We start from the raw sequence: 55162 nt of genomic DNA, 5'->3' as shown, positions 1-55162 counted from the left end.
TTCACGCCATGGCCAGCGAACACCACCGACAGCGCACAAAGCAACGCGGCGTTGATGCTGAAGAACAGCGCCAGGGGCAGTTTCGCAGAGCCCCGCAAGATCACCCAGGCCAACCCGACCAGCAACACCAGCGCCGTCGCGCCGCCAGCCAATACGGCGTCATGACCGGCGGGACCGGCCTGCAGCCACAGGGTCTCGTAGAACAGGATCACTTCGAACAATTCGCGATAGACCGAGAAAAACGCCAGGATCGCGAATCCGAAACGGCCACCGCCGCCCACCAGGCTGCTTTTGATGTAATCCTGCCAGGCCGCGGCGTGACGCCGGTCATGCATCCAGACACCCAGCCACAACACCATCACGCTGGCGAACAACGCGGTGGCGCCTTCGAGCAACTCACGCTGGGCGCCGCTGACGTCGATCACATAGGCGGCCAGCCCCCACGTCGCCAGGCCGGCGAGCAATGCCAGCCCCCAGCCGATGTTGACGCTGCGAACCGCCGACTGCTGGCCGGTGTTGCGCAAGAATGCCAGGATAGCCGCGAGCACCAGGATCGCTTCCAACCCCTCGCGCAACAGGATCAGCAGGCCAGAGATGTAGCTCAACGACCAGCTCAAGCCATCGCCACCCAACAGGCCGGCGGATTCCTTCAACTTGGCCTTCGCCGCGTCCAGGCGTTGTTGGGCCTGGTCCACTGGCAAGCCATCCTGTAAAGACTGACGGAAAGCCATCAACGCCTTTTCGGTGTCCTTGCGCACATTGGCGTCGACGTTATCGAGCGAACTCTCCACCAGCTCGAAGCCTTCCAGGTAAGCCGCGACCGAAAGGTCGTAGGCCTGGTCATGATCACCGGCGCGATACGCCGCGATGCTTTTGTCCAACGTCGTGGCGGTGTAGTCGAGCAACTGCGCCGGGCCGCGCTGCACTTGCGGCGGCTGGGCACGTTGGGCGCGAAACGTCGCTGCTGCCGCGGGCCCTTGGGCAGCCAGGATTTCGGCCGGAGTCTGGCGGGCCAGATCGGCCAGGTTGTAGGTCAGCTCGCTTTTTGTCGCGGCCGGGTCGGCGCTGAAGCTGGCAATGTAAGTTGCCAGGTCCCAGCGCTGGCGGTCGTCGAGCTGGTCGGCGAAAGCTGGCATGTCCGTGCCCTCGACGCCCATGCCCAGGGTGTTGTAGATCGCGTAGAGGCTCAGGCGATCCAGGCGCTGGCCATCACGCAGGTTCGCCGGTGGCGGCTCCAGGCCGACGCCGGCCGGACCATCGCCAGCACCGGTGTCACCATGGCAAACCGAGCAATTCTGCGCGTACAACGGCGCACCGCGCGCCGGATCCGGGGTAATGATCGGCGCTTGGCTGACTTCGTACGCCACCGCCAGCCTTGCCCCCAACTGCCGAGCCAGGCGGGCGACGTCGTCGCCGTCCCGGCGTTCGGTGATAGCCCCGCGCAACGTGCCGATGCCTTGGGTCAACTCAGCCTTTTCCGGCTTGGCCGGCAGCGCAGCAATCAACCCCTCCAACACTTGGGTGAACTCCAGTCGCTCGCGGTATTCCGAATCGTCGATGACTTTTCCCGCTTCGACAGTCGCTGGGTAATCCGCCCCGATGTAATCAAGCAGGTGCAAGGCCTGGGGAGCGCCTTCAGTGGTATCGGCCAGCAGATCGGCGCTGCACAGCGCCAACAACGGCAGCGCTAGCCAAGCCAGGAAACGAAACGGGGCAGGCATGAATGACTCTCGGTTGGAAATAAGAAGTAACATATTGTTCACTTCCAATGCGCTTGGCTCAAGTACCGATGTGTTTTCCACGCACATTTTCATCGGATCTTCATGGTTTGGAAGTGACATCACAAAAACATCATTTGGCGATTAAAAAGCCACTACGCGGTCAATCCTCCTGTTTATAATGCGCCGCCCTCTTATTTGTTGAAGGCATAAGAGCTCCTCTGTCCATGAGGAACCGACGGCGCTCCCGTGCCCCGTTCGTGGATCGCCCCAGCCCGACCCGCACACCTGGCTGATATTCAGGGAAGAAGTGTTCATGGCATCCCGTGCCTGTTTTCCGGTCGCCCTCTGCGCGATCACTCTGCTGTCCGGCTGCTCGGCCTTTCGCAACTACGACAGTGAATTGGCCCAGACCAATCAGCAATTGGCCTCCGGCAATGTCGACGCGGCGCTGGCCCTGCTGGAGAAGAACAACTCCAGCCAAGATAAAGACCTGCTGTATTTCTTCGAGAAGGGCGAGTTGCTGCGGGCCAAGGGTGACCTCTCCGGCAGCCAGGCGGCCTGGGGCAGCGCAGACCAGCAGGTTGGCCAATGGGAAGACGCGGTCAAGCTCGACACCGCCAAGTACCTGGCGCAGTTCGGCAGCTTCCTGGTCAACGACAAGGTCCGGCGCTACGAGGGTTATGACTATGAGAAGGTCATGCTCACCACGCAGATGGCCTTGAACCTGCTGGCGGTGAATGACTTCGACGGCGCACGGATGCAGATCAAAAAGACCCACGAGCGCGAAGCGGTGATTGCCGACCTGCGGGACAAGGAATATCTCAAGCGTGAAGAGGACGCCGAAAAGCAAGGAGTCCGGACCGAATACAAGGACCTCAAGGGTTACCCGGTTGCCAGCCTGGACGCACCGGAAGTGGTCAGCCTGAAAAACAGTTACCAGAGCGCGTTCAGCCATTACCTGGCGGGCTTCGTGTACGAGGCGTTGGGCGAAAAAGACCTGGCCGCGCCGGGTTACCGTAAAGCCGCCGAACTGCGCCCCAATACCCCACTGCTGGAGCAGGCGCTGCTCAATCTCGACAAGCCCGCCGCCAAGGACGACGACAGCGATATCCTGATCGTGGTGCAGAGCGGGCTGGCGCCCTCCCGGGATTCGATCCGTATCCCGCTGCCCCTGCCCATCAGCGGCAACGTGGTTATCACGCCGTTGTCATTCCCGCTGATCAAGCCGGACACGTCCACCGCCACCTTCGCCCAGATCGGCGTCGACGGCCGGCAACTGGACCTGACCTCACTCAACAGCACCACGGCCATGTCGCGCCGCGCCCTGCGCGATGACATGCCGGGAATCATCCTGCGTACCACCGTACGCGCGGTGAGCCGTGGCGTGGCGCAAAAGCAGATCAACGAAACCAATCCCCTGGCCGGCCTGGCCGTGGGCATTACCTCGGCCGTGCTTGAAGGGGCCGACACCCGGACCTGGCGCACCCTGCCGGATTACACCCAGGTGGTGCGCCTGCGCCTGAAAAAAGGCGAGCACCAGGTCACCTTGCCAAGCGTGGTCGGCGGCTCGGTGGTGAAGGTCAAGGTCGATCAGCGTTACCAGGTCATCACCCTGCGGGCGGTGGGCAACCAGGTGTTCGCCGGCGGCCTGGCGGCCCAGGTAATCCCGAGCGCCAATCCCACCGCCATCGCTCTCAAGCAACCTTAAGAACGGAGTCTTGTTCACATGCGTTTAAAACTGATCGCCGTCGGCGCCCTGGCCTTGCTGGCCGGCTGCGCCACCCCACCGCCACCGGAGCCGGGCAGCGCCGCCAGCAAGGTCGTGGCAATGGGCAAGACCAAGAACATCGTAGTGGGCGCCATGCGCGTCGCTCGGGAAAACGGCTACATGACCGTCAATGTGCAGCTGAGCAACACCAGTTTCAACAACAAGAATATGTATTACCGCTTCGCCTGGCTGGGACCGGAAGGCTTCCCCATCGCCGAGGAAGAAAGCTGGAAAAGCCTGACGCTGTACGGCGAACAGACCCGCTTCCTGCCGGCCATCGCACCGACACCCAAGGCGGTGGATTTCCGACTGGAAATCAACACCCCGTGAGGTGCTGAAACCTGTGGGAACGAGCTTGCTCGCTCCCACACCAGCCCCCGAGTGATGCCTGATCCCTTTATTCAGCTTTTGAGAGCAACCCCTATGTTCCTACGCATTTCCTCCCTTGCCCTCGCCGCCCTGCTCGTCAGCGGCTGTGCGAACAACTCACCGGTCCTGGGCAACAAGAACATCAGCTATGGCGACACCAAGGCCGTGGAAACCGTCACCAACGAATTCGGCTCCACCGATCTGCAAATGATCGCCGAATCCATGACCCGCTCCCTCGCCCAGTCCGGCGTGCTGCAGGGTCGCCCAGTGGTCCAGGTCTATGACGTGAAGAACAAGACCAGCGAGTACATCGATACCCGGGAAATCACTACCAGCATCAAGACCCAACTCATGAAGACTGGCGCGGCGCGCTTCGCCAGCGACAACAACGCCATGGACAGCCAGGTCGACCAGCTGAAGTTGCAGAACCAGAGCGGCCTGTACAAAAAGAGCACCGTGGCCAAGACCGGCAACATGATCGCCGCCAAATATCGTATCGAGGGCTCCATCAGCTCGATCGTCAAGCGCAGCGAAGATTACAAGGACGTGTTCTACAAGTTCAGCCTGCAACTGATCGACGTCGAAAGCGGCCTGGCCGAGTGGATGGACGAAAAAGAAATCCGCAAGACCACGGAGCGTTAAGCCATGCGCACATGGATCGCAATGATGGCCCTGGCTTGCGCATTCACTGCGCAAGCGGCCCCAAAAGTCGCGGTGACGGATCTGGCGTACCAAGAACGCGTCGAGGAATACATCCACTCGGTTTCGGCCCAAAGCAACTTCCAGGCAAGCCCGTACAGCGCCAGCGCGTCGTCGAGCTACGACGAGATGGAGGCCACCAGCAGTTACATCGAGCAGGGTGAGCTGCGCAAGTTCACCGGTGATATCAAGGGCGAGATGCTGCGCAGCGGCATGTTCCAGCTGGTGCAGGGTACGCCGTATACCGCGTCGTCCAAGGGCGACGTATACGACGTTATCAAGCGTATCAAGGCGGGGAACTTCAAGGGGGCCGACTACGTGCTGTTCGGCACTGTGTCAGACATCGACTTCACCCGCGACATCAATGAGCTTGGCACTGCCGACAGCTACTCGGCGGTGCTGGCCCTGACGTTGGTGGCGGATTTCAGCCTGATCAACACCAAGACCTTTGAAATCACCTCGGCCTTCACCGCCATGGGCGAAGGCCAGGACACCAAGCTACTGAACCACCGTGACGTGCGCATCAGCCTCAATCGTCCGCGGGTCGTGCGTGAAGTGTCCAAGGCGCTGGGGGAGGATGTGGCACGGCAGTTGAGCGAACAGCTCGGCGGCCCGATCCAGGAGCAAGCCGGCGAACCTGTGCAGCGCAACAATCTGCCGAGGGACACGGCGCCAGTGATCCTGCGCTGATCCTCAGTCGGGTAACTGATTTTGGGGTGAGGGGATGGCTCCCCTCACCCCATTGGTTTACACCGCAGCCTTGCGGATCGTCGCCAGCAAACCCGCCGCGCCAATGAACAATCCGGCAAAGGTCCGGTTCATCCGCCGTTGCTGCTTAGGGGTACGCAACAGGCGCAACACCTTGGACGCCAGTCCGGTGTACCCGGCCATGACAATCAGATCGACGCAAATCATCGTCACGCCAAGGATCAGGTATTGCTTGACCAAAGGTGCATGGGGATCGATGAACTGTGGCAGCACGGCGAGCATGAACACCAGGGCCTTGGGGTTGCTGATGTTGACCAGAAAGCCGCGAAACACCAGCGCCAAGGGCTTGCCGATGGGGCGCACCGCCGCGTCGTCGCTGAGGTCGCCGGGGACGGCCCGCCACTGCTTGACGCCCAGGTAGACCAGGTACGCCACGCCGAACCACTTGATTGCATAGAAGGCGGTTGCCGACGCGGTGAGGATCGCGCCCACGCCTGCCGCGACAATTGCGATTTGCAGCGCCAGGCCCAATTGCAGGCCCAAGGCGTTCCAATAACCGCGCCAGAAGCCGTATTGCAAGCCACTGGACATCGATGCAATGGCACCGGCGCCCGGCGAAAGACTGATGACCCAGCAAGCGGCGAAAAACGCCAGCCACGTTTCCAGCAACATTGCACACCTCGGCTCAGATCCATCGAAACGACTAAGCTAATGCGCCGCCGGGCCGGTGGCCATTCTTTTTTTCAGGGGACGCCAGGGTAGGTGCAGGGTTATTCGACGAAACCGCCGACCGGAAACGCCTCGCTGCCGCGCCAGCGCCGCACCGACCGTTGGAAAAACAGGCTATTGGGCACCTGAACCATGGAACTGCCGGTGCCGAGTTCCTCGGGTTCGATCAATGTGGTGTAGAGCAGATTGATCGCCACCACCCGCCCCTTGATGCCTGGCTTGTCGGTGGCTTCCACCAGCTCGACTACATCGCCCAGGCGGAACGGGCCGACGGTGTAGATCAGGATGGCACACAGCAAATTCGACAATACGCTCCAGATGGCAAAGAACGCGACCGCCGCAACGGCAACGAACCCCGACAGCGCGGTCCAGAGCACCGTGGCCGAGACACCGAGGCGCTCCAGCGCCACCAGCACTGCGCTGCCCATGATCAACCAGCGCAGCACGCCGCGCAGGATGATCATCAGCTGGGTCGGCAATGGATAGCGCTCGCCGAGCCCCGTGAGGAAGCGCGCCACGAACCGCTGGGCAACATAACCTACCAACAGGATCAGCAGGATTTGCACACCGAGCCAGATCGGCTCGATCCACAGGACCGGTATGGGCAAGGACAACGCTTCCATCAGGACAACGCCTCCAGCTCCGCTTGCAGGTTTTCCAGCAACTCCAGGGCTTGCATCCACGCCTCCTCAAGTTCCGCTTCCCGAACCTTCAGCTTGGCCTGTTCGGCCAGCAGATCACGCAGCTCGTCCTTGCGTGCCGCCTCGTAGAGACCACTGTCCCCGAGGCTGGTTTCGATTTTTTGCAGCTTTTCATGCAGCTTGCCCAGCTCGCCTTCGAGCTTGTCGGCTTCGCGCTTGTGCGGCGCCAGTTGCTGGCGCAACGCCGCGGCGGCCTGGCGTTGGGCTTTCTTGTCGGTTTTGTCCGGGTTGACCTGCGCGCTGCTGACCGGTGCGTTGCGCTGGCGATAATCCACCAGCCAGCGCGCATAGTCTTCAAGGTCGCCGTCGAACTCTTCGACTTTACCGTCCGCGACCAGATAAAAGTTGTCCGTGGTGCTCTTGAGCAAGTGCCGGTCGTGGGAAACCACCAGCACCGCGCCGCTGAATTCCTGCAAGGCCATGGTCAGGGCCAGGCGCATCTCCAGGTCCAGGTGGTTGGTCGGTTCGTCGAGCAACAGCAGGTTCGGCCGCCCCCAGGCGATCAACGCCAGGGCCAGGCGGGCTTTTTCGCCGCCGGAGAAATTCAGAACCGGCTCGTCGATGCGCGCCCCGCGGAAATCGAAACCACCGAGGAAGTCCCTGAGTGTCTGCTCACGCTCGGTTGGCGCCAGGCGCTGCAAGTGCAGCAGCGGGCTGGCCTTGGCATCGAGGGAATCCAGCTGATGCTGGGCAAAGTAGCCGACCACGGTGTTTTCACCGCGCGTCAGGCGCCCGGCCAGGGGCTGGAGCTCACCGGAAAGGTTTTTGATCAGGGTCGATTTACCGGCGCCGTTAGGCCCCAACAGACCGATCCGCGCGCCGGGGGTCAGTTGCAACTTGACCTTCTCCAGCACGGTTTTTTCGCCATAGCCCAGTCGTGCATCCGACAGGTCAATCAACGGGCTGGAGATCTTCGACGACTCGCGGAAAACAAAATCGAATGGCGAATCGACATGGGCCGCCGACAGCTCTTCCATCCGCTCCAGGGCCTTGATCCGGCTCTGCGCCTGGCGAGCCTTGGTGGCTTGGGCCTTGAAGCGAGCGATGTAGCTTTCCATGTGCGCGCGCTGCGCCTGCTGTTTCTCATAGGCTTGCTGTTGCTGGGCCAGGCGCTCGGCGCGGGCACGCTCGAAGGCGCTGTAGCCGCCGCGATACAAGGTGAGCTTGCGCTGATCGACATGGGCTACGTGATCCACCACGGCGTCGAGGAAATCCCGGTCGTGGGAAATCAGCAACAACGTGCCCGGATAGCTCTTGAGCCAGTCTTCGAGCCAGATGATGGCGTCGAGGTCCAAGTGGTTGGTCGGTTCGTCGAGCAACAGCAAGTCCGACGGGCACATCAGGGCTTGCGCCAGGTTCAGGCGCATCCGCCAACCCCCGGAGAAATCACCGACCTGACGGTCCATCTGTTCATTGGTAAAGCCCAGCCCGGCGAGCAATTTACGAGCCCGGGCGTCGGCGGTATAACCGTCGGCGCTGTCGAGCTCCGCGTGCAGGCGAGCTTGAGCGGCGCCGTCATGGGCGGCTTCGGCTGCGGCGAGGTCGCGCTGGACCTGACGCAGGCGCAGGTCGCCATCGAGCACATAATCCACCGCCAGGCGTTCGAGGGTGTCGACCTCCTGACGCATATGGGCGATGCGCCAATCGGCGGGCAGCAAGCAATTGCCGGAGTCCGGGTGCAACTCGCCGCGCAACAAGGCGAACAGGCTCGATTTGCCGGCGCCGTTGGCACCGATGAGGCCGGCTTTGTGGCCGGCGTGCAGGGTCAGCTCGGCGTCTTCTAGCAGACGTTGCGGGCCACGCTGTAAAGTCAGGTTCTGAAGTCGAATCATAATGGCGGCGGAGTCTACCAGCTTCGCCCGCAACTGGCGCGAGTAGCACGATGTCGTCTGATCTGTGGAGCTTTTCGATCAACCTCTACGCCAAGCCTGGTGTGGAATCCGCGTGCCTGGCACTACAGACAGGTGGCGCGAACGTGTGCCTGCTGCTCTGTGGGCTGTGGTTGGAACAACGCGGCGTGAGCTGTGATGAGCAAAAGCTGCAGCAGCTTAAGCATCTGGCCGGACCATGGGACTCGACCGTCGTGCAACCGTTGCGCAAGTTACGCACCCAATGGAAAAACCTTGCCCTTCAGGATCCAGGGCTGGGTGGCTTGCGCGAACAGGTCAAGAAACTGGAACTGGAAGCCGAACGGCTATTGCTTGAGCGGCTGGAGGCAACGGTCAAGGACTGGCCAACGGGACAATCCTTGGATTCAGCGCAGTGGCTGCAAAGGCTTGCGGCAAATGCCGGCCAAGCCAACCACGACGCGCTGCATCAGCTGCGCGTCGCGGTTTCCGGCACTTAGGAAGCGCGGGGTGGAGTGGGGCTTGGGGCGGTGGCTACACTCGGGTTCAGTGCCGGTGCTGGCGTACCAGCCGTTGGCGCGGGGGTCGCCGTTGGAGCTGGCGCAGCAGGTTTGGCAGCCGGAGCGGTTGCCGGTTTTGCAGCGGCTGGCTTGGCGGCTGGCTTTTTCACGGCCGGCTTCGCAGCGGGCTTGGCGGCGGCAGGTTTGGCGGCAGGCTTGGTCGCGGCAGGCTTGGCGGCAGCGGCGCTCGCTGGTTTGGCTGCAGCCGGTTTAGCCGCAGGCTTAGCCGCAGCTTTGGCAGGCGCCTTGGCGGCGACTGGCTTGGCCGCGGATTTCGCAGCAGGTTTGGCAGCAGCAGGTTTGGCAGCAGTGGCCTTGGTCGCAGTTGGCTTGGCAGCCGGCTTCGCAGCGGGTTTGGCGACCGCTTTCACAGCCGGTTTGGCAGCGGTGGCTTTCGTTGCCGCAGGCTTGGCGGCAGCGGTTTTCGCCGCGGGCTTGGCAGCCACTTTGGCAGCAGGCTTAGCGGCGACAGGTTTGGCAGCGGCTGCTTTTACGGCAGGCTTGGCGGCAGCTTTGGCGGCCGATTTTTTCGCAACGGGTTTCGCCGCGCTGGCAGCAACCGGTTTTTTCACGGCAGGTTTGGCCACTGGCTTGCTGGCTGCCTTTGCCCCTACCTTGGTCACTGGCTTGGCGGCCACTTTTGTTGGAGTTTTTGCCGCGACAGGTTTAGCCGCTGGCTTCTTGGCCGATACAGCGGCAGGCTTGGCCGCGCGAAGCGTCAGCGCCTTGCCTGCGGCTTCCTGGACGCGACCCACGCCTTGGGCCAGCTTCAGGCTTTCCTGGGCGTCACGCTTGAGTTGCAGGATGTAGGCGCGGGTTTCGGATTGACGATCCTTCAGGGCATCGAGCAGGTTCTCGAGTTCCTTCACGGCATCCTTGGCCTTGGCTTGTGCCTTGGCTTTGCCAGCGGTTGCCGCGTCTTGCAGTTTGGTGCGCGACTTGTGAAGTTTTTCCTGCGCCTTGCCGCGTTGTTTTTCCAGCTTGGCGAGTAGTTTTTCAGCATCAGCCAGGGCTTGGGAGCAGGCATTTTCCAGATGCTCGAGCAAGCTGCCCGACAGTTGTTGGAGCAAGTGCAACGGAGTGTTTACAGGCTTCTTAGTGGCCGACATGGTTTACCTCCTGACTGACGTGAGTGCGGCTCATACTAGACCTCTGCTGCAACCGCCGCTAGGGCATGTTGACACTACACAAGGCGTTGCGTTGCACAGCACAAGAAATCTTCTGCGCCGGCGCCTGGGCAATTCACTTTTACTGTTTGCGGCACTGGCATAATCCCTCGAATCGAGGCCGGAGAAAGTACACATGTCGCGTCATCTTTTTTTACTTCTTTGCATGATTTTCCCAGTGGCCCAAGCCACAGAAAAACCCAACGCAAACGAAGCCCGGGAGCTGGCCTACAGTCTTGGCGCGAGCCTGGGGGAACGCCTGCGCCAAGACGTACCCGACCTGCAGATACAAGCCTTGGTCGAGGGCCTGCAACAGGCCTATCTTGGCAAGCCGCTGGCGTTGGACGATGAACGCATCGAAAGGATCCTGGCCGAACACCAGGCGCAGTTGACGGCGCAATCGGCGACGCCGCAAGACCAAGTGGCGCTGAAGACCGAGCAGAAGTTTCTCAACGAGGAAAAAGGCCGGCCAGGCGTCCAGCAATTGCCGGACGGCATCCTGTTGACCGAACTCAAGCCAGGCAGTGGCACGAAAGCCGGCCCCCACGGCAAGGTCCAAGTGTTGTATGTCGGTCGTCTGCCGGACGGCACGGTGTTCGATTCCAACCATCAGGCACAGTGGTTCAATCTTGATAGCGTGATCGATGGCTGGCGCAGTGCATTACCGCAGATGCCCGTAGGCGCGAAGTGGCGGTTGGTGATTCCTTCAGCCTTGGCCTATGGCGCCGAAGGTGCCGGAGACGTTATTCCACCTTTCACGCCCCTGGTATTTGAAATTGAACTGCTGGGCGCGACGACTTGACGCCCTGAAAAGAAAAACGGCACGCAATGCGCACCGTTTTCTGTCCCGAAGATGTTCTCAAGCCTGGACCGCAGCTTCTTCCTTGTGGGCGTTGTGCAGCACTTCGATCAGGCAGTCTTCCAGCTCGAAACGCTCGTGCAACAAGCCGCCCAGTTCCTTGAATTTTTCCGCCACGCATTTGCCTTCATCGCACAGGTCGTTGAAGGCCAGCAGCTTCTCGGTGATGACATCGATGCGCGGGTAAATCGTGTCGGCCAGTTCCAGGCCGCGCTTGTCATTGAAGGCCTTGGCCTCGCCCGTGAGTTGCTCGTAGATCTCGAAATGACCCGCGGACACATAGTCCACCAGCACACCACAGAACTCTTGCAAGGGCTTGCGGCTTTCACTCAGTGCTTCAGGCTTGTCGCCAAGAGCATCATAGGCTCGAACCAGTTCGTGACGCTCCTGCAACCAACGGTCGATCAGCAGATGCACCCCACCCCAGCGTTCCTGAGCATTCTGACAACTTTCGAGCATGGTGATTTCTTCCCTTCTGAGTCACGCCCCTCGCCGTCTGAAACACCCGCCTGAATGATCAGGAGCAAGCCAGACACAACATGATCGAGTGGCATGATTCCAATGATACGTGCGGGCCAGATTATGCCCGCGCGACAACTGCTTCAAGGTACGCAGGAGAGAAAGTTCATACAAGTGTTTAATCCAGCGCCCGGACCAACTGCGACGTCTCGCCGCCGAGCGGCCGTACCAGGGCATCCCAGACCAGGCGCAACAGCAGGTAAGTCATCGAGACAGCAACGGCGAGGAAGAACAGCAGGCTCCATTCGGGGATGCTCAGGTCGAACAGCGTCCAGGTGACACTCGCACAGTCGGGGGCACCATTGGCGACGCGATGCGCGGCACTCCACCACGAGTCCACTTCCGGCAATTGGGCCACGCAGTCAGGCAGCAGCTCATTTGACTCGCTTTGCACCAGTACATTGCGCCAAGCCAACGCCAACCCTGCCGATGCAAAGGCAGCCCCCATCGCTGCATAGGCGATGCAGCCCTTGCGGGTTGGGCCATGCACGCACGCCACGAGGCAATTCACCAGCAAGAGCATCAGGCACAGCCGCTGCAAGATACACAGGCTGCAAGGGAACAGGCCAACCGCGTATTCCAGATAACTGGCGACGCCCATAGCCAGGGCAGCAGCGATGGAAGCCATGAGAAACAAGAAGCGTGAGCTGGCCAGAGACATGGCGGATCCGTAACAGAAGAGACAAGCTGTAACGGTAGAGGAAAGCCCCTGGGCCTTTCAAGGCAGCCCCGCGCAGACACTTCACCAGAGGTGTAGGGAATTCCCGACAGGCCAAAGAGGATTCAGCTCAGTGTGCTGTAGGACTTCGCTGAGCGCTTGGTCAGACCCCAAAAAACCGGGCCGGGATTCGCCACCGTTTGCCTCAGGATGGGCACGACGCCGTGGCGAGAGAGTGTGCTCTCCCTTCCCTGCGGTTCATACCCACCTCAAAGAGTCTTCGTCCCGCCTCAAGTTGATAGGACTTGAGGCGAAACCGGCAGCGGCGCCGCAAGCAAGCGCTCATCCAGCAACCCCAACCCCTCCTGGAACAGCTGGTTGCTTCGCTCGGCATCCCCCAACTGCGCCAGCAGCCGCGCCAACTCGGCGCAAGCTTCGGGGTTGCGCTGCATGCGCAGGCTGCTTTCCAGATAATCCCTTGCCTTGCCCCACAGGCTGTTCTGCAGGCACAGGCGCCCGAGCGTCAGGAGCAGGCTCGGATCATTCGGATGATCCTTGAGCCAGCCTTCAGCCACCTGCAGTTGCCGGCTCGAATCCGCGCCACGAACCAGGCCATACAGGCGCGCCAGGTGGCTGTCGTAGTTGCGCTTGAGCGCAGCGCGCAGCACCTCTTCCGCCTCTACCTGGGCACCCAGTTGCCGGAGCTGCTCGGCGTAGGCCAATACCAGTGCCGGTTCCTGGCGCTGGGCGGAAGTCAGTTGCTGCCACGCGCGATCAAGCGATTGCAGGCCAACACTGCCATCGGCCTCGCGGTGGGCTGCCAGGGTGAGGTTTTCGCCCCAGGCCCGGCGCTCCAGTTCTGCCAGTTCGGCGGCAGGCAGGACCTTGTCCTTGCGCAACTCGGGCAGCAACCGGATCACCGCCGGCCAATCCCCCCGCTGCTGGTGCAAGCGTTGCAGCTGACGCAAGGCCTGGGTGTTATGGGGGTAGCGTTCGTGCATGGCTTGCAGGGTAGTCAATGCACCGTCTGTGTCGCCACGGTCCATCTGCAACTGGGCGTGAGTCAGCGCGATAGCCAGCTCCGCCTGGGGCTGACGCTCCAAGGCGCGCTCCAGCAAGCTGTCGCTCTGATCGTAAAGGCCCTGCTCGTTGGCAGCGCGAGCGGCGCCGAGGTAATACAGCAACGGCTGCCGCTCGGCTTCGGCGGCACGATGCAAGTGCCGTTGGGCGCTGGCCCAGCGTCCCTCTGCCAGGTCCAACTGTCCGTGCTCGATTGCAACCTGGATTCGACGACTGCGGTTGCGCCGCGACCACGGGTTGACCACGCCGGTCGAGGTGGTCACCAGCCCAATCAGCGCGGTGACACCTCGCCACAGCAACCAAAGCACCGCGATCAATGCCAGCGTGACCCACAACCCGGCCTCGTAGCGGAAGTTCTTGTACGCCACCAACACGTAACCCGAATGCTCGGCAATCGCGACGCCCAGCACAGCGGCAACGGCGATGACCACGAACAGAATCACGTAGAGGCGCTTCATGGCGTGGCCTCCTGCTCACCTGCCTTGGGCAACGGCTTGACCGATTCTTCGGCGTTCACGTTGCGGCGTTCAAGATAGGCCTGGACGGCGCTGAGCGTGCCGGTCATGTCTGGCGTGACCACCGTCACCGGCATCTTGCCCAGCTCAACGACTCGCTCCAGCATGATTTTGCTTTGCGGGTTGTCCTGGTTGAAATTGTTCTTGAGGACGTCACGGGCTTCGGCCAGTGCCTGGGTGTACACCGGCGCCTGGCCGTTGAGGGCGGCCCATTGCGCCTGCTCCAGGGCCAGGCTCAAGGCCAGGCGCACCTGCATCAGGCTCTGGCCGGCGAGGAGCGGACGGACATTTTCATCGGCATTGAAATCGATGCGGATGTAGCGCGAAATACGATCCCACCACTGCGACCACTGGCTGGCGCCGTCGCCATCGGCGGTCAGCCCCAGCAGGGATTCACCGCGGTCCTTGTATTCGGGAGCGATTTCCGACAACTGCAAGACCTGGTCACGCAGGGCGCCCAACTGGAGGAACAGGCCGGTGCGATCCGGCTGCTCTGTGCTGCGCAACGCAGCGAGGGTCTTGGCCAGCTGTTCGCGGGCAGCGAAGGACCCAGGATCGTTTTGCTCGCGAAGGATCTCATCGGCACCCTGCACAAGGGCCTGGGCACTGTTGATGTCTTGCAGGGCGGAAAGTCGCAGGCTGGCCAGGCGCAACAGGTGCTCGGCTTCGGCCAGGCGCCAGTCCTTGCGGCTGGAACCAAGCACGGTTTCCAGGCGCTGGTTCAGGCGCTGCTGGTCGCCTTGCAACTGGGCGACCTGACGTCGCCGCTCTTCCAGCTCTTGAGCTGGAGGCAACTGCTCCAGGCGTTCGCTCAGCCGCTGCTCGTTGAGCTTGAGGTTCTGGGCCTGGTCGTTGAGTGCCTGGACCTGAGCGGCCTGCTGCTGGGTATTGGCTTGCAGGTGACGCACTTGCCAGATACCCCATCCGCCCACGGCCACGCCGGCAGCGCCCAACAATAACGCGACAATCGCAAGCCCGTTACCGCGACGCGGCGCCACCGGCACCGACGGGTCAGTCGGAGCTTCGACCGCTGGCTGATCTTGATCTTTTGGCAAGGCTGTTTCGCTCACGTATCCATCCTTTGCATTAGAAAACGGCACGGACTGTTCCCGTAAAGCCGCCAGCAAAGCCGCGGCACTGGCGCCACGACAATCCACAACTGTCCTGGCCCCGGCGGCACGCGCCATCTCGGCGACCCTGGGGCTTGGAACAAACAAGGGTAGCCGCGCCAGGGCGGGCCACGCGTCACCGGCCAGCCGGTGCAGATGCTCGAAGCTCTGCCCACTGCTGACCACCAGCGCGTTCAAGCGTTCCGCCTCGACCTTCGCTGGCAACTCGCCTTCGCCGTAGTGCGGCAAGCCGCGACGGTACAACTCCAGGTAGTCGACACTAGCACCTTGCTCTCGCAAACGCTCTGCCAGCAAACCGCGCCCACCCTCGCCACGCACGATCAAGACACGTGCGTCAGGCCGGTCGATAGCCTGGCGCAACGCCGCCAGCTCAAGCAGGGCTTCGCTGTCGTCACCGTTTTCGGGGTAAAAAACGCGGAGGCCGGCATCGGCCAGAATTTGCCCGGTCGCGGCGCCTACGCTGAACCAGGGTTGCTCTGGAAGGCGCGGCCAGTATTGACGCAGCAACTCCACGGCCAAGCGTGCCGCAGGCTTGCTGACGACGATCACCGCGCTGTACCGATCCAGAGCCTGGAACTTGTCTCGCTCGGACTCGGACAGGGGGACCGGCGTGATATCCAGCAGCGGCATGGCGCTGCTATGGATGCCCGCCTGCGCCAGAACGGCCGCCAACGCAGACGACTCGTCCGCCGGCCGGGTCAGTAGCAGCCGCCATCCCGTCACGCGTCGCCGGCCTCGCCGTAGACTTTCTTGAGAATATCGTCGGCGCCTTGGCTCAACAGGTCCTCGGCGACGCGCACGCCCAACGCCTCGGCATCGCGACGCGGCGCCCGGGCCTCGGCGGCGAGCAGTTGGCCGCCACTCGGATCGCCCACCAGGCCCCGCAACCAGACCTGCTCACCTTCAAGGACGGCGTAGCAGGCGATCGGCACCTGGCAGCCGCCGTTCAAATGCTTGTTGAGTGCCCGCTCGGCGAAGACTCGGATAGCCGTGTCTTCATGGTGCAGCGGCGCCAGCAGAGCGTGAATCTCGCTGTCGGCGCTGCGGCATTCAATGCCCACCGCCCCCTGCCCTCCGGCCGGCAGGCTGTCATCGACGCTGATGGCCGAGGTGATGCGTTCTTCGAAACCCAGACGGATCAGGCCCGCTGCGGCGAGGATGATCGCGTCGTACTCGCCGGCGTCGAGCTTGGCCAGGCGCGTGTTGACGTTGCCCCGCAGGAAGCGGATCTGCAGATCAGGGCGACGGGCCAGCAGCTGTGCCTGGCGGCGCAGGCTCGATGTGCCCACCACACTCGCGGCGGGCAGCGCGTCAAGGCTGGAAAAGTCGTTTGAGACGAATGCGTCGCGCGGATCTTCCCGTTCGCAGATGCAAAAAAGGCCCAGGCCTTCGGGGAAATCCATGGGCACGTCTTTCATTGAATGCACGGCGATATCGGCTTCATTGTCCAGCAAGGCTGTTTCCAGTTCCTTGACGAACAAGCCCTTGCCACCGATTTTCGAGAGTGGCGAGTCCAGCAGCTTGTCGCCGCGACTGACCATGGGCACCAGCGTCACGACCAGCCCCGGATGGGCCGTTTCGAGGCGGGCTTTGACGTATTCGGCCTGCCAGAGGGCCAAGGCGCTTTTACGGGTGGCGATGCGGATCTCGCGAGGGGACATGGATCAATCCGTACTTAAAAGATACGGCAGATAATAACAGCTCAGCCAAAACCGCTTTGACTTGAATCACGACGTCGCGGCCTCCCTGGCCGCCAATCCTGGAAACGGAACGCTCGAGGACGTCGCGCTAGAGCTGCTGCATCATCTTGCGCACGCCGGCGACATGCCGCCGACTGACGATCAGCGCGTCGCCATTCAATCCCTTCAGGTACAGCTGGAAATGCCCCAGCGGCGTACGCTGCAAGCGCTCGATACGTTCGCGGGCCACCAGGGCGTTGCGGTGGATACGCACGAACCGCTCGCCGAACTCATCCTCGAGAGCCTTGAGCGGCTCGTCCAGCAACACTTCACCGCTTTCGTGACGCAAGGTCACGTACTTGTGGTCGGCGATGAAATAAACCACTTGGTTCAAGGGGATCAATTCGATGCCCTTGCGGGTCCGCGCGCTGATGTGGCTGCGTGGGCCACTGCCACTCTCGGCGGCCGGGCGGGTGAGCGCCGCCAACTGCGTGCGGTTCGGCCGCTCGGCCTTGCGCAACGCCTCCTCCAGCGCTTGGATGGACACTGGCTTGAGCAGATAGCCCACGGCACCGGTCTGCAATACCTCGGGAGGAAACTCGTCACGCGTGGTGCAAAACACCACCGCCGGAGGTGACTCGCGCTCGCAGAGCTTCGCCGCGACCTGCAAGCCGTCGAGACCCGGCATGCGAATGTCGAGCAGCACGATATCCGGCTTGTGGCTGTCGATTAGGGCCAATGCCTCTTCGCCATTGGTGGCGCTCGGCTCCAGGACACTGTAACCCTCGAGTTCACGGAGCAATCGGCTCAGGTCCTCGCGGGCCAGTGGTTCGTCGTCAACGATCAGGACATTCATATAGCGCTGGATTCCTGCGTGAGTCTCGCACAAGGATAGCGTAGACAGGGGAAGTGACATCCGTCACCGCGATCCACGCTAAGACTCGTCCGAGGGCCAAAAAGTGCCGCGAGGCGGTTGTCGATCTTTACCAGCGCTTGCCCACCGATGCTCGAGGCCTGTTGTCGCACAGCGTCGCCACAGGGTTTGTTAAGACTCGATCTGACCAATATGAGCACCCCCCTTTAATGGTGCGTCCGATGCGTCCAGGATGAAAAAGCAAAGACCTACCGTCCACTGTAGACGGTTGCCACGACGATATTGCTCAATCGAAAAATATCCTTGTGCAAAAAACCCGTGCAATGGTTGACCCGCACGGTAAAAAACCTGCCGAGCAGTGCCAGCGCCAGCCCCGGCAACCCTGTTATCATCCGGGCCAGCGTTAACCGTTATCTTTTTCCAGCCGATCACGAGCGAATTCATGAGCACTGACAAGACCAATCAGTCCTGGGGCGGCCGCTTCAGTGAACCCGTCGACGCTTTCGTCGCCCGCTTCACCGCCTCCGTCAACTTCGACCAGCGCCTGTATCGCCACGACATCATGGGCTCGATTGCCCACGCCACCATGCTGGCCAAGGTCGGCGTGCTGACCGATGCCGAGCGCGACAGCATCATCGATGGCCTGAAGACCATCCAGGGCGAGATCGAGGCCGGCCAATTCGACTGGCGCGTTGACCTCGAAGACGTGCACATGAACATCGAAGCGCGCCTGACCGATCGCATTGGCGTGACCGGCAAGAAACTGCACACCGGCCGCAGCCGCAACGACCAGGTCGCCACCGATATCCGCTTGTGGCTGCGCGATGAGATCGACCTGATCCTGGCCGAAATCACCCGCTTGCAAAAAGGTCTGCTGGAACAAGCCGAGCGCGAGGCCGAGAGCATCATGCCGGGCTTCACGCACCTGCAGACCGCCCAACCTGTAACGTTTGGGCATCACATGCTGGCCTGGTTCGAAATGCTCAGCCGTGACTACGAGCGCCTGGTGGATTGCCGCAACCGCACCAACCGCATGCCCCTGGGCAGCGCCGCGCTGGCCGGCACCACCTACCCGATCGACCGTGAATACACCGCCCAGTTGCTGGGCTTCGACACCGTCGGTGGCAATTCGCTGGATAATGTCTCGGACCGCGATTTCGCCATCGAATTCTGCGCCGCCGCGAGCATTGCCATGATGCACTTGTCGCGCTTCTCCGAAGAGCTGGTGCTCTGGACCAGCGCGCAGTTCCAGTTCATCGATTTGCCCGACCGTTTCTGCACCGGCAGCTCGATCATGCCGCAAAAGAAAAACCCCGACGTACCGGAACTGGTACGCGGCAAGAGCGGCCGGGTGTTCGGCGCATTGATGGGCCTGCTGACCCTGATGAAAGGCCAACCGCTGGCCTACAACAAGGACAACCAGGAAGACAAGGAGCCGCTGTTCGACGCTGCCGACACCCTGCGTGATTCGCTGCGGGCGTTCGCCGACATGATCCCAGCCATCAAGCCCAAGCATGCGGTCATGCGCGAAGCGGCCCTGCGCGGTTTCTCCACCGCCACCGACCTGGCCGATTACCTGGTGCGCCGTGGCCTGCCGTTCCGGGACTGCCATGAAATCGTCGGCCATGCCGTGAAGTATGGCGTAGACAGCGGCAAGGACCTGGCAGAGATGAGCCTGGACGAACTGCGCCAGTTCAGCGACCAGATCGAGCAAGACGTGTTCGCCGTGCTGACCTTGGAGGGTTCGGTCAATGCACGTGATCACATTGGCGGCACCGCACCGGCGCAGGTCAAGGCCGCCGTGGTGCGTGGCCAGGCGCTGATTGCCAGCCGCTAAAAAGCCAAAAGCATCGCGAGCAGGCTCGCTCCCACATTTGATCTGCGCAGGCTCACACAATATGTGATCACTGAAGATCTAACCGTGGGAGCGAGCCTGCTCGCGATGGCGACCTGTAAGGCGCTAGAACTTCACTTCCTGGCAGCAATCTTCGCCAAAAATGCGGGCATCTCAGCATCCCGATCCGCCGCGATCCGCCGCACGTGCGGATTCTGCTCCAACAACTCCATCAAGCTCCTGGCTGCCGGCATGTCCGCCAACAGATCGATGTCGAAGACTTTCCTGCCCACCTGCAAAACCAACGAAAGGCTGTAGTAGAAATACAGGTCCGCGATGCTGAACGTCTCTCCCGCCACATAAGGCGAAAACTTGCCGTGCCGGCTGAGCGAAGCGAACCCCAACAGCAATTCACCTCTGGCCTTTTCCTTGATCGCATCGGGCACCGACATGCCGAAAAACGCTTCCGGATAACAGGCGCGCCCCGGCAGCTCGATGTACAGCTCGATTTCCCGGCACAAGGCCAATACCTGGGCGCGCTCGAACGGGTCCGTTGGCAGCAAGGCCTTGCCTGGCTGGGTTTGCTCGATGTACTCGAGGATCACGCTGGTCTCGTTGATGAAACCCTGCTCGGTCTTCAGCACCGGAACCTTGCCGCGCGGGCTGATGGCCAGCGCTTCCGGAGTCTGGGCGCCAAAGAACTGGACTTCTTCGAAGGGCACTCCCTTCTCCAGGAGAGCCAGCTTGACCATGTTGTAATAATTGCTGACAGAAAAACCATAAAGCTTGAGCATTCCATAGCCTCCAGGCCGTGCGGGGTTGGCAGCCTTGGGTTATAGACCGCCGGCGTGTTTCGCGCCAGGCGCATCACGCCGCTGAATACAGGTAAACTGGCGCCTTTTCCCAGAGGAGGCTGCCATGAGCGAGCCCATCGACAACGGCAACGACATTGACGAAGAAGAGTTCGTCGAGAATACGCTGATCCAGGCCATCGAGAATCAGATCGAAAGCGACAATCCACCAGCGGCCAAGGCCACGTTCAACAAGCTGACCCTGGTGGGTTATGAGCGTGAAGAAATTCTCAACCTGATGGCCCACGTACTGGCGGTGGAAATCGACGCGATCCTCGAAGAAGACCGTCCGTTCAATACCGAGTGGTACGAAGCTGCATTGCGCGCCCTGCCCGAGTTGCCGCCGGAAAAAAACTAAGCTGTTCTTGTGGCGAGGTAGCTGGCTCCCTCGCCATGAAAAAGTTCCCGGACAAAAAACCATGACTCTGACACTGGACAGCTCGCCCAAGTGCGCTCACCTTAGTGACGCTGTCGTCCAAATTCCTAGAAAGTCTGGAGTCCTTATGTCGCTTACCCCTGAGCTGGTTGCCGAACTGGAAATCCTTGCACTCTTCAACCTGGACAGTTCCCAGGAAGGCCTGAAAATTCATCAGACCGCTGCCCCCAAAGCCATCGCCGCTGCCCAACGCCTGTTTGACAAAGAACTCATCACCCAACCCGATGGCGGTTACCTGACCAGCCTGGGCCGTGATGCCGCACAGAATGTGCAAACGGTCCTGACGATTCTTAGCGTCCAAGAAACCGCCTGATTTTCCGCCTCGCCCACGGGAATCCCTCTGCTCGGGATTTCCGCAGGCGCGTGGCGCCTCCGTAAAAATACTTGGCTCGACCGCGTTTTCCAGCTCAAGAATTCCAGGAACCGGGCGCTATCCTGCCATCACCTGTTTTTTTCCCCACGTTCGACGCCGCGATCCGGTTTGAGCTGACATGACCCGCAACCACGAAATACGCCCCGATCTGGACGAGGGAATCGACCGCAAGGTCCTGAGCCAGCTGCGCGCGCGTTTCCTCAAGCTCAACAGCGGCCGAATGGAGCGCGCCCTCGAAGGGCTGTCGACCCGCCAGCAGGGCGTGTTGACGCTGCTTCCGCTGTTTTTTCATGTCAACCATCCCTTGTTGCCCGGTTATGTCTCGGGCAGCACACCGGCCGGGCTGTCCAATTACGAACCCGACACCGACGTCCTCGCCGAGGCCCAGCGGCTGACTCGCTCGTTCTCGTACAAACCTCGCCACGGCAGCAACCCACCGCGGCCCATCCTCGGCCTGTTCCTGATGGGCAGTCTCGGCACCTTGGCCCAGGCCGATCAGAGCGACATGGACGTTTGGGTGTGCCATGGCCCGGACCTGAGCGACGACGAACTGGCCGAACTGCGAAAGAAATGCCAGTTGCTGGAGACCTGGGCGGCCACCCAGGGCGCCGAAGCGCACTTCTTCCTCATCGACCCGCAGCGATTCGTCCGCGGCGAACGGGACAATCAGCTCAGCTCCGACGACTGTGGAACCACCCAGCATTATCTGCTGCTGGATGAGTTCTATCGCACCGCGATCTGGCTGGCCGGGCGCACGCCAATCTGGTGGCTGGTGCCGGTCTACGAAGAAGAAAACTACCAGCAGTACACCCATACGCTAATCTCCAAACGCTTCATTCGTGCGGACGAGACTCTGGACTTGGGTCACCTGGCCTACATCCCGCCGGGAGAATTCATCGGCGCCGGGCTCTGGCAGTTATTCAAGGGAATTGAATCGCCCTACAAGTCGGTGCTCAAGCTACTGCTGACCGAGGTCTACGCCAGCGAACATCCGGATGTCCGCTGCCTGAGCCTGCGTTTCAAGCAGGCGGTGTTCGCCAATCACCTGGATCTGGATGAGCTGGATCCGTACATGGTCGTTTATCGCCGCCTCGAGGAATACCTGATCGCCCGCGGCGAGCCGGAACGTCTGGAACTGATCCGGCGCGCCCTGTACCTGAAGGTCAATCGCAAGCTCACCGGCCATGCTCGCAGCAGCGGCTGGCAGCGCAACCTGCTGGAGCGCCTGGCCCGGGATTGGGGCTGGGACCAACGTCAACTGGCGCTGCTGGACAGCCGCAGCCAGTGGAAGGTGCGCCAAGTCAGCAACGAGCGGCGGGCCCTGGTCAACGAGCTGACCTACAGCTATCGCTTCCTGACCCAGTTCGCCCGCACCGAGAAAACCGTCAGCCTGATCAACAAGCGCGACCTCAATGTTCTCGGTCGCCGGCTGTACGCAGCCTTCGAGCGCAAGGCCGACAAGGTCGAGTTCATCAATCCCGGGATTGCCCCGGACCTGGCGGAAGACACCCTGACCCTGGTCCAGTCGCCGAACAAGAAAGAGCCCGGGCAAAACCAATGGGGTTTGTACAACGGCAGCCTGAACGCGCTGGAATGGGAAAATTTCGCCCCCATCAAACGCAGCCGCGAGCTGCTCGAATTACTCACCTGGTGCCATCGCAACGGTGTGATCGACAGCAGCACGCGTCTGGCGCTGCACCCCGGCGAAAGCGACCTGAGCGAGTTTGAACTGTTCAACCTGTTGGGCAGTTTGCAGCAAGCCATCGCTTTGCCCCTGGCCACGGTCGACGAAGAACAGTTGCTCCACGCCAGCGTGCCCAGTGAAGTGTTGATTCTGGTAAACGTGGGCGTCGACCCACTCAAGCATCACCGCGACCTGAACATCCTGATGACCACCGAGCGCACCGATTCCCTGAGCTACGCCGGGGTTCGGGAAAACCTGGTGCTGACCCTCGACCAGGTCACGCTCAATAGCTGGAATGAAGTGCTGGTCAACCGCTTCGACGGCGAGCATGCCCTGCTCGATTGCTTGCGCGACTACCTCAACGCCTTGCCTGCGATACAACGCCAGCCGCGCTTGCAGGTCCGGTGCTTCTGTCACAACCGCGCGCAATTCATCGCACGCCGGGTCGAAGAAGTCATCGAGACCACCCAGACCCTGCTATTGAGCAAGCTCAATTACCGTTATCTGCTGCAAGTCCAGCAGCACTACCACGTATTGGAATTGGTGCCGGGCCAGGTCAGCCACGTGGCGCTGGGCAGCCTGTCGGCATTGATGGATTATCTGGGGGAAGAGCTGACGGCCTATAGCCCGCTGCACCTGGATTCAATGGCGCTGGAAGATCACGATGTGGCGCTGATCCTGCCCATGGGCCAACCCGAGTGCATCCAGGTGTTCTACCGGGTCTATGAGGACGAAGCCGAGCTGTACGTGCTCGATGAGCTCAACGCCTTGTGGCAGCAGCGCTTGCCTTATCACGACGAACAGAGCCTGCTGGTACCGCTGCAGCGGTTCCTGCAATCGGTGCTGTACCGCCGCGATGCCTTGCTACCGATGGACGCTGCCCAGCCGGTCACGCTGGAAATGCTCTATTACCAGCTCCTGCCTTCAGGGAACGGGCGGGCCCGGAGGGTCGAATCACGACAGGCGCCGCAGACGCCGGTCAACAAACCGTTCTATGACGTACAAGCAATCATCGGCAAAGCGGCGCACGAACAAGTGCACGTCACCCTGTATTGCGATCAGCGGGAATTTTCGGAACTGGAGCATGGCGACCAATTGTTTCATGTGGTCGCCAGGGAAATTGTCGGGCAGCGCCGCGACGCCGAACGCTATCGTTGCTACATCACCGACCTGGACCTCTCGGGCCTGGTGGGTGACGGCGCCAGCCCAAGTATCCTGTTCCTGCGCTACAAAGCCGACCTGGAACGGGCACTGAACGAGGCGCTGAACCAGGTCTGAGGCGGGCTTCAGAATGCGCAGTCGCCACCGTTGACCGGCTGCGACTCGACCTCCAGCAATGTCAGCTTCAAGGTCTTGCCGCCCGGCGCGGGCCAGTCGATGTGCTGGCCGACTTTCAAGCCCAGCAAGGCGCTGCCCACCGGCGCCAGGATCGAAATCTTGCCCTCGTCGGCGTTGGCATCCTTGGGGTAGACCAGCGTCAGGTGATAATCCTTGCCGCTGCTTTCCTCGCGACAGTGCACCCGCGAGTTCATGGTTACGACATCGGCAGGCACTTCATCGTGACCCACCAGGTTCTCGGCGCGATCCAGTTCGGTTTGCAAGGCGATCACGCCGGGAAGCGTTTCATCCAGGCTGTCGATCAAACGCTCCAGACGCTGCACGTCCAAGCGAGTAAGGGTAATGGAAGGTGCGGTCATGATTCAGGCAGACTCCTTTCTTCTGCACGAAAAAGCAAAACCCCGCCACATAAAGACGGGGTTTTCACGCGCCTCGATGAGTTGAGGCGTTGCTGGACACTACCACAGCTCAAAAAATATACAACCCAAGGGCTCTCGCCACAAAAGCGCTCTCGCCAATCCAGCGATTAAACCAGCGACTTGCGCTTGAGCGCCTCGGCGCAAATCAACCGCCGACGCTCATCATCAGCCGAGCGCCATTCGCGTATGTCCTCCACATGCCGGAAACAACCCAGGCAGACCTTGCGTTCATCGAGCTTGCACACACTGGTGCACGGCGACGGCACGGCCGGGCTGACATTGCTGTAGAGCGGCTTGGGAGGCCGCGCCGGGACGGTCTGGCTCACGGAATCACAAACCTTCGAAATCGAATTCGACGCCAGCCTGCTGCTTGACGATGCGCTCGAGCATCTCGCCCAGTTGCTCTTCGCTCTTGTCACACATCCAGCGCTCGCTTTCCTCGTCGTAGTCGAAGTGGAAACCACCGGACACCGCCGCCAGCCACAACTGCCGCAACGGCTCCTGGCGGCTGAAAATCAGCTGGGTGCCATTTTCGAACTTGACGGTCAGTACGCCGGCGGAGATTTCCAGGTCGATGTCCAGGTCGCTCTCGTCGAAGATATCCTCCAGCTTTTCCTGGGTTTCATCGACCAGATCGTGGAAACGGGCTTCAGTCAAACTCATTGCGACAACCTCAAAATGTCTGATCATGCTCAAGCGCCGCAAGATACGGACGCGCCCGGCTGAATGCAAAGGATAACGACCAAGGGCCCGTGGGTGCTGAACATTGTCCATCGAATGAACGCCCCTGGAGCCCAAGGCCCGCCGGACGGGCGCCCCGTTGCATAGGCAAGCTGTCGGGTGGCCGGTATACTCCGGCGCAATTAACGCATTTTCAAGGATTTCGCCATGAAGCGCCTGATCTCTTCCCTTGCTGCGCTCGTCGCGGTTGCCTGCCTTGTGACAGCCTGTGGTCAAAAAGGTCCGCTGTACCTGCCTGATGACAGCAAGTCTCCTGAAGAGCAGGCCAAGTCGTCGCAATCCAAGTCCCACTCGCACGACACCCAGACCACTTACTAAGGGACCGCCATGGACGCTTTTAACTACCGTGGCGGGGAGCTGTTCGCGGAAGGGGTTGCCCTGTCCGCGATCGCCGAACGTTTCGGCACGCCGACCTACGTCTATTCCCGGGCCCACATCGAAGCCCAGTACCGGACGTTCGCCGATGCCCTCGAAGGCATGCCGCACCTGGTGTGCTTCGCTGTAAAAGCGAACTCGAACCTGGGCGTGCTCAACGTCCTGGCGCGCCTGGGCGCAGGCTTCGACATCGTGTCCGGTGGCGAGCTGGAGCGCGTGCTGGCCGCGGGCGGCAGTGCCGACAAAATCGTGTTCTCCGGCGTCGGCAAGACCCGCGAAGACATGCGTCGCGCCCTGGAAGTCGGCGTGCACTGCTTCAACATCGAATCCACTGACGAACTGGAGCGCCTGCAAGTCGTCGCCGCCGAACTGGGTGTTCGTGCGCCGGTTTCCCTGCGCGTGAACCCGGACGTCGACGCCGGCACCCACCCGTACATTTCCACGGGCCTTAAGGAAAACAAGTTCGGCATCGCCATTGCCGACGCCGAGGACGTGTACGTACGCGCCGCCCAACTGCCGAACCTGGAAGTGCTGGGCGTCGATTGCCACATCGGCTCGCAACTGACCACCCTGGAACCGTTCATTGACGCCCTCGACCGCCTGCTGGCGCTTGTCGATCGCCTCGGCGATTGCGGCATCTACCTGCGTCACATCGACCTGGGCGGCGGTGTCGGCGTGCGCTATCGCGATGAAGAGCCACCGCTGGTGGCCGACTACATCAAGACCGTGCGCGAGCGCCTCGAAGGCCGTGACCTGGCGCTGATGTTCGAGCCCGGCCGCTACATCGTCGCTAACGCCGGCGTGCTGTTGACCCAGGTCGAGTACCTCAAGCACACCGAGCACAAGGATTTCGCCATCGTCGACGCGGCGATGAATGACCTGATCCGCCCGGCGCTGTACCAGGCCTGGATGGACGTCACAGCCGTGCGCCCTCGCGATACCGCGGCCCGCCCCTACGACATCGTCGGGCCGATCTGCGAAACCGGCGACTTCCTTGCCAAGGGCCGGGAGTTGGCGCTGGAAGAAGGCGATCTGCTGGCCGTTCATTCGGCGGGCGCCTACGGGTTTGTCATGAGTTCCAACTACAACACCCGCGGCCGCTGCGCCGAGGTGCTGGTGGACGGTGATCAGGCATTCGAAGTACGCCGCCGCGAGACGGTAGCCGAACTGTTTGCCGGCGAAAGCCTGCTGCCGGAGTAAAACCATGCTGCTGCGTTTTACCAAGATGCACGGCCTGGGCAATGACTTCATGGTCCTCGACCTGGTCAGCCAGCACGCGCATATCCTGCCCAAGCACGCCAAACAATGGGGCGACCGGCACACCGGCATCGGTTTCGACCAATTGCTGATCGTCGAGGCACCAAACAACCCGGACGTGGATTTCCGCTACCGGATCTTCAATGCCGACGGTTCGGAAGTGGAGCAGTGCGGCAACGGCGCGCGCTGTTTCGCCCGTTTCGTGCTGGACAAGCGCCTGACCGCCAAGCGGCAGATTCGCGTCGAGACCAAAAGCGGCATCATCGAACTGGATGTGCGCAGTGACGGCCAGATCGGCGTCAACATGGGCGCCCCGCGCCTGGTGCCGGCGGATATCCCATTCCAAGCGCCAGCCCAAGCCCTGAGCTATACCGTGGACGTCGACGGCACCGCGGTGGAACTGGCGGCGATCTCCATGGGCAACCCCCATGCCGTACTGCGCGTGGACGACATCAACAGCGCTGCCGTACACGACCTGGGACCAAAGATCGAAAACCATCCGCGCTTCCCGGCGCGCGTCAACGTCGGCTTTTTGCAGGTCATCGATCGCCACCGCGCCCAACTGCGTGTATGGGAACGTGGCGCCGGGGAAACCCAGGCATGCGGCACGGGCGCCTGCGCCGCCGCCGTCGCCGCGATCAGCCAGGGGTGGATGGATTCGCCGCTGCTGATCGACCTGCCCGGCGGGCGTCTGTCCATCGAATGGGCAGGTCCAGGCCAACCGGTGATGATGACCGGCCCGGCCGTACGTGTATACGAAGGACAAGTTCGTCTTTGAGTGAGCCAAACCCATGACCGACAAGCCAAAGGTTCCAGCCCCGCAGCCCGACGAATCCTCGAGCCCCTCAGACGCCGCGGCCGTGGCCGCCTACCTGGAGGCGCATCCGGACTTCTTCGTCGAGCATGAAGACCTGCTTGCAACGATGCGGATCCCCCACCGGCGCGGCGATACCGTGTCGCTGGTCGAGCACCAGATGAAGATCCTGCGTGAGCGCAACATCGAAATGCGCCATCGCCTCTCGCACCTGATGGACGTCGCCCGGGACAACGACCGGCTCTTCGACAAGACCCGTCGGCTGATCCTCGCGCTGATGGACGCCAGTACTCTTGAAGACCTGGTAATGAGCGTCGAAGACAGCCTGCGCCAGGATTTCCAGGTGCCCTTTGTCAGCCTGATCCTGTTTGGCGACAACGCGATGCCGGTGGGCCGCTGGGTCACCCACGCGGACGCGCAGACGGCCATTGGCGGGCTGCTTACCGAAAACAAAAGCGTCAGTGGCAGCCTGCGCGAACATGAGCTGGATTTCCTGTTTGGCGAAGAACAGCGCAAGCAGATCGGCTCCACCGCCGTTGTCGCCATCGCCCACCAAGGCGTGCATGGCGTGCTGGCCATCGCCAGTCGCGATCCGCAGCACTACAAGAGCTCGGTGGGTACGCTGTTCCTGAGCTATATCGCCGAAGTGACCGGCCGTGTGCTGCCACGGGTTGCCGGTTCGCTGCGTTCGGTACGCTGATGATGGAGCGGCAACTGGACGCCTACTGCGAACACCTGCGCAGTGAGCGCCAGGTGTCCCCTCACACCCTGTCGGCCTACCGTCGTGACCTCGAAAAGGTGCGGGGCTGGTGCCAGAAGCAAAACATCGACAACTGGTCGGCCCTCGACATCCAGCGCCTGCGCAGCCTCGTTGCTCGCCTGCATCAGCAAGGGCAATCCTCCCGCAGCCTGGCGCGACTGTTGTCGGCGGTGCGCGGCCTGTATCAATACCTCAATCGCGAGGGCCTGTGCGATCACGATCCAGCCACAGGCCTGGCACCCCCCAAGGGCGAACGCCGGTTGCCGAAGACCCTCGACACCGACCGTGCCTTGCAATTGCTCGATGGCGCCGTCGAGGATGATTTCATGGCGCGACGGGACCAGGCGATCCTCGAACTCTTCTACTCCTCAGGCCTGCGGCTTTCCGAGCTGACGGGGCTGAACCTGGACCAATTGGACTTGGCCGACGGCCTGGTTCAGGTACTCGGTAAAGGCAGCAAGACCCGCTTGCTGCCTATCGGCCGCAAGGCCCGCGAAGCCCTGGAGCTTTGGTTGCCACTACGAGCGCTGACCAACCCCGTCGATGACGCGGTCTTCGTCAGCCTGCAAGGCCGACGCCTGGGCCCACGTACCATCCAGCTGCGGGTCAAGGCCGCCGGCGAACGGGAGCTCGGTCAGAACCTGCACCCGCATATGCTCCGGCATTCGTTCGCCAGTCATCTGCTGGAATCTTCCCAGGACCTGCGTGCCGTCCAGGAACTGCTTGGCCACTCGGACATCAAGACGACCCAGATCTATACCCACCTGGATTTCCAGCACCTGGCGACGGTCTATGACAGTGCCCACCCCAGGGCCAAACGCATCAAGGGCGACGAATCATGACCATCGAGCTCATCACCTTCGACCTGGACGACACGCTGTGGGACACCGCGCCGGTGATCGCCAGCGCCGAAGCCGTACTACGTCAATGGCTGACCGACAACGCACCCGACCTGGGCGATTTTCCCGTGGAGCACTTGTGGGCGATCCGCGCCCAAGTGCTCAGCGAAGAACCGAACCTCAAGCACCGCATCAGTGCGTTGCGCAGGCGCGTGCTGTTCCGGGCGCTGCAAGATGCCGGCTACGACCAGTGGCGAGCCTCTGAGTTGGCGGACCAAGGATTCGAAGCATTCCTGCATGCCCGTCATCAACTGGAGATCTTTCCAGACGTACAGCCGACCCTGGAAATCCTCGCCAATCATTTCGCACTTGGCGTCGTCACCAACGGCAACGCCGACGTGCGACGCCTGGGGCTGGCGGATTATTTCAAGTTTGCCCTGTGCGCCGAGGACATTGGCATCGCCAAGCCTGACGCAAGACTGTTCGAGGAAGCCTTGCAGCGCGGCGGTGCTACGGCACAGACCGCCGTGCATGTAGGCGATCACCCGGGCGACGACATCGCCGGCGCCCAGCAGGCCGGCCTGCGTGCGGTGTGGTTCAACCCGATGGGCAAGGCCTGGGATGCCGATCACGCACCGGATGCGGAGATTCGCAGCCTGACCGAACTGCCAGGGTTATTGGCGGCGTGGCATAGCCAACCCTGAACCTTGTGGGAGCGAGCTTGCTCCCACAGGGCCGAGCCTGTCCGTGGAGTTTATCCCGCCCATGAAAAAGCCCGCAGCGACGGCGGGCTTTTTCAGCAAGCAAGAAACAGAGGCTCAGATAGGGCGACTGCCATACTTGTTGTCGGGCTTCTTGGGCGGATCGGCGACCACGTTGGCCTCCACTTCCTGCACCTTTCCGCCCCTGGCCAGGAATTCCTCCATGGCCTTGGCAAGCGCGTCACGCTCCTTGTTCTTGGCCTCTACGCTCGGTAACTCGTCGACTGATACCGCTGCCTTGGCCTTGCCTTTGGCAGTGGGGACCGGAACATCGGCACCTTCGTCGTCGGCAACATCTTCAGCCGCCGCTTCCAGGCCTTCTTCGGTCTCGTCTTCGTCACCTACTTCGAGGTCGTCGTTTTCCAGATCATCGTCGCTCATGTTCTACCTCATGACTTGCGAAAAGCAGATTAGTTATAGCCCAGCTTCGCCATCTGTCGAAGGCTGCCAGAAAAAATTCAAGATCCGCTGACAAGCAGCGGTCATGCCCCTTCACCGTGCAAGGTGGCGAGGACTTTACGAGCACCGCCATGATCTCGGTGCTCGCCCAGATAAACGCCTTGCCAGGTACCCAACGCCAACCGTCCCGCCGTCACCGGAAGGCTGAGCTGACATCCCAGCACACTGGCCTTGAAGTGCGCCGGGAGGTCGTCCAGGCCTTCGTCGTTGTGCTCATAGCCGACGGTTCCTTGTGGGATCAGCCGATTGAAAAATCGTTCGAAGTCTCGACGTACCGCCGGATCGGCGTTCTCGTTGATGGTCAACGAGGCCGAGGTGTGCTGCAGCCACAGATGCAACAGACCGACACGACATGCCTTGAGTTCAGGCAGGCCGGCGAGTAGCTCGTCCGTCACCAGATGAAAGCCCCGGGGCCTCGCCCGCAGGGTTATCAGCGTCTGTTGCCACATACAGATCTCCGCACGTTCGGCGCGCATTCTAGCGCGCTCTGGAAAAAAACAAAGGGCCTAATATTCCTGCCTCGATGTAAGTCTTTGGCGGTAGAAAAACCCATGTCGTATACACAACAAAAGGCGTCGGAAAAAACCGGCGAACCTTGTGAGCAATGACAAATTCCAGACAAAAAAATGCCCGGCGAACCGGGCATTTTTTTTGCGCGTTGCTTACAGGTTGTAACCACGCTCGTTGTGCTGGGCCAAGTCCAGGCCCACGGCTTCTTCTTCCTCGGAGACACGCAGGCCCATGACGGCGTCCAGTACCTTGAGAATGATGAAGGTCACGACCGCGGTATAGATCACGGTGAAACCCACGCCTTTGAATTGAATCCACACTTGTGCGCCGATATCGGTCACGGTGCCGAAGCCACCCAGTGCCGGTGCAGCGAATACACCGGTCAGGATCGCCCCGAGGATACCGCCGATGCCATGTACGCCGAAGGCATCCAGGGAGTCGTCATAGCCGAGCTTGCGCTTGAGGGTGGTGGCGCAGAAGAAGCACACCACGCCCGCCGCCAGGCCGATGACCAACGCGCCCATCGGGCCCACGGTGCCGGCAGCCGGGGTGATTGCAACCAGGCCGGCCACCACGCCCGAGGCAATGCCCAGCGCGCTTGGCTTGCCGTGGGTGATCCACTCGGCAAACATCCAGCCCAGTGCCGCGGCAGCCGTGGCGATCTGGGTGACCAGCATCGCCATGCCGGCAGTGCCGTTGGCCGCGACGGCGGAGCCGGCGTTGAAGCCGAACCAGCCTACCCACAGCATGGCCGCGCCCATCAGGGTATAACCCAGGTTATGCGGTGCCATTGGGGTGGTCGGGAAACCTTTGCGCTTGCCCAATACCAGACAGGCTACGAGACCGGCGATACCGGCGTTGATATGCACCACGGTGCCGCCGGCGAAGTCCAGCACGCCCCAATCCCACATCAGGCCGCCGTTGCCGGACCAGACCATGTGCGCAATCGGCGCATACACCAGGGTGAACCACACGCCCATGAAGATCAGCATGGCGGAGAATTTCATCCGCTCGGCAAAGGCACCGACGATCAGCGCTGGGGTGATGATGGCGAAGGTCATCTGGAAGGTGATGAACACCGCTTCTGGAAACAATGCAGCCGGACCGGTCAGGCTGGCCGGGGTGACGCCCGCCAGGAATGCCTTGCCCAGGCCGCCGATGAAGGAATTGAAGTTGACGACGCCCTGTTCCATGCCAGTGGTGTCGAACGCGATGCTGTAGCCGTAGATGACCCACAGGACGCTGATCAGACCGGTGATGGCGAAGCACTGCATCATCACCGAAAGAATGTTTTTCGACCGAACCATGCCGCCGTAGAACAGCGCAAGGCCAGGGATGGTCATGAACAGGACAAGAATCGTGGCAGTCAGCATCCAGGCAGTGTCGCCGGAGTTGAGGACTGGGGCTGCCGCTTCTTCCGCCATGGCCAGGCCAGGCATTACGAAGGACAACAGGGCTCCTAGCCCTGCGAATTTACGCAGAGTCATATTGTTTTCTCCTGGGGCGTTGGGTTTGACGGCTTAGATAGCGTCGGTATCGGTTTCGCCGGTACGGATGCGAATGGCCTGTTCCAGATTGACCACGAAGATCTTTCCGTCACCAATCTTGCCGGTGTTGGCGGCCTTGGTAATCGCCTCGATGACCCGATCAAGATCCTTGTCGTCGATGGCGACATCGATCTTCACCTTGGGCAGGAAGTCGACCACGTATTCCGCGCCGCGATACAGCTCGGTATGGCCTTTCTGCCGACCGAAGCCTTTGACTTCAGTAACGGTAATGCCCTGCACGCCGATTTCGGACAGCGACTCGCGTACGTCGTCCAGCTTGAACGGCTTGATGATGGCAGTGACTAGCTTCATGAAACTCTCTCCCGAATTGGTGGACTTGCCCCAGGAAAACAAACCCGACTCAAGTCTAAGCGCAGTGCCTGGCTTTGTAACGCGTCGTCGGCCCAAGTTGCCCGACCGGTGCCAGCTGACTACTCCTGACGAAACTCCCCGCTCCGCCTGCTGCACTGCATTCGTCACAGCGACTGCATCAGTGCATGGGTCACCAGCCACTAAGCAGAAAGCTTGCCATCTGTACCCAACCCCCCTGATTTCAACCCTTTACCCGTTGCGCCGGTCTGCGCCGAACCACGAACCGCAGCGATACGCACAACAACGGTGCGGTGATGCCCGGGGCCGTGCGCGAAAAGCGTGCAACCCGAGCCGCGAATTGACTATAGACACTGCGTGATACACTGCCCGCCATTGTTTCCAGGACACCTGACATGCTCGCGCCCAAAGACCTCCTCGACGCCCTGAGCGGCCACGCCTCCCGCCTGTTGAGCGGCGACACGCCACTCCCCAAGAATGAAATCGAAAGCCAGTTCAAGGCCCTGCTGCAAAGCGGGTTCAGCAAACTGGACCTGGTCAGCCGGGAAGAATTCGACAGCCAGATGGTCGTGCTGGCCCGGACCCGGGCACGGCTGGAGAGCCTGGAAGCCAAGGTGGCCGAGCTGGAGGCGCGACTCGACCCCAAGGACGAGTGAGCACCTCTTGCCAGGGATGCGGCGTTAAGCGCGTGATTTGTCCCAGGCCCACCAGATCATCCAAAGCGCCGGCAGGGGCTCGCCGCCTGTAACGGCAATTGAAAAACAACCGCCTGAATGGCGGTTGTTCATTCATGCCCCCACTTGCGCAACATCCTGCGAAAATTTGCCCCTTCAATTGCCCCGCCCTCTCAGTTTCCCCGGACTAGTCTTCAAGAGCCGCAGGATGCGGCTCTCCATCAGTCAAGGAACGCTTCATGTCGCTCGCCATCGTCCACAGCCGCGCCCAAGTGGGGGTCGAAGCCCCTGCCGTTACCGTTGAGGTTCATCTGGCCAACGGCTTGCCGTCACTGACGATGGTCGGCCTGCCGGAGGCGGCGGTGAAGGAGAGCAAGGACCGGGTGCGCAGCGCGATCATCAATTCAGGGCTCAATTTCCCGGCGCGGCGCATCACCCTGAACCTGGCGCCAGCGGATCTCCCCAAGGACGGAGGCCGGTTCGACCTGGCGATTGCCTTGGGAATCCTGTCGGCCAGCGTGCAGGTGCCGACCTTGATGCTGGACGACGTGGAGTGCCTCGGCGAACTGGCATTGTCCGGCGCCGTGAGACCGGTACGCGGCGTGCTCCCCGCGGCGCTGGCGGCACGCAAGGCTGGACGCATGCTGTTGGTACCCCGGGCCAACGCCGAGGAAGCTTGCCTGGCGTCAGGGCTGAAGGTGATCGCCGTGGACCATCTGCTCGAAGCAGTGGCGCATTTCAACGGCCACGTCCCAGTCGAGCCTTTTGTGTCCAACGGGCTGCTCTCGGCCAGCAAACCCTATCCCGACCTCAGCGAAGTACAAGGTCAAGCCGGAGCCAAGCGCGCCTTGCTGATCGCGGCAGCGGGAGCTCACAATCTGTTGTTCAGTGGCCCACCCGGTACGGGCAAGACGCTGCTGGCGAGTCGTTTGCCGGGGTTGCTGCCACCGCTGGCCGAAAGCGAGGCCCTGGAGGTCGCGGCTATACAGTCGGTCGCCAGTTGCGTGCCCTTGAGCCATTGGCCGCAACGGCCGTTCCGCCAGCCACACCATTCGGCGTCCGGCCCTGCCCTGGTGGGTGGAGGCTCCAAGCCGCAACCGGGGGAAATCACCCTCGCCCACCACGGCGTGCTGTTCCTGGACGAGCTTCCAGAGTTTGATCGCAAGGTATTGGAAGTCTTGAGGGAGCCCTTGGAGTCGGGGCATATCGTGGTTTCGCGCGCCCGCGATCGCGTGCGCTTCCCGGCCCGCTTCCAGTTGGTAGCGGCCATGAACCCCTGCCCCTGTGGATACCTTGGCGAGCCCAGCGGCCGCTGCTCGTGCACACCGGACATGGTGCAGCGCTATCGCAACAAGCTGTCCGGCCCCTTGCTCGACCGCATCGACCTGCACCTGACTGTGGCGCGGGAAGCCACGGCGCTCAATCCCAAAGGCGAACCGGGTGACGACACCGCCACCGCGGCCGAGCGGGTGGCCGAAGCCCGGGAACGCCAGCAAACCCGCCAAGGCTGTGCCAACGCATTCCTAGATCTACCGGGGCTGCGCCGCCATTGCAAACTGTCCTCGACCGACGAGGCGTGGCTGGAAACCGCCTGCGAACGACTGTCCCTGTCGCTGCGAGCCGCCCACCGCTTGCTGAAGGTCGCCCGCACGCTGGCCGACCTTCAGCAGTTGGAACGGATCAGCCGCGAGCACCTGGCCGAAGCCCTGCAATACCGGCCCGCAACGCCATGAAACAGGTCACGGCTTGCTCAGGTCCACCAGCGGTGTGTCTCGCACCTCGACTTTTCGATCGCCCTGGATGTCATCAATGCGCTTGAGGGCTTTGTCCACGGCCCCCTTGTCCGCCAGAAGACTGTAGTGGATCTGGAACTGCTTGCGCTCTTTCGGTGCGATGCTGGGCACCAGGCCCAGCGGACGCTGGTAGCGGCGGTTATAGGAAAAACTGGTACCTGGCTCCAAGCCGGTCACGTAGCCCTGGCCTTGGGTATCGGTGTTTTTCCACAGGGAAAACACCGGAAGCGTCCCGGTATTGAAGCCCACGGAAACGCCGAGGCTACCGGCCTTGTTGTGCAGGACGGTCAGCGTATCGCCCTTGGCGTCGGCGTAAGGCACGACGTTGTAAACGGTTTCATCGTAGTCCTTGGTGGGAGCTCGATAGGTGGTCCAATCCTTCAGGTCGCCCTTGGCCTTGTCGTTGAACGGCGAAACCTGTTTGACCGGGGCGGCGAAGCGGGCCCCCTGCTCCAGGAATGGCGTGCTGAAATTGCTGTGATAGAGCGCCTGGTATTCCTTTGGATAATCGCCATTGTTGGTCAGCGTGTCGTTGAGGGAAAAGGTCACGCTGCCGGGCTCGGTGACCAATTCAGTCTGGACCGAGAAGTCAACCTTCTTGAACGCCTGCTCCTTCAACTCGCCTCGCAGGGTGATGGCGTAAGGTGGCTTTTCATCAATGTGCAAGGTGACTTTGTTCGCCGAAATGTTCGCGGCGCGCCCATGCAAGGTCAGCAGCTCACCGTTGTCGATGCCGGGGTGGCCGACCCACTCATAGCCGCAGCGGGTCACCAACTCATTGAAGCCTTCAAGCCAGCCCAGGCCACCTCGGCCGTTGAGTTCGATGAATGCTGGATTGACCACTTCTTTGACCGGCGAATCCCAGCCCATGCGCACATCGCCGACCGAGGCTTGAAGCACGTTCATGCCACGGGTCGGGACGACTGACAGCTTCAGAGTGCCGTTGTCGATGTCGACAATGCTCACGCCTTCCTGACGCCCCCCGTGGAGGGTGCGCATCGTCACGGAAAACGGCTTATCGGTTTTCACGCCCAGTTGTTGGCTGGTGATTTGCCAGGGTTGGGCGGCTTTATCGGAGTCGAGCAGTACGTAATCCCACGCCATCGCATGGGAAGCTACGCCCAAGGCGCCGAGGGCAACGAAGAGTCTTAGGGAATTCATGGAGACGGCCTTTTGTTGGAGTTGTGCGGTTTTTATAGACTTGAAGAAACGTTTCAGCAAGCCAAAAAACAGCAACTACCTGAAAAACTACACGGCTACAGATTGGAGATTTTTTGCGGGAAACGAGCTTGCTCGCGGTGATTTTTTGCCTAGGCAGCCTAGAACCCGTGGCGGGGGAGCTTGCTGCCGCTCGACTGCGCAGCAGTCGCAAGACGCGACGATAAGGTCTGCCTGAAAAGGCGCGGGCCTGCTGTGCAGGCCCGCGGGAGCAAGCTCCCTCGCAACGGGATTGGGTTGGCTTGCTCGTGAGGGGACGGTTTCAGCGGAACCGATCGACTTCTTTGCGAAGGTCCTGCGCCAGTTTTTCCAGTTCCTTGGCGGTGATCGCCAGGTTCGAAACCACTTCGCGCTGTTCGCTGTTGGCCATGGCAATACTCTGCAGGTTGCTGCTGAGCAGGGTCGCGGTGCTGCTTTGCTCCTGCGTAGCCGTAGTGATCGCGGCGAATTGCTGGCCGGCCGAGCGGCTTTGCTCATCGATACGCGCCAGGGCCGAGGCCACGTTGGCGTTACGCGACAAGCCTTCCTGCATGAGCAGGTTGCCCTTCTCCATGGTGCTGATGGCGTTGCCGGTTTCCTGCTGGATGCTGTTGATCATGCCGGAAATTTCGTCAGTGGCCTGGCGAGTGCGCGAGGCCAGGCTCCGAACCTCGTCAGCTACCACGGCAAAACCACGACCCTGCTCGCCCGCCCGTGCAGCTTCGATGGCGGCGTTCAACGCCAGCAGGTTGGTTTGCTCGGCGATCGAAGTGATCACACCGACAATGCCACCGATCTCCTGGGAGCGCTGGCCCAGCGTGTTGATGACCGTTGCAGTGCTGTTCAAGGCGCCCGCGATCTGTTCCAGGGACGATGACGCTTCGTCCATCGAGGTACGGCCGATGCGAGTCTGTTGGGCATTGTCCTGGGCCAGGCGCTCGGTATTGCCCATGTTGTCGGCGATGTTCAAGGAGGTGGCGCTGAATTCTTCCACCGCCCCGGCCATGCTGGTGATCTCGCCGGACTGTTGCTCCATCCCTTCATAGGCGCCACTGGACAATCCGGAGAGCGCCTGGGCACGGCTGTTGACCTCTTGGGAGGCTTTGCGAATGTGCTCGACCATGGTCGACAAGGCTTGGCTCATCTGGTTGAACGCACGGGCCAGTTGGCCGATCTCGTCGTGGCTCGACACATTCAGGCGCACGCTCAGGTCGCCGGCGCCCAAGGCTTCGGCCTGACGCACCAAGTCACCGAGGGGAGCCAGTTTGCTGCGCAACAGCCATACCGCCGCACCGACCGCCAGCAACATCGCCAGCAAACTGCCGATCGCCAGTTGCGTACCGACGTTCCAGGTCACTGCGTTGATCTCGGTTTTCGGCATGCTCGCCACGACCGACCAGGGCCCGCCCTCGAACGGCACGGCAACGCTATAGAACTCCTCCGCGGTGTCGTCCCAGAAAGCACCCTTGCCAGGCTTCTTGACCAACGCTGTGATGGCCGCGGTAGCACGGTCCAGCGCCTGCACGCCGGCCGGCGGCACCAACCATTTGTTCTGCTCGTCCAATAACGCCAGCGAACCGGTCTGTCCGATTCGGAAGCGCTTGAGGTTTTCGAACTGCGCATTCTGCGCATCGGTGTAATCGAATCCTACGTACAACACGGCAATGATCTTGCCGCTGCCATCACGTACAGGCGTGTACTGCGACATGTAGAAGCGCCCGAACAGCAACGCCCGGCCAATGTAGCTCTGGCCGCTGATCACCGGGCCGTAGGCCGGTCCGGCGCGGTCGAGCACAGTACCGATGGCGCGCGTACCGTCCTGTTTGCTGACGGATGTACTGACGCGGACAAAATCGTCGCCGCTGCGCACGAATACCGTGGCCACGCCGGCGGTCATCGTCTTGAAATCATCCACTTCCTTGAAATTGTTGTTCAACACTTCGCTGCCAAGGCTCAAGCCAGGCGTCTGAACGCCCGCCACCGTCACCGGCTGGTCCGGATGCACGCTCAAGCCGGCGCTGAAACGCTTTTCGAACAGACCCGCCAGCCGTTGGGTGCTTTCGCGCAACGTGCTGTGGAACGTGTTGAGCTGATCGGCCATCAGCCGCGCTTCGCTCGCGAGATGCTCTTCACGGGTAGAAAGGTTTGCAGCGTCAAGCGAACGCAAGGCAAAGACAGTACTGCCGGAGATCACGACCGCCAGTATCACGGCAAGGGCAAGGCCTAGCTGTGAGGCGATCCGGGCACGAGGTTGAGACATGACGGCTCCTGGCCGAGAGACTGGATCATCTTGATCACATCGCACGCTCGGCATCTGATTCGATGAGGTAGGTATTGGCCCTTTCTGAACGAAGGTTCTATGTTCACCTTCGGCCGTAACGCCGAATACTTGAGGGCTTTGGAAGGAATAATACCAAGTGGCTAGCACGGCGACTGCAACGTTTCAGCCCAGGCGCTTGACCTCAGGTAGTTGCATGGCCTTCACCTCGCTCTGGAGAAAGTCGCTGAGCCGGCGCAAACGTTCACCCCCGGGCCGGGTTTTCGGCCAGACCAGGTAGTAATGCTCGCCGCTGGCGACAGCGGTTGGCCATGGCAGGCTCAAGCGCCCCTGGGCAACGTCCTCGGCCACCATCAACAAATCGCCCATGGATACGCCGTAGCCGCGCGCGGCCGCGATCATGCCCAGTTCCAGGGTATCGAACACCTGACCGCCCCTGAGCGAGACTTTGTCCGCCAAGCCCATGCGCTGCAGCCAATTGCGCCAGTCGCGGCGATCCGGAGTGGGATGCAATAGCTCGGCCTTGGCCAATCGCGCCACATCCCAGGGTTGGTCATTGAGCAGGTTCGGAGCGCCGACCGGTATCAACTCCTCGGGAAACAGCAGGCTGGCCTCCCAGTCCGCAGGGAAATGCCCATTGCCCAGCAGGACTGCGCAATCGAAGGGCTCGGTATTGAAATCCACCGAGTCGATGTCCATCCAGGCGCTTGTCAGCTGCACTTCGTTGCCCGGTTGCAGATGGCGAAAGCGGCTCAGGCGCGCCAGCAGCCAGCGCATGGTCAGGGTCGATGGCGCCTTCATCCGCAGGATGCCGTCTTCTCCGTGCAATGTGTGGCAAGCCCGCTCCAGCGCCATGAAGCCCTCCCGCACGCCCGGCAGCAGCAGGCGCGCCGACTCGGTCAGTTGCAGGTTGCGCCCGCTGCGCTGGAACAGTCGACAGGCAAAGTGATCTTCCAGTGTGCGGATGTGCCGGCTGACGGCGCTCTGGGTGATCGACAGCTCCTCGGCGGCGCGGGTAAACGAGCTGTAGCGCGCCGCGGCTTCGAATGCCCGTAGCGCATAAAGCGGAGGAAGACGGCGAGACATCGCAAAAGCTCCATGGCGTGGTTTGCAAACCCTACCAGAAACCCATTCAGCATGAGTTTTAATCATGCCAGCGATCTTTTTTATCCTTTTGTGCAATCCGGCGGGAGGGCCGAGAATCTTCGTCTTACTGCCTTGCTGGAACATGGAGTGTGATGATCATGCGGCATCCTGTGCGTACCGAACTCTGGGCCATCCTGCGCCTGGCGGGACCGTTGATTGCTTCGCAGTTGGCGCACATGCTGATGGTGCTGACGGACACCCTGATGATGGCTCGCCTGAGCCCCGAAGCCCTGGCCGGCGGCGGGCTCGGGGCGGCGAGCTATTCATTCGTATCGATTTTCTGCATCGGCGTCATCGCGGCGGTGGGCACCCTGGTAGCGATCCGCCAGGGCGCGGGCGACATCGAAGGCGCCACCCGGCTGACCCAGGCCGGATTATGGCTGGCGTGGTTGATGGCGCTGGTGGCGGGCGTGCTGTTGTGGAATCTCAAGCCGGTGCTGTTGATGTTCGGCCAGACCGAAACCAACGTGCTCTCTGCCGGGCAATTCCTGCTGGCACTGCCGTTCGCCCTGCCCGGTTACCTGAGTTTCATGGCCCTGCGTGGCTTTACCAGCGCCATCGGGCGGGCCACGCCGGTGATGGTGATCAGCCTCGGCGGCACGGTGGCCAACTTCCTTCTCAACTATGCGCTCATCACCGGCATGTTCGGCCTGCCGAAGCTCGGCCTGATGGGGATCGGCCTGGTCACGGCCATCGTCGCCAACTGCATGGCCCTGGCGCTGGCCTGGCACATTCATCGGCACTCGGCCTACCGCGCTTATCCATTGCTTGCCGGCCTGTCGCGACCCAATCGCCAATACCTCAAGGAACTGTGGCGACTGGGCTTGCCGATTGGTGGTACTTACGCGGTGGAAGTCGGCCTGTTCGCATTCGCCGCCCTGTGCATGGGCACCATGGGCAGCACGCCGCTGGCGGCCCACCAGATCGCGCTGCAAATCGTCTCGGTGGCCTTCATGGTTCCGGCGGGCATGTCCTACGCCATCACCATGCGTATCGGCCAGCATTACGGTGCCGGGCAATTGCTCATGGCGCGCCTGGCCGGGAGGGTCGGGATTGGTTTTGGCGCGGCCGCCATGCTGGCGTTCGCCATGGTGTTCTGGCTGCTGCCGAATCAATTGATCGGCCTGTTCCTGGACCATGAGGACCCGGCGTTCCGCGCGGTCATCGACCTGGCGGTGAGCCTGTTGGCCGTGGCGGCGTGGTTCGAGCTGTTCGACGGCACACAAACCATCGCGATGGGTTGCATCCGCGGATTGAAGGACGCCAAGACCACGTTCCTGGTGGGCCTGGGTTGCTATTGGTTGATCGGCGCGCCGGCGGCGTGGTGGATGGCGTTCCATTTGCATTGGGGCCCGACCGGCGTCTGGTGGGGCCTCGCCCTGGGCCTGGCCTGCGCGGCGGTGAGCCTGACGTTGGCGTTCGAGTGGAAGATGAAGCGGATGATTCGCAGCGAGCCGGGACAGCAAGGTTTCGAAGCGATCCAGGCCAAATGAAACAAAGCCCCTTGTGGGAGCTCGCTCCCACCGGGTTTTGGGTTAGCTGATTTCCAGCATCGACTGCTGATCACCCTCGGACATCAGGTATTCAACCAACTCCGCCAGCGGCAACGGCTTGCTGATCAGGAACCCCTGCACCTGGTCGCATCCGAAACCGCGCAGCAACTCCAGTTGCTCGCGGGTCTCGACGCCTTCGGCCACCACCTCGAGGTTGAGGTTATGGGCCAGGTTGATCATCGCGTGGACCAGCTTGCGGTTCTCTTCGCGCTGCTCCATGCCGCCGACGAAGCTCTTGTCGATCTTGAGCAGGGCGATGGGCAGGCTGTTGAGGTGCACGAACGAGGAGAATCCGGTGCCGAAATCATCCAGGGAGAACCGTACCCCCAGGCGACCCAGGGCATCCATGGTCTGTTTGACCAGTTCGCTGCGACGCATCACGGCGGTTTCGGTGAGCTCGAACTCCAGCCATTGGGCCTCGACACCCCGTTCGGCGATCAACCGGCTCAGGGTCGGCAGCAACTGGCTGTCCTGGAACTGCCGGAACGACAGGTTGATCGCCATGTGCAACGGCGCCTGCCCACGTTCACGCAGGTCCTGCATGTCCCGAAGGGCCCGGGCAATCACCCAGTAACCCAACGGCACGATGAGCCCGCTCTGCTCGGCCAGCGGCACGAACTCACTCGGTGGCAACAAGCCGCGCTCGCCATGGCGCCAGCGCACCAGGGCTTCGAGGCCGACAATCGTGCCATCTGCCAGGTTCAGCCGAGGCTGGTAATGCAATTCCAGCTCATCACGTCGCAACGCCCGCCGCAGCTCGCTTTCCAGGTCGGCGAGGCTGCGGGCGTTGCGGTTGATGCGCTCGTTGAAGATATGAAAGGTGCAGCCTTGGGTGCTCTTGGCCTGCTGCATGGCGATGTGGGCGTGCCACATCAAGGGGTCCGCACCGGCTTGCGCCCGGGCGTGGGCAATGCCCAGGCTGCAACCGATCAACAGGCTTTCACCGTCGACCCAGTAGGGTTCGGCCATGGCTTCGATGATGCGCTCGGCCATCCACTCCGCTCGCTGAGGCGCCCGGCGGGTGTCGATCAACAAGGCGAACTCGTCGCTCCCCAGCCGTGCCAGCTGATCACCGGCCTCAAGCGCGCCTTTGAGCCGCGAGACAACCTGCAGGATCAGCCGATCGCCGGCCTGGTGGCCGAGGGCGTCATTGGCGTGGCGGAAATTGTCGAGGTCCAGGTGACCCAGGGCCAGGCCACGGCCTTCGTTTTCAGCCAGGCGAGCCGCCAGCAAGGTCTGAAAACCCTGGCGGTTGGCGATGCCTGTCAACGGGTCCTGCTCGGCGAGCCGTTGCAGGGTGTTTTCGAGCATCCCCCGCTCGCGCACGTGACGCAGGCAACGACGCAGGGTCGCCTCATCGAGGGCGTCGCGCACCAGCCAGTCGCTGACGCCATCCGGGGAAACCGAAGGTTCATGCTCGAGCAACAGAACTGTCGGCAAACGACAACGACCCGGTGCCGGCTGCAGGGCGGCAACGGTGAGCAGCACCGCGTTGCGGTTGTCCTCGAACAAGCTGCTGACCGAGTCCCAGTTCGGGGCGCTGATCAACACGACCGAGGGCCCCATGGGCGCCAGGCACTCGCGCAATATCGCTGACCACTCAGGCGTTTCGGCCAACAACAGCAAACGCAAGGGTTCGACAGGCGTGGACAAGCTGACTCCCTAGACTCTGCAAGGTGGTAGGCGCGGGGCATTATGACGCGCCGATGGGCAATCACCAATGCCAATGGTTCTCAGATACCCGCTTTTTGAAGCTTTTTCATCTCAAAAAACGAACGTTGGAACCAATTTCCGTCCGCATCCTGAGGGAAAGTGACGAAAGCGGCAATTGCAATGATGCGCAACGTCACAAGTCGGACAGGGCAGCACAATTCTCAGAGCCTGTTAAAATGCCGGCCCATTTCGCAAACGACTCCCTGAACCCTGTCATGTCCCGACTCAACCCCCGGCAGCAAGAAGCCGTGAACTATGTCGGCGGCCCTCTTTTGGTGCTCGCCGGTGCAGGCTCCGGCAAGACCAGCGTGATCACCCGCAAGATCGCGCACCTGATCCAGAATTGTGGCATCCGCGCCCAGTACATCGTCGCCATGACCTTCACCAACAAGGCCGCCCGGGAAATGAAAGAGCGGGTCGGCGGCCTGCTGCGCGCCGGCGAAGGTCGCGGCCTGACGGTCTGCACCTTCCACAACCTGGGCTTGAACATCATCCGCAAGGAACATGCGCGGCTGGGCTACAAACCGGGCTTCTCGATCTTCGACGAGGCCGACGTCAAGGCCCTGATGACCGACATCATGCAGAAGGAATATTCCGGCGACGACGGCGTGGATGAGATCAAGAACATGATCGGCGCCTGGAAAAACGACCTGATCCTGCCGCCCGAAGCACTGGAAAACGCCCGCAACCCCAAGGAACAGACCGCCGCCATCGTCTACGCCCATTACCAGCGCACGCTCAAGGCGTTCAACGCGGTGGACTTCGACGACCTGATCCTGTTGCCGGTCAAACTGTTCCAGGACCACGCCGACATCCTCGAGAAATGGCAGAACAAGGTCCGCTACCTGCTCGTGGACGAATACCAGGACACCAACGCCAGCCAGTATCTGCTGGTGAAACTGCTGATCGGCAAACGCAACCAGTTCACCGTGGTGGGCGACGATGACCAGTCGATTTACGCCTGGCGCGGCGCGCGGCCGGAAAACCTGATGCTGCTCAAGGAAGACTACCCGTCGCTCAAAGTGGTGATGCTGGAACAGAACTACCGCTCCACCAGCCGGATCCTGCGCTGCGCCAACGTGCTGATTTCCAACAACCCCCATGAGTTCGAAAAACAACTGTGGAGCGAGATGGGCCACGGCGACGAGATCCGCGTGATCCGTTGCCGCAACGAAGACGCCGAAGCCGAGCGCGTGGCCATGGAAATCCTCAGCCTGCACTTGCGCACCGACCGGCCGTACAGCGATTTTGCGATCCTGTACCGCGGCAACTACCAGGCCAAGCTGATCGAGCTGAAACTGCAGCATCACCAGGTCCCGTATCGTCTGTCGGGGGGGAACAGCTTTTTCGGCCGCCAGGAAGTGAAGGACCTGATGGCCTACTTCCGCCTGATCGTGAACCCGGACGACGACAACGCCTTCTTGCGGGTGATCAACGTGCCGCGCCGGGAAATCGGTTCGACCACCCTGGAAAAACTCGGCAACTACGCCACCGAGCGCAAGATCTCGATGTACGCCGCCACCGACGAAATCGGCCTTGGCGAGCATCTGGACAGCCGCTTCACCGATCGCCTGGCGCGCTTCAAGCGTTTCATGGACAAGGTCCGCGAGCAGTGCGCCGGGGAAGATCCGATCTCTGCGCTGCGCAGCATGGTCATGGACATCGACTACGAAAACTGGCTGCGCACCAACAGCTCCAGCGACAAGGCCGCCGACTACCGCATGAGCAACGTCTGGTTCTTGATCGAGGCGTTGAAGAACACCTTGGAAAAAGACGAAGACGGCGACATGACCGTCGAGGACGCCATCGGCAAGCTCGTGCTGCGGGACATGCTCGAACGCCAGCAGGAAGAGGAAGAAGGCGCCGAAGGTGTGCAGATGATGACGCTGCACGCCTCCAAAGGCCTGGAGTTTCCCTACGTGTTCATCATGGGCATGGAAGAAGAAATCCTGCCGCACCGTTCCAGCATCGAGGCCGACACCATCGAAGAAGAACGGCGCCTGGCCTACGTCGGGATTACCCGGGCACGCCAGACGCTGGCCTTCACCTTCGCCGCCAAGCGCAAGCAATACGGCGAAGTGATCGACTGCGCCCCGAGCCGCTTCCTCGATGAGTTGCCGCCGGACGACCTGGCCTGGGAAGGCAACGACGATACGCCGACAGAGGTCAAAGCCGTTCGCGGCAACAGTGCCTTGGCGGATATACGCGCGATGTTGAAGCGCTAGAATTTTCCACTATTTCAGGCGCTGAACGCGTCCCAGAGGAGGCTTCATGGAAGCCCTGCACCAGAAAATCCGAGAGCTAGGCATCGTGCTGTCCGACCAGGTATTGAAGGTCGATGCGTTTCTCAACCACCAGATCGATCCGCAGTTGATGAAGCTGATCGGTGATGAATTTGCCGCACTGTTCAAGGATTCGGGCATCACCAAGATCGTCACCATCGAAGCCTCGGGCATCGCCCCGGCGATCATGACCGGGCTGAATCTTGGCGTGCCGGTGATCTTCGCCCGCAAGCAACAGTCCCTGACCCTGACGGAGAACCTGCTGTCGGCCACCGTGTATTCCTTCACCAAGAAGACCGAAAGCACCGTCGCCATCAGCCCGCGCCACCTGACCAGCAGCGACCGCGTGCTGATCATTGATGATTTCCTGGCCAACGGCAAAGCCTCCCAGGCGCTGATTTCCATCATCAAGCAGGCCGGCGCCACCGTCGCCGGGCTGGGGATCGTGATCGAGAAGTCGTTCCAGGGCGGCCGCGCCGAACTGGATGCCCAGGGCTATCGCGTCGAATCGTTGGCCCGGGTGAAGTCGTTGGCGGGTGGGGTTGTGACCTTCCTCGACTAATACCCATTCCCCTGTGGGAGCGAGCCTGCTCGCCCCCACAGGGGATGGCCGATTTCTAAGGCGCGGTCGCCTTGAGCCCCGCCAGCAACAGCCGCTGATACAGCTCTTCCTTCAGCCCCTCCGGGCTCGTCAGCTGCATTCGCTCCAGATGCCCGGCATATTCCCAGGGCTGCGGCGCATCCAGGGCGGCTTTGCCCAGATCCAGGATCTCGGTGAGCTTGAATTTGCTTTTCAGCCAATTCAGCGCCCGCAATAAGTCCCGCTCGACCTCATCGAAATCACAGCCCAACGGGTACTCCGGAAACAGGTTGGGATGCCGCGCCTGGATCCCCTGCAAACGCTCCGAGGTGTTGTCGGCAAAGCGTGGATCGAGGCGAAAGTCCTTCGGCAGCTTGCCGGCATTTTGCGCTTGCTCGATCAATCCGGGTTGGAAGCGTGAATCGCTGATGTTCAGCAACGCCTCGATCACCGCGGCGTCGGTCTTGCCCCGCAGGTCGGCGATGCCGTACTCGGTTACCACAATGTCACGCAAATGGCGTGGAATCGTGCAGTGACCGTATTCCCAGACAATGTTCGAACTGACCACCCCTCCCGATTCCCGCCAGCTACGCAACAGCAGTATCGAACGCGCCCCTTCAAGCGCGTGGCCCTGGGCGACGAAGTTATACTGCCCACCGACGCCGCTGAGCACCCGCCCGTTTTCCAATTGGTCAGCCACTCCCGCGCCCATCAAAGTCATGGTGAAGACCGTGTTGATGAACCGAGCATCGAGGCGCTGCAAGCGCTTGAGCTGCTCCTGACCGTACAGCTCGTTGATGTAGCTGATACGCGTCATGTTGAATTCAAGCAGACGGCTCTGCGGCAACTCGCGCAAGCGCTCGTAGAAACTGCGCGGGCCGAGGAAGAACCCGCCATGAATGCAGATGCCATCGGGTTGCGCCGCCTCGTCGAGGGTTCCGGCAATGGCCCGATCCTGGGTCGGCTCGTCGGGGTAGACCTTGCGCCGGATAATTCCGGCTTCCGCCAGCACCAGCAAACCGTTGACGAACATCTCACTGCAACCGTACAACCCCTTGGCGAAAGGCTCGACCCCGCCTTCGCGCTCGATCAATTGCGCCCACTGGCTGAGGTTCAGTTCCGCCAACAGAGCCTGGTAACCGGCGTTATCGGCTTGGCGCGCCAGCAGCGCCGCTGTCAGTGCGTCGCCCATGGAGCCGATGCCGATTTGCAACGTACCGCCATCGCGCACCAAGGTGCTGGCATGCAGGCCGATCAAGTGATCCTGGAACCCCACCGGCATGTTAGGCGTGGAAAACAACGTGTGGCTGTCCTTCTCGTCGATCAACAAGTCGAAGCCATCGATGCCGATTTCCGCGTCACCGGGCATGTACGGCAAGTCGCTGTGGACCTGGCCCACCATGAGAATGGTCTCCCCCGCCTCGCGCCGCTTGGCGATCATCGGCAACAGATCCAGGGTAATGTCCGGATTGCAACTCAGGCTAAGCCGATCCAGGTGCTCCGGGTCGCTCGCCACCAGTTGGGCGATCAGGTTCAAGCCTGCCCCGTTGATGTCCCGGGCCGCGTGGCTGTAGTTACTGCTGACATAGTCCTGCTGGGCCGACGCGCTGTGTAAAAGGCTGCCGGGCTGCATGAAGAATTGTTGGACGCGGATATTGGCCGGCAGGCTATCGCGCTGCAGGTCGGCCAGGTAATCGAGTTCGGGATAATCGCCAAAGACCCGTTCGACGAAGGGTTCGAGGAAGCGCTTCTGCAACCCATCGCCCAAGGTCGGCCGCCCCAGGCTCAAGGCGGTGTAAATGGTCAGCTGTCGCTCGGGCAGTTGCGCGATGCGCCGGTACAGCGCGTTGGCGAACAGATTGGGTTTGCCCAGCCCAAGGGGCATGCCGAGGTGGATATGCGCGGGCAGACGCTCGAGTACGTCATCCACCGCCTGTTCGATTGAACACAACTGCACCATCCGACCCTCCGGGACATTCCATGAATGTGGGTTGGACCGAGCTTGCCGGGTCTTGGTTGCGATGACCAGTCCGGAAAAAAATCCCAGGCACAAAAAAGCCGCTCGTAAGCGGCTTTTTTGCGGAAGATGAATGCCTGTTACAGACCGGACATCTCTTTGATGGCGCCTTTGAGTTCATCATCGGTGCAATCGGCGCAGGTGCCTTTAGGCGGCATGGCGTTGACGCCCGTGATGGCCTTGGCCAGGATGCCATCGAGACCGCCCTGGTGGTCGGCGCGTTCTTTCCAGGCTGCCTTGTCACCGATTTTCGGCGCGCCCAGCAGACCAGTACCGTGGCAAGCGTTGCAATGTTTGGCAATGACGTCTTTTGGCGCCTTGGCACCGCCGGCACCGCCCGCCGCTGTAGCCACTTCCATCCCCTTGCATTCCTTGCCCTGGACGCAAACCTGGCCGACGGGTTCAAGGCGCTTGGCGATGTCATCGTTGGGCGCCGCTTGAGCGCTCGCAGCCCATAGGGCCAATACGGTTGCTGGTGCAGCCAGCATTTTCATAATTAGGTTCACGCGTACACCCTCAATGGTGGCTAGTCACGCCTGCGGCCACGGTTTGCAGGCGGGCGCAAGTATAGCGGTAAGCCTGTCACTCCGAAACAACCCCAAAGTCGCAAGGGTCTTGTTTGTCATGACAGGCCAACCTTCGGGCGCCATTGCCCCTGCGGGCTCGGCGCCTCTTGGTCTAGAAATTGGCCGGTGTGGCTGCGCTGATCAGTCGCGCCGGCACGTCGAACGGGTTACGGAAGCGGTGGGGCTTGGTGCTTTCGAAATAGTAGCTGTCACCGGCTTCGAGCACGAAGGTTTCGGCGCCCACCACCAATTCCAACCGCCCTTCCACCAGGATCCCGGTTTCTTCGCCTTCGTGGGTGAGCATCTCGTCGCCCGTGTCGGCGCCAGGCGGATAGATTTCGTTCAAAAACGCAATCGCCCGGCTCGGATGCGCCCGGCCCACCAGTTTCATGGTCACGGCGCCATCGGAGATGTCGATCAGTTCGTTGGCTTTGTAGACGATCTGGGTCGGTTTCTCCTGGAGGATTTCTTCGGAGAAAAACTCGACCATGGACATGGGAATCCCGCCAAGGACCTTGCGCAGCGAGCTGATCGAGGGGCTCACGCTGTTTTTCTCGATCATCGAAATGGTGCTGTTGGTGACGCCCGCGCGCTTGGCGAGTTCACGCTGGGAAAGGCCTTTGAGTTTACGAATGGATTGCAGTCGTTCACCGACGTCCAATGCTGGAGCCTCCAGGGAATCAGATTGTGTGTAAAGTGAGCGTTATCATGGCGACAGCGTTCAGTATTTACAACACTTTGGCCCGAATCCTGTGCGGTGAAGCGACTTTCGGTAGATAGCGCTCAGCCTCACCCCTTGGAATAGAGCCTTGGCACCCGCCGCAGGTTGCAGAATATCTGGTAGGGAATCGTGCCGGCAGCCATCGCCACGTCGCTGGCGAGGACATTTTTGCCCCATAGCTCGACCGTGGAGCCGAGCCCGGCCTGGGGGATATGGGTCAAGTCCACGCACAGCATGTCCATCGATACCCGCCCGACCAGTTGGCTACGCTGCCCGTCCACCAGCACCGGCGTGCCGTTGGGCGCCTGGCGCGGGTAGCCGTCGGCGTAGCCCATGGCGACCACGCCCACGCGTGTCGGTTGCGCCGTGACAAAGCGTGCGCCATAACCCACGGGCTCGCCGACAGGAAGCTCGCGCACGCTGATGATTCTAGACTCCAGCGTCATAACCGGCTGCAGGCGCGAAGCAACGGCATTGGCCTCCTCGAAAGGCGTTGCGCCGTACAGCATGATGCCGGGCCGCACCCAGTCGCTGGGGATCTGCGGCCAACCCAGCACCGCCGGAGAATTGCGCAGGCTGACCTCTGCCATCAGGCCCTGGCGGGCCTGCTCGAATACCGCTAATTGTTGCAGGCTGCTGGGGTCATGCAGTTCATCGGCACGGGCGAAGTGACTCATTAATACGATCTTCGCCACGTTTCCACTGGCCAGGAGGCGACGATACGCCGGCTGGAACTCGTCCTGATGCAATCCGACCCGATGCATACCCGAATCGAGCTTGAGCCAGACCGTGATCGGCTTGCCCAGCGTCGCGCGCTCGATCGCTTCGAGTTGCCACAACGCATGCACCACGCACCAGAAATCATGTTCGACGATCAAGGCAAGCTCATCGGCCTCGAAAAATCCTTCCAGCAGCAGGATCGGTCCACCAATACCGCTCGCTCGCAGCTCCAGGGCCTCTTCGATACAGGCCACGGCAAACCCGTCGGCCGTTTCCTGCAAAGCTTCGGCGCAGCGCACCGCCCCGTGCCCATAGGCGTCGGCCTTGATCACCGCAAGGGCTTTGGCCCCCGTGACTTCACGGGCCAATTGATAGTTATGACGCAAGGCTTGGAGGTCGATCAGGGCACGGGCAGGACGCATGGCGGCACGCTTCTAGGCAGTCATGGATAAAAAACCGGCGCAGGCTGACAGCATCAACCACCAACAGCGCCGGGAGAGGGAGAGTTTTGACAGCTGTCAGGGCAGCGCGGCCGAAACACTCAAGCAGTCATTGGTGAGCTGGCGCTGGATTGCCATGTTTTGCGGACTCCTGGGGTTTGCTGCCATAACGGGAAATGTCGAGGCCTTCGGCGCTGATCTGTGGCTTTTTCTTCGCCATCAGGTCCGCCAGCAGGCGACCGGAACCACAGGCCATGGTCCAACCGAGGGTGCCGTGGCCAGTGTTCAGGAACAGATTCTTGAACGGGGTAGCGCCCACAATAGGCGTGCCGTCCGGTGTAGTTGGGCGCAGGCCTGTCCAGAAACTGGCCTGGGCCAGGTCGCCGCCCCGAGGATAAAGGTCGTTGACGATCATCTCCAGGGTTTCGCGCCGACGCGGGTTCAGCGAAAGGTCAAATCCAGCGATTTCGGCCATGCCGCCGACGCGAATACGGTTGTCGAACCGGGTGATCGCGACCTTGTAGGTCTCATCGAGAATGGTCGAGGTCGGCGCCATCGCCGGGTCGGTAATCGGCACGGTCAGGGAATAGCCCTTGAGCGGATACACCGGCGCGCGGATACCGAGGGGCTTGAGCAACTGTGGCGAGTAGCTGCCCAAGGCCAGGACGTAGCGGTCGGCTGTTTCCAGCTTGCCGTCGATCCAGACGCCGTTGATGCGGTCACCGGCGAAATCCAGGCGCTCGATATTCTGGTCGAACCGAAATTGCACGCCGAGCTGGACAGTCATTTCCGCCAGGCGGGTGGTGAACATCTGGCAGTCGCCGGTCTGGTCATTGGGCAGGCGCAGCGCACCGGCGAGGATGTCGGTGACGTTGGCCAACGCCGGCTCGACCCGGGCGATGCCTGCGCGGTCGAGGACTTCAAACGGCACGCCAGACTCCTTCAACACGGCGATGTCCTTGGCCGCGCCATCGAGCTGGGCCTGGGTGCGGAACAGTTGAGTAGTGCCCAGGCTGCGGCCCTCGTAGGCAATGCCGGTCTCGGCGCGCAACTCGTCCAGGCAGTCACGGCTGTACTCGGACAGGCGGACCATGCGCTCCTTGTTGATTGCGTAGCGGCTGGCAGTGCAATTGCGCAGCATCTGCGCCATCCAGAGGTATTGATCGATGTCGGCAGTGGCCTTGATCGCCAACGGCGCGTGACGCTGCAACAGCCACTTGATGGCCTTGAGCGGCACACCTGGCGCGGCCCACGGCGAGGCGTAACCCGGCGACACCTGGCCGGCGTTGGCGAAACTGGTTTCCATGGCCGGCGCCGGCTGACGGTCGACCACCACCACTTCAAACCCGGCACGGGCCAGATAGTAAGCACTGACGGTACCGATGACGCCGCTACCCAAGACCAGAACGCGCATGTTGAATCCTCATCGCGGATGACCGCTGACGTTTGTTGTACAAAGCTTAGATGGGCGCAGTGTAAAAAAGATCAGCCAGTGCTTTTCACTATATAAATCCCTATATTTGGCGAGAATTCTCGGCAAAAACCCTTTTCATGGAGGCGCATCACCTGTGCGTACCAATACCCAGACCAAGCGCGAGCTGGACAAGATCGACCGCAACATTCTGCGCATCCTCCAGGCGGACGGGCGGATTTCCTTCACCGAACTGGGCGAAAAGGTCGGTCTCTCCACCACGCCATGTACCGAGCGGGTCCGGCGCCTGGAGCGCGAAGGCATCATCATGGGCTACAACGCCCGGCTCAATCCGCAGCACCTGAAGGGCAGCCTGCTGGTGTTTGTCGAGATCAGCCTCGACTACAAGTCCGGCGATACCTTCGAAGAATTCCGACGCGCAGTGCTGAAATTGCCACACGTCCTGGAATGCCACCTGGTGTCGGGCGACTTCGATTATCTGGTGAAGGCGCGGATTTCCGAGATGGCCTCGTACCGCAAGCTGCTGGGCGACATCCTGCTCAAGCTGCCCCACGTGCGTGAGTCCAAGAGCTATATCGTGATGGAAGAAGTGAAGGAGAGCCTGAACCTGCCGATCCCGGATTGAGAGGCCTAGACCAACACCTGCCGGGTACTCGCCATGTACTCATGAATCTGCTTCTCGACACGCGGGTGGATCAGCTCCACCGGCCGTCGACCATTGGGACATGGCAAGGTCGCCGTGGTGCCGAACAGACGGCAGATCAACGGCCGCTCGTCGTAGACCGTGCAACCGTTCGGCCCCAGGTGCACGCAATCGAGCGCTTCCATGGCGGCGTCCTGTTCGGCGCGGGTCTTGCGCGGTAGCCGGGACATTTCCTCGGGCGAGGTGGTCACCGGGCCGCAGCAGTCGTGACAGCCCGGCACGCACTCAAACGTAGGGATCTGCTGACGCAGCGTGCGGATTTTTTGGCTGTTGCAGCTCATCGAGGCGAGTACCGGGTCGGGACAGCCTTGGATTCTGCCTCAAAAGGCGCAGGCCAGACAGCGTCAGCCGACCAGAGTTGCCGATGGAGGAAAGCACGGCTTATGCTCCGTAAAATTTCTCAAACACATCAATCAGGATTACGCACATGAACGCCCGTGTTCAGCAACCTGTCCCGAGCCACGCGCACGCCGCCTCTTATTACGCCGCCAGCAGCCTGCCGCAGCCGGACCATCCGGTGTTGCAAGGCGAGCTGATCGCGGACGTCTGTGTGGTGGGCGGCGGGTTCTCCGGGTTGAACACGGCCATCGAACTGGCCGAGCGCGGGATGAGCGTGGTGTTGCTCGAAGCACATAAAATTGGCTGGGGTGCCAGCGGACGCAACGGCGGCCAGTTGATTCGCGGCGTTGGGCACGGCCTCGACCAGTTTGCTTCGGTCGTCGGTAACGACGGCGTCCGTCAGATGAAACTGATGGGGCTTGAGGCGGTGGAAATCGTCCGACAACGAGTCGAGCGCTTTCAGATTTCTTGCGACCTGACCTGGGGTTATTGTGACCTTGCGAACAAACCCGGCGACCTCGAGGGCTTCGCCGAAGACGCCGAAGAATTGCGCAGCCTGGGCTACCGCTACGAGACCCGACTGCTGCGCGCTGACGAAATGCACAGCGTGGTGGGCTCGGATCGTTACGTTGGCGGCTTGGTCGACATGGGTTCGGGTCACCTGCATCCGCTCAACCTGGCGCTGGGAGAAGCCATGGCGGCCCAGCAATTGGGAGTTCGACTGTTCGAACGATCAGCCGTCACCCGCATCGACTATGGCCATCAAGTAAAAGTACATACCGAGCACGGCTCGGTCCGCGCCAATACCCTGGTGCTGGGCTGCAACGCCTACCTCAATGGCTTGAACCAGGAGTTGAGCGGCAAAGTGCTGCCGGCCGGCAGCTACATCATCGCGACCGAGCCGTTGAGCGAAACTCAGGCACATGCGCTATTACCGCAGAACATGGCCGTTTGTGATCAGCGGGTGGCGCTGGATTATTACCGGCTTTCGGCGGATCGCCGCTTGTTGTTCGGCGGGGCTTGTCATTATTCCGGGCGCGATCCGCAGGACATCGGCGCCTATATGCGTCCGAAAATGCTCAAGGTTTTCCCTCAGTTAGCGGACGCGAAAATCGATTATCAATGGGGCGGGATGATCGGCATCGGCGCCAACCGCTTGCCACAGATCGGCCGTCTCAAGGATCAGCCGAACGTGTATTACGCCCAGGCCTACTCGGGCCATGGCGTAAACGCCACGCACCTGGCGGGCAAACTGCTGGCCGAAGCAATCAGTGGGCAACAGGGAGGTGGCTTCGATCTTTTTGCACAGGTGCCGCATATGACATTCCCAGGGGGCAAACATTTGCGCTCACCGCTGCTGGCATTGGGGATGTTGTGGCATAGATTGAAAGAACTGGTGTGACAGGGGCCGAGGGAGCTTGCTCCCTCGCCACAGGTTTCTTATCGATTCAAATCCGCCAGAACGGCTTCAAGCCTTCCGCCCGCGCCTGCTCCCGACTCAGTCCAATATCACGCAACTGTTCGGTCGACATGTCCAACAGGGCTTTGCGTGTATGCAAACGATGCCAGAACAGTCCCCAGCGACTCAGGCCGGCTGGCGCATTGCGCAAAGCCCCGCTGCGCAGCTCCTTTTCCTGCCCAGCCGCCAGTTCCTGACTGTGTAACGTCAGCCGTACATCGCTCAAGCCGTTCATTTTTGATCGCTCCTGTTTACTTGGGTAGCCAGAGCTTTCATGATGCGCGGACGGCCAAAAGCAATACAGATTCAGGCGATGTCTTTTATAAGCATACAGAATCGGCGTTTTCGGCACTGAATCGAAGTTTTGCGCCGCAACTGTATTGGTTGTCGCTTTCCCACTTCACTGAGAACGCACCATGACGCTGTACGTGAACCTCGCCGAGCTGCTCGGCACCCGTATCGAACAAGGCTTCTACCGCCCCGGTGACCGGCTGCCGTCGGTGCGCGCCTTGAGCACCGAACACGGGGTCAGCCTGAGCACGGTCCAGCAGGCCTATCGCGTGCTGGAGGACAGCGGGCTGGCAATGCCGAAACCCAAGTCTGGCTATTTCGTGCCGGTCAGCCGGGAACTGCCGGACC

54 protein-coding genes and 3 pseudogenes (2 of these 57 cut by a window edge) are annotated in these 55162 nt (G+C 61.4%); 24 read left to right on the top strand and 33 right to left on the bottom strand.

Annotation, left to right across the window (positions count from 1 at the left end):
• Nucleotides 1-1721 (bottom strand): annotated as a pseudogene (locus DOCECA_RS23455) (FTR1 family protein); its annotated part reaches 175 nt to the left of the window's first position; the annotation flags it as partial.
• A gap of 313 nt (nt 1722-2034) precedes the next feature.
• Between DOCECA_RS23455 and DOCECA_RS23450 the strand changes: the two are divergent.
• The 4 genes from DOCECA_RS23450 to DOCECA_RS23435 all read left to right on the top strand — a co-directional run bounded on the left by DOCECA_RS23450 (nt 2035) and on the right by DOCECA_RS23435 (nt 5247).
• Entirely contained in the window at nt 2035-3429 is a 1395-nt protein-coding gene (locus tag DOCECA_RS23450) for a COG3014 family protein (RefSeq protein WP_445571162.1), read from the top strand.
• Between the two features lie 18 nt (nt 3430-3447).
• The gene (locus tag DOCECA_RS23445) at nt 3448-3819 is read left to right on the top strand and encodes a DUF1425 domain-containing protein (protein ID WP_420765129.1); all 372 of its coding nucleotides are present in this window, start codon (nt 3448-3450) and stop codon (nt 3817-3819) included.
• Between the two features lie 93 nt (nt 3820-3912).
• A complete protein-coding gene (gene lpoB / locus DOCECA_RS23440; protein WP_030138155.1) occupies nt 3913-4500 on the top strand; it encodes a penicillin-binding protein activator LpoB in 588 nt (195 codons plus the stop codon).
• 3 nt (nt 4501-4503) lie between these two features.
• Nucleotides 4504-5247, top strand: a complete 744-nt coding sequence (locus tag DOCECA_RS23435; protein ID WP_445571161.1) for a penicillin-binding protein activator LpoB — start codon at nt 4504-4506, stop codon at nt 5245-5247.
• Nucleotides 5248-5304: 57 nt separating this feature from the next.
• Here DOCECA_RS23435 and rhtB read toward each other — a convergent pair whose 3' ends face one another.
• The 3 genes from rhtB to DOCECA_RS23420 all read right to left on the bottom strand — a co-directional run bounded on the left by rhtB (nt 5305) and on the right by DOCECA_RS23420 (nt 8527).
• On the bottom strand, nt 5305-5937 hold the full coding sequence (gene rhtB / locus DOCECA_RS23430) for a homoserine/homoserine lactone efflux protein (protein WP_420765131.1): 633 nt from the start codon (nt 5935-5937) through the stop codon (nt 5305-5307).
• Between the two features lie 98 nt (nt 5938-6035).
• A complete protein-coding gene (locus tag DOCECA_RS23425; protein WP_420765132.1) occupies nt 6036-6617 on the bottom strand; it encodes a mechanosensitive ion channel domain-containing protein in 582 nt (193 codons plus the stop codon).
• A complete protein-coding gene (locus tag DOCECA_RS23420; RefSeq protein ID WP_434649701.1) occupies nt 6617-8527 on the bottom strand; it encodes an ATP-binding cassette domain-containing protein in 1911 nt (636 codons plus the stop codon). The genes DOCECA_RS23425 and DOCECA_RS23420 overlap by 1 nt, the downstream gene beginning before the upstream one ends.
• 50 nt (nt 8528-8577) lie before the next feature.
• On the opposite strand from DOCECA_RS23420, the gene DOCECA_RS23415 reads away from it, so the two are divergent.
• Complete coding sequence (locus DOCECA_RS23415; RefSeq protein WP_445571160.1) at nt 8578-9042, top strand: TIGR02444 family protein; 465 nt, start codon at nt 8578-8580, stop codon at nt 9040-9042.
• Here DOCECA_RS23415 and DOCECA_RS23410 read toward each other — a convergent pair.
• Nucleotides 9039-10211: an AlgP family protein gene (locus tag DOCECA_RS23410; protein WP_445571159.1), complete on the bottom strand. Its 1173-nt coding sequence runs from the start codon at nt 10209-10211 to the stop codon at nt 9039-9041. The genes DOCECA_RS23415 and DOCECA_RS23410 overlap by 4 nt on opposite strands.
• Nucleotides 10212-10404: 193 nt before the next feature.
• Here DOCECA_RS23410 and DOCECA_RS23405 point away from each other — a divergent pair, with 193 nt between their 5' ends.
• Nucleotides 10405-11070 carry an FKBP-type peptidyl-prolyl cis-trans isomerase gene (locus tag DOCECA_RS23405; protein ID WP_420765136.1) on the top strand — a complete coding sequence of 222 codons (666 nt, stop codon included), beginning with the start codon at nt 10405-10407 and terminating at the stop codon, nt 11068-11070.
• 57 nt (nt 11071-11127) lie between these two features.
• On the opposite strand, the gene DOCECA_RS23400 is transcribed toward DOCECA_RS23405, so the two are convergent.
• The 9 genes and pseudogenes from DOCECA_RS23400 to DOCECA_RS23360 form a co-directional block, all read right to left on the bottom strand.
• On the bottom strand, nt 11128-11586 hold the full coding sequence (locus DOCECA_RS23400) for an Rsd/AlgQ family anti-sigma factor (RefSeq protein ID WP_039590209.1): 459 nt from the start codon (nt 11584-11586) through the stop codon (nt 11128-11130).
• Between the two features lie 178 nt (nt 11587-11764).
• The gene (locus tag DOCECA_RS23395) at nt 11765-12307 is read right to left on the bottom strand and encodes a disulfide bond formation protein B (RefSeq protein WP_445571158.1); all 543 of its coding nucleotides are present in this window, start codon (nt 12305-12307) and stop codon (nt 11765-11767) included.
• Between the two features lie 287 nt (nt 12308-12594).
• Complete coding sequence (locus DOCECA_RS23390; protein WP_420765138.1) at nt 12595-13842, bottom strand: heme biosynthesis protein HemY; 1248 nt, start codon at nt 13840-13842, stop codon at nt 12595-12597.
• Nucleotides 13839-14969, bottom strand: coding sequence for a uroporphyrinogen-III C-methyltransferase (locus tag DOCECA_RS23385; RefSeq protein ID WP_434651221.1), 1131 nt, complete (start codon nt 14967-14969; stop codon nt 13839-13841). Before DOCECA_RS23385 ends, DOCECA_RS23390 begins: the two co-directional genes overlap by 4 nt.
• Before the next feature lie 84 nt (nt 14970-15053).
• A pseudogene (locus DOCECA_RS23380) lies at nt 15054-15752 on the bottom strand (uroporphyrinogen-III synthase); the annotation flags it as partial.
• Complete coding sequence (gene hemC / locus DOCECA_RS23375; RefSeq protein ID WP_434561665.1) at nt 15749-16690, bottom strand: hydroxymethylbilane synthase; 942 nt, start codon at nt 16688-16690, stop codon at nt 15749-15751. The pseudogene DOCECA_RS23380 and the gene hemC, both read right to left, overlap by 4 nt.
• A gap of 127 nt (nt 16691-16817) precedes the next feature.
• Entirely contained in the window at nt 16818-17564 is a 747-nt protein-coding gene (locus tag DOCECA_RS23370) for a LytR/AlgR family response regulator transcription factor (protein ID WP_420765140.1), read from the bottom strand.
• Nucleotides 17561-17710, bottom strand: a pseudogene (locus DOCECA_RS23365) (sensor histidine kinase); the annotation flags it as partial. The gene DOCECA_RS23370 and the pseudogene DOCECA_RS23365, both read right to left, overlap by 4 nt.
• Nucleotides 17711-17753: 43 nt before the next feature.
• Complete coding sequence (locus tag DOCECA_RS23360; protein WP_434608905.1) at nt 17754-18026, bottom strand: hypothetical protein; 273 nt, start codon at nt 18024-18026, stop codon at nt 17754-17756.
• Here DOCECA_RS23360 and argH point away from each other — a divergent pair.
• A complete protein-coding gene (gene argH, locus DOCECA_RS23355; protein ID WP_445571157.1) occupies nt 18025-19419 on the top strand; it encodes an argininosuccinate lyase in 1395 nt (464 codons plus the stop codon). The genes DOCECA_RS23360 and argH overlap by 2 nt on opposite strands.
• Nucleotides 19420-19550: 131 nt before the next feature.
• Here argH and DOCECA_RS23350 read toward each other — a convergent pair whose 3' ends face one another.
• Nucleotides 19551-20210: a glutathione S-transferase family protein gene (locus tag DOCECA_RS23350; RefSeq protein ID WP_445571156.1), complete on the bottom strand. Its 660-nt coding sequence runs from the start codon at nt 20208-20210 to the stop codon at nt 19551-19553.
• Nucleotides 20211-20334: 124 nt separating this feature from the next.
• Here DOCECA_RS23350 and DOCECA_RS23345 point away from each other — a divergent pair, with 124 nt between their 5' ends.
• The 3 genes from DOCECA_RS23345 to DOCECA_RS23335 all read left to right on the top strand — a co-directional run bounded on the left by DOCECA_RS23345 (nt 20335) and on the right by DOCECA_RS23335 (nt 24038).
• Nucleotides 20335-20625 (top strand): hypothetical protein, encoded by a 291-nt coding sequence (locus tag DOCECA_RS23345; RefSeq protein WP_420765143.1) that lies wholly within the window; start codon nt 20335-20337, stop codon nt 20623-20625.
• Nucleotides 20626-20770: 145 nt separating this feature from the next.
• Nucleotides 20771-21016 (top strand): TIGR02647 family protein, encoded by a 246-nt coding sequence (locus DOCECA_RS23340; protein ID WP_030129110.1) that lies wholly within the window; start codon nt 20771-20773, stop codon nt 21014-21016.
• Between the two features lie 178 nt (nt 21017-21194).
• A complete protein-coding gene (locus tag DOCECA_RS23335; RefSeq protein WP_445571155.1) occupies nt 21195-24038 on the top strand; it encodes a class I adenylate cyclase in 2844 nt (947 codons plus the stop codon).
• An 8-nt stretch (nt 24039-24046) separates the two neighbouring features.
• On the opposite strand, the gene rnk is transcribed toward DOCECA_RS23335, so the two are convergent.
• From rnk to cyaY, 3 genes are all read right to left on the bottom strand, one after another.
• Complete coding sequence (gene rnk / locus DOCECA_RS23330) at nt 24047-24457, bottom strand: nucleoside diphosphate kinase regulator (protein WP_420765145.1); 411 nt, start codon at nt 24455-24457, stop codon at nt 24047-24049.
• A 167-nt stretch (nt 24458-24624) separates the two neighbouring features.
• Entirely contained in the window at nt 24625-24843 is a 219-nt protein-coding gene (locus tag DOCECA_RS23325) for a DUF1289 domain-containing protein (protein WP_420765146.1), read from the bottom strand.
• Nucleotides 24844-24847: 4 nt separating this feature from the next.
• Nucleotides 24848-25180: an iron donor protein CyaY gene (gene cyaY, locus DOCECA_RS23320; RefSeq protein ID WP_420765147.1), complete on the bottom strand. Its 333-nt coding sequence runs from the start codon at nt 25178-25180 to the stop codon at nt 24848-24850.
• A gap of 225 nt (nt 25181-25405) precedes the next feature.
• Here cyaY and lptM point away from each other — a divergent pair, with 225 nt between their 5' ends.
• From lptM to DOCECA_RS23290, 6 genes are read left to right on the top strand one after another with little or no spacing between them, the layout of a single operon-like run.
• Nucleotides 25406-25576 (top strand): LPS translocon maturation chaperone LptM, encoded by a 171-nt coding sequence (gene lptM, locus DOCECA_RS23315; protein ID WP_033034938.1) that lies wholly within the window; start codon nt 25406-25408, stop codon nt 25574-25576.
• 9 nt (nt 25577-25585) lie between these two features.
• Complete coding sequence (gene lysA, locus DOCECA_RS23310; RefSeq protein WP_434701341.1) at nt 25586-26833, top strand: diaminopimelate decarboxylase; 1248 nt, start codon at nt 25586-25588, stop codon at nt 26831-26833.
• A gap of 4 nt (nt 26834-26837) precedes the next feature.
• Nucleotides 26838-27668: a diaminopimelate epimerase gene (dapF, locus tag DOCECA_RS23305; protein ID WP_420765149.1), complete on the top strand. Its 831-nt coding sequence runs from the start codon at nt 26838-26840 to the stop codon at nt 27666-27668.
• A gap of 13 nt (nt 27669-27681) precedes the next feature.
• A complete protein-coding gene (locus DOCECA_RS23300) occupies nt 27682-28404 on the top strand; it encodes a DUF484 family protein (protein ID WP_420765150.1) in 723 nt (240 codons plus the stop codon).
• Between the two features lie 2 nt (nt 28405-28406).
• Nucleotides 28407-29306, top strand: a complete 900-nt coding sequence (gene xerC / locus DOCECA_RS23295; protein WP_420765177.1) for a tyrosine recombinase XerC — start codon at nt 28407-28409, stop codon at nt 29304-29306.
• Nucleotides 29303-30007 (top strand): HAD family hydrolase, encoded by a 705-nt coding sequence (locus DOCECA_RS23290; RefSeq protein WP_445571154.1) that lies wholly within the window; start codon nt 29303-29305, stop codon nt 30005-30007. The genes xerC and DOCECA_RS23290 overlap by 4 nt, the downstream gene beginning before the upstream one ends.
• Nucleotides 30008-30121: 114 nt before the next feature.
• Here the strand turns inward: DOCECA_RS23290 and sutA are convergent, their stop codons facing one another.
• From sutA to glnK, 4 genes are all read right to left on the bottom strand, one after another.
• Nucleotides 30122-30445, bottom strand: a complete 324-nt coding sequence (gene sutA, locus DOCECA_RS23285; protein WP_420765152.1) for a transcriptional regulator SutA — start codon at nt 30443-30445, stop codon at nt 30122-30124.
• A gap of 101 nt (nt 30446-30546) precedes the next feature.
• Nucleotides 30547-30972, bottom strand: a complete 426-nt coding sequence (locus tag DOCECA_RS23280) for a secondary thiamine-phosphate synthase enzyme YjbQ (protein WP_445571153.1) — start codon at nt 30970-30972, stop codon at nt 30547-30549.
• Nucleotides 30973-31185: 213 nt separating this feature from the next.
• Nucleotides 31186-32520 (bottom strand): ammonium transporter, encoded by a 1335-nt coding sequence (locus tag DOCECA_RS23275; RefSeq protein ID WP_420765154.1) that lies wholly within the window; start codon nt 32518-32520, stop codon nt 31186-31188.
• A gap of 33 nt (nt 32521-32553) precedes the next feature.
• Nucleotides 32554-32892, bottom strand: coding sequence for a P-II family nitrogen regulator (gene glnK, locus DOCECA_RS23270; RefSeq protein ID WP_002555808.1), 339 nt, complete (start codon nt 32890-32892; stop codon nt 32554-32556).
• A gap of 413 nt (nt 32893-33305) precedes the next feature.
• On the opposite strand from glnK, the gene DOCECA_RS23265 reads away from it, so the two are divergent.
• Together DOCECA_RS23265 and DOCECA_RS23260 are read left to right on the top strand one after the other, a co-directional pair.
• A complete protein-coding gene (locus DOCECA_RS23265) occupies nt 33306-33566 on the top strand; it encodes an accessory factor UbiK family protein (RefSeq protein WP_420765155.1) in 261 nt (86 codons plus the stop codon).
• Between the two features lie 257 nt (nt 33567-33823).
• Nucleotides 33824-35317 (top strand): YifB family Mg chelatase-like AAA ATPase, encoded by a 1494-nt coding sequence (locus DOCECA_RS23260; RefSeq protein WP_434649687.1) that lies wholly within the window; start codon nt 33824-33826, stop codon nt 35315-35317.
• Nucleotides 35318-35323: 6 nt separating this feature from the next.
• Here the strand turns inward: DOCECA_RS23260 and DOCECA_RS23255 are convergent, their stop codons facing one another.
• From DOCECA_RS23255 to DOCECA_RS23245, 3 genes are all read right to left on the bottom strand, one after another.
• Nucleotides 35324-36538, bottom strand: a complete 1215-nt coding sequence (locus DOCECA_RS23255; protein ID WP_434701343.1) for an aldose 1-epimerase family protein — start codon at nt 36536-36538, stop codon at nt 35324-35326.
• 319 nt (nt 36539-36857) lie between these two features.
• On the bottom strand, nt 36858-38834 hold the full coding sequence (locus DOCECA_RS23250) for a methyl-accepting chemotaxis protein (RefSeq protein WP_434608886.1): 1977 nt from the start codon (nt 38832-38834) through the stop codon (nt 36858-36860).
• Between the two features lie 183 nt (nt 38835-39017).
• Nucleotides 39018-39938: a LysR substrate-binding domain-containing protein gene (locus DOCECA_RS23245; RefSeq protein WP_420765159.1), complete on the bottom strand. Its 921-nt coding sequence runs from the start codon at nt 39936-39938 to the stop codon at nt 39018-39020.
• A gap of 152 nt (nt 39939-40090) precedes the next feature.
• Here DOCECA_RS23245 and DOCECA_RS23240 point away from each other — a divergent pair, with 152 nt between their 5' ends.
• Entirely contained in the window at nt 40091-41491 is a 1401-nt protein-coding gene (locus tag DOCECA_RS23240) for a NorM family multidrug efflux MATE transporter (protein WP_445571152.1), read from the top strand.
• 42 nt (nt 41492-41533) lie between these two features.
• Here the strand turns inward: DOCECA_RS23240 and DOCECA_RS23235 are convergent, their stop codons facing one another.
• On the bottom strand, nt 41534-43204 hold the full coding sequence (locus DOCECA_RS23235) for a putative bifunctional diguanylate cyclase/phosphodiesterase (RefSeq protein ID WP_434561649.1): 1671 nt from the start codon (nt 43202-43204) through the stop codon (nt 41534-41536).
• Nucleotides 43205-43479: 275 nt separating this feature from the next.
• On the opposite strand from DOCECA_RS23235, the gene rep reads away from it, so the two are divergent.
• Nucleotides 43480-45489, top strand: a complete 2010-nt coding sequence (rep, locus tag DOCECA_RS23230) for a DNA helicase Rep (protein WP_420765162.1) — start codon at nt 43480-43482, stop codon at nt 45487-45489.
• A 46-nt stretch (nt 45490-45535) separates the two neighbouring features.
• Nucleotides 45536-46108 (top strand): xanthine phosphoribosyltransferase, encoded by a 573-nt coding sequence (locus DOCECA_RS23225; RefSeq protein WP_420765163.1) that lies wholly within the window; start codon nt 45536-45538, stop codon nt 46106-46108.
• 55 nt (nt 46109-46163) lie between these two features.
• Here DOCECA_RS23225 and DOCECA_RS23220 read toward each other — a convergent pair whose 3' ends face one another.
• From DOCECA_RS23220 to dadA, 5 genes are all read right to left on the bottom strand, one after another.
• Nucleotides 46164-48086 (bottom strand): acetyl-CoA hydrolase/transferase C-terminal domain-containing protein, encoded by a 1923-nt coding sequence (locus tag DOCECA_RS23220; RefSeq protein WP_445571151.1) that lies wholly within the window; start codon nt 48084-48086, stop codon nt 46164-46166.
• 137 nt (nt 48087-48223) lie between these two features.
• Nucleotides 48224-48637, bottom strand: a complete 414-nt coding sequence (locus tag DOCECA_RS23215) for a c-type cytochrome (protein ID WP_434611694.1) — start codon at nt 48635-48637, stop codon at nt 48224-48226.
• 184 nt (nt 48638-48821) lie between these two features.
• A complete protein-coding gene (locus tag DOCECA_RS23210; protein ID WP_030138196.1) occupies nt 48822-49370 on the bottom strand; it encodes a cupin domain-containing protein in 549 nt (182 codons plus the stop codon).
• 128 nt (nt 49371-49498) lie between these two features.
• Nucleotides 49499-50572 carry an alanine racemase gene (gene alr / locus DOCECA_RS23205; protein WP_445571150.1) on the bottom strand — a complete coding sequence of 358 codons (1074 nt, stop codon included), beginning with the start codon at nt 50570-50572 and terminating at the stop codon, nt 49499-49501.
• Nucleotides 50573-50699: 127 nt separating this feature from the next.
• Nucleotides 50700-52004 (bottom strand): D-amino acid dehydrogenase, encoded by a 1305-nt coding sequence (gene dadA, locus DOCECA_RS23200; RefSeq protein WP_445571149.1) that lies wholly within the window; start codon nt 52002-52004, stop codon nt 50700-50702.
• A 154-nt stretch (nt 52005-52158) separates the two neighbouring features.
• Here dadA and DOCECA_RS23195 point away from each other — a divergent pair, with 154 nt between their 5' ends.
• Nucleotides 52159-52647, top strand: a complete 489-nt coding sequence (locus tag DOCECA_RS23195; protein ID WP_003206849.1) for an Lrp/AsnC ligand binding domain-containing protein — start codon at nt 52159-52161, stop codon at nt 52645-52647.
• Between the two features lie 5 nt (nt 52648-52652).
• On the opposite strand, the gene DOCECA_RS23190 is transcribed toward DOCECA_RS23195, so the two are convergent.
• Nucleotides 52653-53006, bottom strand: a complete 354-nt coding sequence (locus tag DOCECA_RS23190; RefSeq protein ID WP_420767171.1) for a YkgJ family cysteine cluster protein — start codon at nt 53004-53006, stop codon at nt 52653-52655.
• 146 nt (nt 53007-53152) lie between these two features.
• Between DOCECA_RS23190 and DOCECA_RS23185 the strand changes: the two genes are divergently transcribed.
• Entirely contained in the window at nt 53153-54466 is a 1314-nt protein-coding gene (locus tag DOCECA_RS23185; protein ID WP_445571148.1) for an NAD(P)/FAD-dependent oxidoreductase, read from the top strand.
• Between the two features lie 46 nt (nt 54467-54512).
• On the opposite strand, the gene DOCECA_RS23180 is transcribed toward DOCECA_RS23185, so the two are convergent.
• A complete protein-coding gene (locus DOCECA_RS23180; RefSeq protein WP_420767169.1) occupies nt 54513-54758 on the bottom strand; it encodes a DUF1127 domain-containing protein in 246 nt (81 codons plus the stop codon).
• A 181-nt stretch (nt 54759-54939) separates the two neighbouring features.
• Here DOCECA_RS23180 and DOCECA_RS23175 point away from each other — a divergent pair, with 181 nt between their 5' ends.
• A protein-coding gene (locus DOCECA_RS23175) for an aminotransferase-like domain-containing protein (RefSeq protein WP_420767168.1) crosses the window boundary here: on the top strand, nt 54940-55162 show its 5' end (the start). It continues 1208 nt past the right edge of the window; 223 of the gene's 1431 nt are visible here — the first part of the coding sequence; its start codon is at nt 54940-54942; its stop codon lies off the right edge, out of view.

Source organism: Pseudomonas sp. E102 (genome assembly GCF_052660185.1).
The sequence above is the reverse complement of the archived record's forward strand: the minus strand, read 5'-3'. Positions and strand labels throughout refer to the sequence as shown.

Excerpts from the sequence above, each read along its gene's own strand:
- DOCECA_RS23280 (WP_445571153.1), bottom strand. The coding sequence starts at position 30,972 with ATGTGGCAACAGACGCTGATAACCCTGCGGGCGAGGCCCCGGGGCTTT.
- DOCECA_RS23405 (WP_420765136.1), top strand. The coding sequence starts at position 10,405 with ATGTCGCGTCATCTTTTTTTACTTCTTTGCATGATTTTCCCAGTGGCC.
- DOCECA_RS23245 (WP_420765159.1), bottom strand. The coding sequence starts at position 39,938 with ATGTCTCGCCGTCTTCCTCCGCTTTATGCGCTACGGGCATTCGAAGCC.
- DOCECA_RS23250 (WP_434608886.1), bottom strand. The coding sequence starts at position 38,834 with ATGTCTCAACCTCGTGCCCGGATCGCCTCACAGCTAGGCCTTGCCCTT.
- DOCECA_RS23335 (WP_445571155.1), top strand. The coding sequence starts at position 21,195 with ATGACCCGCAACCACGAAATACGCCCCGATCTGGACGAGGGAATCGAC.
- sutA (WP_420765152.1), bottom strand. The coding sequence starts at position 30,445 with ATGAGCGACGATGATCTGGAAAACGACGACCTCGAAGTAGGTGACGAA.
- DOCECA_RS23360 (WP_434608905.1), bottom strand. The coding sequence starts at position 18,026 with ATGAATTCGCTCGTGATCGGCTGGAAAAAGATAACGGTTAACGCTGGC.
- DOCECA_RS23435 (WP_445571161.1), top strand. The coding sequence starts at position 4,504 with ATGCGCACATGGATCGCAATGATGGCCCTGGCTTGCGCATTCACTGCG.
- DOCECA_RS23225 (WP_420765163.1), top strand. The coding sequence starts at position 45,536 with ATGGAAGCCCTGCACCAGAAAATCCGAGAGCTAGGCATCGTGCTGTCC.
- DOCECA_RS23415 (WP_445571160.1), top strand. The coding sequence starts at position 8,578 with ATGTCGTCTGATCTGTGGAGCTTTTCGATCAACCTCTACGCCAAGCCT.
- DOCECA_RS23410 (WP_445571159.1), bottom strand. The coding sequence starts at position 10,211 with ATGTCGGCCACTAAGAAGCCTGTAAACACTCCGTTGCACTTGCTCCAA.
- DOCECA_RS23395 (WP_445571158.1), bottom strand. The coding sequence starts at position 12,307 with ATGTCTCTGGCCAGCTCACGCTTCTTGTTTCTCATGGCTTCCATCGCT.
- DOCECA_RS23340 (WP_030129110.1), top strand. The coding sequence starts at position 20,771 with ATGTCGCTTACCCCTGAGCTGGTTGCCGAACTGGAAATCCTTGCACTC.
- DOCECA_RS23400 (WP_039590209.1), bottom strand. The coding sequence starts at position 11,586 with ATGCTCGAAAGTTGTCAGAATGCTCAGGAACGCTGGGGTGGGGTGCAT.
- DOCECA_RS23450 (WP_445571162.1), top strand. The coding sequence starts at position 2,035 with ATGGCATCCCGTGCCTGTTTTCCGGTCGCCCTCTGCGCGATCACTCTG.
- DOCECA_RS23300 (WP_420765150.1), top strand. The coding sequence starts at position 27,682 with ATGACCGACAAGCCAAAGGTTCCAGCCCCGCAGCCCGACGAATCCTCG.
- DOCECA_RS23425 (WP_420765132.1), bottom strand. The coding sequence starts at position 6,617 with ATGGAAGCGTTGTCCTTGCCCATACCGGTCCTGTGGATCGAGCCGATC.
- xerC (WP_420765177.1), top strand. The coding sequence starts at position 28,407 with ATGGAGCGGCAACTGGACGCCTACTGCGAACACCTGCGCAGTGAGCGC.
- hemC (WP_434561665.1), bottom strand. The coding sequence starts at position 16,690 with ATGTCCCCTCGCGAGATCCGCATCGCCACCCGTAAAAGCGCCTTGGCC.
- DOCECA_RS23350 (WP_445571156.1), bottom strand. The coding sequence starts at position 20,210 with ATGCTCAAGCTTTATGGTTTTTCTGTCAGCAATTATTACAACATGGTC.
- rep (WP_420765162.1), top strand. The coding sequence starts at position 43,480 with ATGTCCCGACTCAACCCCCGGCAGCAAGAAGCCGTGAACTATGTCGGC.
- DOCECA_RS23445 (WP_420765129.1), top strand. The coding sequence starts at position 3,448 with ATGCGTTTAAAACTGATCGCCGTCGGCGCCCTGGCCTTGCTGGCCGGC.
- cyaY (WP_420765147.1), bottom strand. The coding sequence starts at position 25,180 with ATGAGTTTGACTGAAGCCCGTTTCCACGATCTGGTCGATGAAACCCAG.
- DOCECA_RS23240 (WP_445571152.1), top strand. The coding sequence starts at position 40,091 with ATGATCATGCGGCATCCTGTGCGTACCGAACTCTGGGCCATCCTGCGC.
- DOCECA_RS23260 (WP_434649687.1), top strand. The coding sequence starts at position 33,824 with ATGTCGCTCGCCATCGTCCACAGCCGCGCCCAAGTGGGGGTCGAAGCC.
- lptM (WP_033034938.1), top strand. The coding sequence starts at position 25,406 with ATGAAGCGCCTGATCTCTTCCCTTGCTGCGCTCGTCGCGGTTGCCTGC.
- lysA (WP_434701341.1), top strand. The coding sequence starts at position 25,586 with ATGGACGCTTTTAACTACCGTGGCGGGGAGCTGTTCGCGGAAGGGGTT.
- DOCECA_RS23390 (WP_420765138.1), bottom strand. The coding sequence starts at position 13,842 with ATGAAGCGCCTCTACGTGATTCTGTTCGTGGTCATCGCCGTTGCCGCT.
- dadA (WP_445571149.1), bottom strand. The coding sequence starts at position 52,004 with ATGCGCGTTCTGGTCTTGGGTAGCGGCGTCATCGGTACCGTCAGTGCT.
- DOCECA_RS23215 (WP_434611694.1), bottom strand. The coding sequence starts at position 48,637 with ATGAAAATGCTGGCTGCACCAGCAACCGTATTGGCCCTATGGGCTGCG.
- DOCECA_RS23220 (WP_445571151.1), bottom strand. The coding sequence starts at position 48,086 with ATGGTGCAGTTGTGTTCAATCGAACAGGCGGTGGATGACGTACTCGAG.
- glnK (WP_002555808.1), bottom strand. The coding sequence starts at position 32,892 with ATGAAGCTAGTCACTGCCATCATCAAGCCGTTCAAGCTGGACGACGTA.
- DOCECA_RS23265 (WP_420765155.1), top strand. The coding sequence starts at position 33,306 with ATGCTCGCGCCCAAAGACCTCCTCGACGCCCTGAGCGGCCACGCCTCC.
- DOCECA_RS23185 (WP_445571148.1), top strand. The coding sequence starts at position 53,153 with ATGAACGCCCGTGTTCAGCAACCTGTCCCGAGCCACGCGCACGCCGCC.
- argH (WP_445571157.1), top strand. The coding sequence starts at position 18,025 with ATGAGCACTGACAAGACCAATCAGTCCTGGGGCGGCCGCTTCAGTGAA.
- rhtB (WP_420765131.1), bottom strand. The coding sequence starts at position 5,937 with ATGTTGCTGGAAACGTGGCTGGCGTTTTTCGCCGCTTGCTGGGTCATC.
- lpoB (WP_030138155.1), top strand. The coding sequence starts at position 3,913 with ATGTTCCTACGCATTTCCTCCCTTGCCCTCGCCGCCCTGCTCGTCAGC.
- DOCECA_RS23190 (WP_420767171.1), bottom strand. The coding sequence starts at position 53,006 with ATGAGCTGCAACAGCCAAAAAATCCGCACGCTGCGTCAGCAGATCCCT.
- DOCECA_RS23275 (WP_420765154.1), bottom strand. The coding sequence starts at position 32,520 with ATGACTCTGCGTAAATTCGCAGGGCTAGGAGCCCTGTTGTCCTTCGTA.
- DOCECA_RS23255 (WP_434701343.1), bottom strand. The coding sequence starts at position 36,538 with ATGAATTCCCTAAGACTCTTCGTTGCCCTCGGCGCCTTGGGCGTAGCT.
- DOCECA_RS23420 (WP_434649701.1), bottom strand. The coding sequence starts at position 8,527 with ATGATTCGACTTCAGAACCTGACTTTACAGCGTGGCCCGCAACGTCTG.
- DOCECA_RS23370 (WP_420765140.1), bottom strand. The coding sequence starts at position 17,564 with ATGAATGTCCTGATCGTTGACGACGAACCACTGGCCCGCGAGGACCTG.
- rnk (WP_420765145.1), bottom strand. The coding sequence starts at position 24,457 with ATGACCGCACCTTCCATTACCCTTACTCGCTTGGACGTGCAGCGTCTG.
- DOCECA_RS23290 (WP_445571154.1), top strand. The coding sequence starts at position 29,303 with ATGACCATCGAGCTCATCACCTTCGACCTGGACGACACGCTGTGGGAC.
- DOCECA_RS23180 (WP_420767169.1), bottom strand. The coding sequence starts at position 54,758 with ATGAACGGCTTGAGCGATGTACGGCTGACGTTACACAGTCAGGAACTG.
- dapF (WP_420765149.1), top strand. The coding sequence starts at position 26,838 with ATGCTGCTGCGTTTTACCAAGATGCACGGCCTGGGCAATGACTTCATG.
- alr (WP_445571150.1), bottom strand. The coding sequence starts at position 50,572 with ATGCGTCCTGCCCGTGCCCTGATCGACCTCCAAGCCTTGCGTCATAAC.
- DOCECA_RS23345 (WP_420765143.1), top strand. The coding sequence starts at position 20,335 with ATGAGCGAGCCCATCGACAACGGCAACGACATTGACGAAGAAGAGTTC.